Raw genomic sequence first — 55,186 nt, 5'->3', positions numbered from 1 at the left:
CCATTCAATACAAATGAGACCCATTACTCTATGAATGAACGGCAGCTGCGTCATTGCAGCACTCGGCCAAAGAATTTCGCAGTCCGGCCAGGACGCTCGCATGGGCGGTACAGACCCGGTTGCCCTGTTCCTGCGCTTTCGCTCAGAATGGCCGCATTCTTCGAGTTCAAGTGAACTTGAAGTCAAGCCACGAAGGAAAGCCACCATGAAAACCGAGGATGATCCGCTGCTCAGCATCGGCGACGTGGCGCAGCGCAGCGGGGTCAAGGCCTCGGCGCTGCGCTTTTACGAGTCGCTGAACCTGATCGAGTCCGTGCGCAGCGCCAGCGGCCACCGGCGCTACCACCGCTCGTCGCTGCGGCGCATCGCCTTCGTGGTCTTCGCCCAGCGCATCGGCTTCACGCTGGAGGAGATCGCCGAGCAGCTGGCCAAGCTGCCCAGCCGCCATGTCCCCACGGGCGGGGACTGGCAGAAGATGTCGCGGGTCTGGAAGCAGCGGCTGGACGACCGCATAGGCGAGCTGCAGCGGCTCAGCGAGAGCCTGGACCAGTGCATTGGCTGCGGTTGCCTCTCGCTGCGCCACTGCGTGCTGCACAACCCCGGCGACCTGTGCGCACAGAATGGCCCCGGGCCGCGCCGCTGGCTGGGCGACCCTCCGCCCGTGGCCATGGGCGGGCCCTGCCCGGGCGGGCCTGCGCAGCACCCCGAAGACTGACTGAACCGGGGCCACACCTGCGTCAGGATCGACCGAACAGGTAGATCGAATCAACTATTTCCACGGATCAGCCGCTGTGCGGCGTTGTAGCCGCGGGTTTGGCCTCCCTGGTCGCTGCTTTCCTTGACCGTGTGTCCCTGCGGGGTGTACTGCACTTGGGTTTGCTCGGGCTGCGCTATTGCGTCGAAGGGCGGGAGTCTGGCGTCGCAGGTGAACTGGTCGTCTGCGTTGCGGCTCCACTGTCCCACCTGATGGCCACTGAAGGTGCAGTTGCGCACGGCGTCTTACTGGTATTGCTCCGTGGGCAGGCCAAGTCCTTGAGTGGCTGATCTGGCGCGGCCCTGGCTAAGCGGTTCATAGACGTACTCAGTTTAGCTCAGGTCGTTGCCGATCAACTTCGTTAATTTCTGAAAACGCCTCATTTACCCCGTTCAATCCGATTAATAGCGCATCCTTTACCGAATTACCATCAAACATTTCAAAATCAAACGATTCATCTGGAGTTGATATTTCTATCGTCATTTTATCCATCAATCTTCTCGACTCAGTCGAACCATATGTTGGAGCAGCCTCTATTTTTTCTCTTCTCATGATTCTTGGATAGAATTTCCCGTTACCTTTTCTTATGATTTGAATAGCTATTTTCACCGATCCAAATACTCCATCATCAGGCGTCTCAATATTAGGCAATTCATATGTAGACATCACTTCTGACAAATCATCAATAGACAACATATTTACCTCACTTCGTGACAATGGCGTTTATAACAGCCTCTGGGAACCCTGGAATTAGCATCTTTTTGTGCGTGCCTTGCACGCACCATCTTTAGATGTTCAGTCCCACAGTGAGATGGCGCAGATCGATCATCTCGGCCAGACGCGGGCGAAAGAAATCGGCGGTGTCGGCAGGCTCGGGCATCAACAAAACTCCCAGAAATCAGCGTCTGATACAACGATTCTCGGGGATCGCCAGCCTATGCGAACCAGCGAAAATCCAGTGTTCATGCGGGTTGGGGATTTGCAGGGCCGACTTGGTAAGCGGCGCGAACCGGCACGACTCCAAGATGTTCAAGAGGTGCGTGGACGCGATTCCTGCGATTGCAGGCTTGGGAGGGCGCCCCCGTAAAAGACCATCGAAGCTGCACGCCGACAAGGGCTATGACTACAAGCATTGCCGTGCGCACTTGAGACAACGGGGCATCGCCAGCCGCATTACCAGGCGAGGCGTTGAGAGCAGCGAGCGACTGGGCAAGCATCGCTGGGTGGTGGAGCGGACGCACGGCTGGTTTGAAGGCTTCGGCAAACTGCAAATCCGCTTTGAACTATGACTGGATAACCTCGAAACGCTGCTGAAATTGGCGACAGCGTTCATCTGCGCTCGCTTCGTGGATCGGTGGTATTAGCCACTCTTATTGAGTAAGAATTTACGCTTTACCGACCTCCATTCACCTTCTAAATATGCACTCGCAAAATCATTTCCATCGAGAGCCAGCATTTTTAGTTGATTTTCAATCTTCAGCAATTCTTCGATAGAAGAGTTTAAATTCAACCCGTTTATTTTAGTCAACAAATCATCTAGCGTTATTGCTCCAAATGCCTCTTCCTCAGAGCCTTGCAGCATATCAAAATATGCAATAACTTTCTTCCCTATCTCTCCATATAAATCATTGCGATCTTCGCCTTGCTCGTACTCAAGACTGGATATTACAAAACTGCCCCCTCCCTTCCTGCTGGCCATAAATAGCAGATTTCCATCTGACAGCCTAACTGTCAAGATTGGTAAAAGATTATCCTCCATACATCCTCCTGCATTCTTGATAACACTCTATGTATCTTTCATCTGATTCAGAAATGCACTTCCTAAATTTCTCCGCATATTTTTCGGTACCCCGACTTCCGTATATGGATGAATTATAGTGGCAGAATTTTCTTCTTGCTGAATCATCGAAATCACAATCCCTTTCGCACTTATCCCAATCAGAGGCTTTGCATTCACTGACAATTATATAAATGGGAATAAGCCACCAGGGACCTCTTGGAATCTTGATTTCCACCGGAAAGCCTGGATATGGAATACCTATACCTGAGGATGGAGCGAGACCAAGTGAGTCTTGAAATTTTAATGGTGATTGATTTGCATAAGAATATAGATTAACGCCATCATGGAGTCCAATTGGATCAACTTCAAGGTATCTTCCCAATATGACATATAGGCTTCTATAGAAATTAGAGTGATTACCTGACTCTGCATCCCAATACTGCCCAGGGAGTCTCAGATTTATCTCGTGCTTATTTTCCGATAGTATCCCTGTAATCCCAAATGCTTCTGCCCAAGCCTTCCACATCATTGCACCCTGTTTACTGCTGCTCAGCATCGGCGTTCCTAGATGATCCGTATGCAGATAGTGGACACTGGTGTTCTTGCTCGTCAATTGCGCATTGCTGACCTCCGCCTGCCAGATAGGGGCCGTGCTCCATAGCCCTTGCTGCGCTTTCTGGGGATCGAAGGCATACGCCCTTGTCATCTGCCCTTGCTCGTTGGCCTCGCCCAGCAGTCCCGTGTCGCTGTAGAAGAAGTAGGTGACCTTGGTGGTCTGGCCTTCCTTGACTTCTTTGGAAACGCGCCGCCCCAGGGGGTCGTAACGGTATTGGGCATCAATGTCTGGGGTGCTCTGGCCTGCCGCTGTGCTGGCATAGCGGATCAGCCGCTCCGCCGCGTTGTAGCTGTAGCTTCGTTCTCCTTTGTCACTGCTTTCCCTGGCTGTATGTCCCTGCGGCGTGTACTCGACCTGGGTTTGTATCGGCTGTGCCACCTTGTCGAAGGGCCGCAGGCGCGGGTAACTGGTGAGCTGGTTGTCAGCGTTGTAGCTCCACTGCCCCATTTGGTGGCCGCTGAAGACACGGTTGTGCACGGCGTCGTACTGGTATTGCTCGGTGGGCAGACCCAGGTCCTTGAGTGGCTGGTCTGGTGCAGCCTTGGTCAGCCTGTCCAGGTTGTCGTAGCCATACTCGGTGGTGCCCAGATCGCTGTCGATCTGAGTTATGTTGCCTGCCTTGTCGTACTGGTAGTAGCGACTGGCCAGTATCTGGGTGGTAGCGTTCTTGACCTCGATGGACAGCGGCCTTTGCAGGGAGTCCAGGCTCAAGGTCTTGGTGGCACCCGGTGTTTCTATGCGTGTGGCCGTGAGCCATTGGTAGTTGCCGTAGCGAATCTGGCTCTGGTCGGGCAGCGTGACCAGGCTCAGGCGGCCCTTGTCGTAGCGGTATTGGCCTGCGCTGCCGTCGGGGTAGGTGTGTCCAGCCAGTTGACCGTCGGCGTTGTAGCTTTGGCCCACCGTGAAACTGAAGCTTCCCGAGTTGTCTACCTTGCCGTAGGTGACCTTGTTCTGCGTGGTTCTTCCTTGAGCGTCCTTGTCGTAGATGGCACTGCTGATCAGGTTGTGCTGGCCGTCCTTTTGTTCGTAGGCTGTGAGCAGGCCGTCTGCGTCGTATTGGTAGCTGATCTGCTGGTCGGTTTCCTTGCCTTGGAGCCTGTGCTCTTCCTGCCCCATGCGGCCGGCCTTGTCATAGGCGTAGCTGCGGGTGTTGCCTCCAGCGTCCGTGCGTTGTGTCAGTTGGCCTGCGGCATCGTAGGCATACAGAATGGCGCCGCCCATGGGGCGGGTTTCCTTGATCAGGCGCCCTGCCTTGTCGTATTCAAATTTGTGGGTGTTGCCCTTGGCGTCGGTGAGGCTGGTGAGCTGGTCGTGGGCATTCCAGGTCTGCTTGGTGGCCTGGGCCATGGGGTCGATGGTTTTGACGAGGCGGCCCAGGCCGTCGTATTCATAGATGGTGGTGCGGCCTGCGGGGTCTATGGTGGCGACCCTCTGGCCCAGGCTGTCGTATTGCTGGTGCTGGGTGCGGGTTTGGTCCTGCGTCGAGGGATTGGCCAAGTGCTGAGTGACGGCGGTTTGCCGGCCGTTCTGGTCGTACTGGTAGGTTTCCTTGTACGTGGGGTACTGGGTGGCGATGAGCAGCCCGGCCTGCGGGCCGCCTTCTTCCCCATATTCGTAGGTGATGGTGTTGCCGGCTGCATCGATGCTGCTGGCGATGCGGCCCCGCGTGTCGTAGGTGGTCTTCGTGACAAGGCCGCTCGGGCTGGTGATGCTCAGGGGTAGGCCGGTGCTGTCGTAGGTGATGCGTGTGCCTGCGCCTTGGGTCTGGCCCGGGGCAATGGTTTCTATGACTCGACCTTGCGGGTCGTAGCGGGTTTGCTTTGTTCGGCCTGCTGCACTGGTGCTCTTCGTCCTTCGCCCTCTGGCGTCGTATTCGTGGCTTGTGGTCTGGTTCAGGGCATTGCTGGCCTGGGTCAGCCGGCCTGCTGCATCAAAGCCCAGCGTGGTGGTGTTGCCCAGGGCGTCGGTCTGCGTTGCAGGTAGACCCCTGGTGTCGTAGCTGGCCTGGCTGGTATGGCCCAGCGGGTCCGTGGCCTCGATCAGGCTGCCGTTGTTGTCGTAGCGGTAGGTGGTCGTTCTGCTGTCTTCGCCTGTGCCGTCGCCCGCGCCCGTGCTGCGGCTGGTCAGTTGCCCGTAGCTGTCGTACTGGTAGCGCGTGGTGCGTTGTTCGGGCCGGCCCAGGGCTTGTGTCCAGATGATGACGCGGCCTTTGTCGTCATGGCTCCAGGTGCTGGTGATGCCGCCCTGGTTGATGTGCTTTGTCCTGAGGCCGCGCACAGGCTCGTATTCGTATTGGTCGAGGCTGCCATCGGGGTGGGCGATGCGCAGCGGCTGGTAGTTGTAGTCGTAGCTGGTGGTGGTGGTCAGGCCCCGGGCGTCGATGGCGCGGGTCTGGTAGTTGCCGTCCCACAGGGTTTTGGCTGCGGGTTTGCCGTTGAAGGTTCTCTCCAGTTCGTTGCCTTCACGGTCGTAGAGGTAGACGGTGGTGTTGCCCCGGCAGTCCAGGTAGGTGACGAGGAATTGGCGTTTTTCTCGCAGGTACTGGTTCTTGCCGGTGGAGGCGCAGCCCTGGGCATCGAGTTTGCCGACACGGCCACCGCCCCAGAGGTTGGCCAGCTTGCTGGTGGTGCCGCTGGTGCCCGTGGGGTCCAGGACCTTGCCGGCGGCGCCCAGGGTGAGCAGCGGTGCGGGGGCAGGGATGCTTTGGCTGTACTGGACCGTTACCTGGGCGCCCAGGGGGTCGGTGCGGCTGGTGAGCTGGCCGTTGCCGTCGTAGGTGTAGCTCCAGCGCTGGCCCATGACGTCGGTGGCCTGGGTGAGCAGCTGGCCGTTCCATTGGTAGCTGACGCTGCGCCCGGCCCGGTCTTCGATGCGGGTGATGAGGCCATTGGTCAGGGTGGCCGTGTAGACGGTGCCGCCATGGTGGTCCAGGATGCGGGCCCGCGTGGCGCTGTCGTAGGCAAAGCGCACGTTGATGCCGTTGGTGTTGGCGTAGCCCAGGATGCGGCCCTGTGCGTCGTAGTCGATGCTGTTGCCCAGGCGGTCGTACCAGCGCCACTGTGCCAGGGGGTTCTGGGCACTGCCGCCTTCAGGAAGGCGTTTGATGAAGACGGGCGCGTTGTTCTTGCCCTTGGCGATGTAGAGGTCGGCCTGGCCGCTGCGCTCGTACAGGACACCCGCGCGCTCGATGAGCCGGGCGTCACGGCCCAGGGGGTCGAGTTCAAAGTTCAAAGGCGCCCAGGCCGGGTTGAGCCACCAGCGGCCCTGGCTCCAGCTGCGCACGATGTCCAGCGGGCCGCCCAGGACCTGTACGCGCAGGTCGAGGTGGGTTTCGGTGTATTCGCCGTTGATCCAGCGCACCTGGGGTTCGCTGGCCTGGGTGGTGAGGGAGTAGCCGGGGTCGCCCGGGCGGGTGAAGGCCGAGGGGTTGGCGTAGTCCTGGGCCTGGGCTGTTTGGGCCATGACCGTGATGACCAGGGCGGCGACGAATGCCGTGGATATGCGCGGGCCGGCGCAGCGCCAGCGATGCCTGTCGAGCATGGTGTTCCCTCTCCCTCATGTTTGCCTTGTATGGAAACTGCATTGCACGGTTTTGTGGCAATGGGAGGAAAGGGGTGCAGTCTGAAAATTAAGAGGACTGGTCTGATTTTTTGCCAAATGTGCCTGGATTGGCCCTTGAGGGTGGGCGGACCATTGGTCCGCATCCGTCTCTGCCCGCCTCTACGGGCAATCACAGCAAAGCCAGGTCAGGTCGGCTTGCGCACGAAGTCCAGCACCGCCTGCAGCATGCGCTGCAGCGTGGGCTGGATCTGTTCGGCGCGCTCGGGCAGGTAGTCGAAGGGCAGGGCTTCCTGCATGTAGCTGCACTGCGTCATCTCCAGCTGCACGGCGTGGATGCCGGCCTCGGGCTGGCCGTAGTGGCGCGTGATGTAGCCGCCCGTGAAGCGGCCGTTGAGTATGGCGGTGTGGCCCGGCGCGGTCTGCGCAATGGCCAGCAGATGCCCGGCCAGCTCCAGCGCACAGCTCGTGCCCTTGCCGGTGCCCAGGTTCAGGTCGGGCAGCTTGCCTTCGAAGAAGCGCGGCAGCACCGAGCGGATGGAGTGCGCATCCCACAGCGCCACGGTGCCGTGCACGGCCTTGAGGCGGTCCAGCTCGGCGCGCAGCTGTGCGTGGTACGGGCCCCAGATGGCTTCGCGGCGTGCGGCGATCTCGGCGTCTGCGGGCACATCGGCCGGGTCGGCGTACAGCGGCGTGTCGTCGAAGGTGTCCACGGGGCACAGGCCGGTGACGCTCTGGCCCGGGTAGAGGCTGGCGCCATCGGGCGGACGGTTCAGGTCCACCACATAGCGCGAATGCGTGGCCACGAGGATGGAGGCGCCCATGGCCTTGGCGAACTCGTACAGGCGCGGCAGGTGCCAGTCGGTGTCGGGCACGTGGCGGGCTTCCTCGGTCAGGCGCGCGGCGAGGTCGGGCGGCACATGGGTGCCCGCATGCGGCATGGAGATCAGCAGCGGCGCCGTGCCCTGGTGGAAGACGAAGGGAGGGGGAGCGGTATCGGTCATGGCGTGATTCTGGAACGTTTATGGCGGGTTTTGCGGGCCCATGGCATGCATGGGCCTCAGGATTGCAGGGTGGCCGTGCGCGCCGCGACAAAGCCATGGGCTGCCGCCTCGTGCAGCGCATGCCGGCCGGCCTGCACGCGGCGCTCGCCGCCCACCCACAGGCTGTGCAGGGCGCTGCTGCGGTGGCTGCCGAAGACATGGGCCGAGACCATGGCCTGCACCGGCAGGCCGGCCAGCGCCACATGGCCTGCGTCCAGCGCCAGGAAGTCGGCCTGCTGGCCCACGGCCAGCCCGGCCACGGGGCGGCCTGCGGCCTGGGCACCGCCCTGCACGGCAGCGGTCCACAGCGCGGTGCCCACCTGCGGGTCGGGGCCGGCCAGCACATTGCGCTGGCGCAGCGACAGGCGCTGGCTGTATTCGAGCATCAGCAGTTCCTCGGCCGCGTTGACGCAGGCATGGCTGTCCGAGCCCACGCCCCAGGCGCCGCCGTGGCCCAGCCATTTCGGCATGTCGAAGATGCCATCGCCCAGGTTGGCCTCGGTGGTGGGGCAGATGCCGGCCACGGCGCCGCTGCGCGCGGCGCCCGCGTATTCGTCAGGCGTCATGTGGGTGGCATGGACCAGGCACCAGCGCGCGTCCACGGGGGCATGCTCCAGCAGCCATTGCACGGGGCGCTGGCCGCTCCAGGCCAGGCAGTCGTCCACCTCCTGGGTCTGCTCGGCAATGTGGATGTGGATGGGCGCGCGCGCGTCCAGCGCCGTCAGGCCCTCCACGGCCACGCGCAGGCTGTCGGGCGGCACGGCGCGCAGCGAGTGCGGCGCCAGGCCCAGGGCCGCGCCTTGTGCGCGCGCCTCGGGCAGCAGGCGCCGCAGCAGGGCCAGCATGTTGTCCGTGCTGCGGATGAAGCGCGCCTGGTCGGCGCGCGGCGGCTTGCCGCCGAAGCCGCTGGTCTGGTAGAGCACGGGCAGCAGGGTGATGCCCATGCCGGCCTTGCGCGCGGCGCGCAGCAGGGCCAGGGACAGCGTGGCGTCGTCCGCGTAGGGCCGGCCATCCCGGTCGTGGTGCACGTAGTGGAATTCGCAGACCGAGGTGTAGCCGGCCTCCAGCATCTCCACGTACAGCCAGGTGGCGATGGCCTCCAGCGACTCGGGCGTGATGCGCGCGGCAAAGCGGTACATGAGGTCGCGCCAGCTCCAGAAGCTGTCCCGGGCCTCGGCGCGGTATTCGGTCAGGCCTGCAAAGGCGCGCTGGAAGGCATGCGAGTGCAGGTTGGGCATGCCGGGCAGCACGGGGCCGGGCGCGCGCGGCGCGCTGCCGGGCAGGGCGTCTGCCTGTACGGCCTGCAGGCTTCCTGCGCCATCCCAGCGCAGCAGTACATTGCGCGCCCAGCCCGTGGGCAGCAGCGCGTGCTCGGCGAACAGCGTGCGGCTGTCGGATGTCGGGTCGATGCCGCTCATTGCCCGGCCTCCAGGATCTCGGCCAGCGCGCGCACGAAGCGTGCGTTGTCGGCCTCGGTGCCCACGGAGACGCGGATGAAGTGCTCGAAGCCCGGCTCCTTCCAGGGCTTGACGATCAGGCCCCGGGCCAGCAATGCCTCGTTCACGGGACCGTTGGGGCGGCCGATGTCGATGAACAGGAAGTTGGCGGCCGCAGGTGCTATCCGGAGTGCGGGCAGTGCAGGCAGGGCGGCCAGCCGCTGCGCCAGCGCATCGCGCAGGCGCACGGTCTCGGCCACGCCGCGCTGCATGAAGTCCTCGTCGCCCCAGGCCGCCAGCGCCGCCGCCTGGGCCGCCTGGTTGACGTTGAAGGGCGTGCGCACGCGGTCCAGCAGTTGCACCAGGGCCGCGTCGCTGGCCAGGCCGTAGCCCACGCGCAGGCCTGCGAGGCCCCAGGCCTTGGAGAAGGTGCGCAGCACGATCCAGGGCATGGCGCGGCCGCGCAGCAGGGACAGCACGTCGGGGTAGCCGCCGGCGTGCAGGGCGTACTCGTAGTAGGCCTCGTCCACCACCAGCAAGGTGTGGTCCGGCGTGGCGTCCAGCAGGCGCACGAAATCCCCGGCCCTGAACATGCAGCCCACGGGATTGGAAGGATTGGCCAGCATGGCGAGCTTGGGGCCGCGCGCCAGCGCCTGGCACCAGGCATCGACATCGAAGCCCAGCGCGGGCGTCAGCTCCAGCAGCTCGACGCGGGCGCCCATCATGCGCGGGTAGATCTCGTGCAGGCCGAAGGCCGGGCGCTGGGTGAGCACGCGGTCGCCGGGCGAGAGAAACGCCTGGCAGAGCATCTGCAGGATGTCCTCGGAGCCGTTGCCAACGGCAATGGCCTCGGCCGGCACGCCGGTGCGCGCCGCGATGGCCGCGCGCAGCGCCGTGCATTGCGCATCGGGATAGGTGCCCACGTGCAGGGCCAGATCGGCCAGGGCGCGGGCCACGGCGGGGCTGGCGCCAAAGGGGTTCTCGTTGCTCGCCAGCCGCGCGATCTCGGTGACGCCGTAGCGCGCCCGCACGGCCTCGGAGGACAGGCCTGCGTTGTAGGGCGGCAGCGGCGGCACTTCGGGGCGTGCCAGGGTGTGGATCGCGTGGAGGGCGGGAGCGTTCATAGGTCGAATACCTTGCCGGGGTTGAACAGATGCAGAGGGTCCAGCGCCTGCTTGATGGCGCGCATCACGGCCAGTTCGGCCGGCGTGCGGCTGGCGCCGAGATAGGGCTTCTTGTGCAGGCCGATGCCGTGCTCGGCCGAGACGCTGCCGCCGAACTCGCCGACCAGGTGGTACAGCGCGGCCTCGACGCCTTCGCAATCGCCGTTGGCGGTGGCACCGTCCACCGAGACATGCAGGTTGCCGTCGCCCACATGGCCGAAGAACAGCGATTGGTGGCCGGGCCAGCGCGCGTCGAACGCGGCGCGGCAGGCATCGGCGAAGCGGCCGATGTCGGCCTGGGGCAGGCTGACGTCGAAGTTGACGGGCGGATGCATGTTCGTGTTGAGCTCGGCCGGCGCCTCGCGCAGCTTCCACAGCTGGCGCGCCTGTGCCACGGACTGGGCGATGACGGCATCGGCCACCTCGCCGGCCTCCATGGCCTCGCCCAGGGCTTCTTCCACGTCGGCGCGCAGCGCGGCCTCGTCCTTGCCGTCCACATCGATCAGGGCCAGCAGCGCATGCGCCTGGCCAAACGGCGGCTGCAGCTTCTGCCAGCGGATGGAGGCCTGGATGAAGCTGTCCCACATCAGCTCGAAGGCCGCCACGCCGTTGCCAAAGCGCGACTGCATGCGCGCGAGCACGGACAGCGCCGCATCGAAGTCCGGCACGGCCACCAGGGCGGTGGCGCGGGCCTGGGGCGCGGGGCGCAGGCGCAGCAGCACGCGTGTGACGATGCCCAGCGTGCCCTCCGAGCCGATGAAGAACTGCTTGAGGTCGTAGCCTGTGTTGTTCTTGAGCATGGGGCGCAGCATGGGCAGAACCGTGCCGTCGGCCAGCACCACCTCCAGGCCCAGCACCTGCTCGCGCATCATGCCGTGCTGCAGCACGCCGTTGCCGCCCGCATTGGTGGCCACGTTGCCGCCGATCTGGCAGCTGCCGCGCGCGCCCAGGTCCACGCCGAAGACCATGCCTGCGGCCACGGCCGCCTCCTGCACGGCCTGCAGCGTGGCGCCGGCCTGCACGGTCATCAGCGCGGTGCGCGCGTTCACGTCCTCGATGGCGTTCATGCGCTCCATGGAGACGGCCACGGCACCCGCCACGGGCACGGCCGCGCCCGCCAGGCCCGTGAGCCCGCCCTGGGGCACGACGGGCACGCGGTGGGCCGTGCACAGGCGCATGAGCGCGCTGACCTCATCGGTGCTGCGCGGGCGCACCAGGGCCAGCGGGCGCCGGGGCGGCGTGCCGCTCCAGTCGGTGTGGTAGCGCTCGGGCACATCGTCGCCGCGCTGCGCCACTTCGGCGCCCAGGGTGGAAATCAATTCATCGAGAAACGGTGCATGGGACATGGACAGGCTTTCAGTGGATCCCCTGCCCGCGGGTCCGCACGATACGGCCCTGGCGCACGATGCTGCAGTCCGGCCGGCTGCCGAACCAGTAGGCCAGCTCGGCCGCATGGCGCACGGGCCAGAGCACGAAGTTGGCGGGACGGCCGGCCGCGATCAGGCCATGCTCGTCCTGCAGGCCCAGGGCACGCGCGGCATGGCGGGTGATGCCCGCCAGGGCCTCGGGAACGGTCAGCCGGAACAGGGTGCAGGCCATGTTGGCCATGAGCAAAAGGCTCAGGCAGGGAGAAGTGCCCGGATTGTGATCGGTGGAGACGGCCATGGGAACGCCCGCGGCGCGCAGGCCCGCGATGGGCGGCATGTGGGTGTCGCGCAGCGCGTAGTAGGCGCCGGGCAGCAGCACGGCCACGGAACCCGCGCCGCGCATGGCGGCAATGCCGGATTCGGACAAGTGTTCGATGTGGTCGCAGGACAGCGCGCCATAGCGGGCCGCGAGGGCTGCCCCCTCCATGTTCGACAGCTGCTCGGCATGCAGCTTGACGGGCAGGCCCAGGCTGCGCGCCGTCTGGAAGACCTGCTCGGTCTCGGCCAGCGAGAAGGCGATGCGCTCGCAGAACACATCGACCGCATCGACCAGGCCCTCGGCCGCCAGCGCGGGCAGCATGGTGCCGGTCACCAGGTCGATGTACTCCTGGCTGCGGCCTGCGTACTCGGGCGGCAGCGCATGCGCGCCCAGGAAGGTGGTGCGCACGGTCACGCCCAGGGCCTGGCCCAGGCGCCGGGCCACGCGCAGCTGCTTGCGCTCGTGCTCCAGCGCCAGGCCATAGCCCGACTTGATCTCGATGGCGCAGACGCCCTCGTCCAGCAGCTGCTGCAGGCGCGGCAGGGCCTGGGCGAACAGTTCGTCCTCGCCGGCCTCGCGCGTGGCACGCACGCTGGAGACGATGCCGCCGCCGGCGCGTGCCACTTCCTCGTAGCTGGCGCCGTCCAGGCGCATGGCGAATTCGTTGGCGCGCTCGCCGCCATAGACCAGGTGGGTGTGGCAATCGACCAGGCCCGGCGTGGCCAGCATGCCCTGGCCGTCATGGCGCGGCAGGGACGCATATGCGGGCGGCAGGGCCTGCTGCGGCCCCACCCAGGCCACGCGGCCCTGCTGCACCACGATGCAGGCATCCTCCCCGTCCCCCATGGGCTGGCCGGCCTCGAACATGTCAGGCGCCAGGCGCAGGTTCTGCCAGCAGCCGTCGGCCGAAGAGGATGGAGCGAGTGCAGAAGCGGGTGCGTGGGGCTCGGTCATGGGGGTGATTCCTTGGATGTCGTGGGTCGTCAGCAGGCTTGCAGCAGCACCTGCACCAGCCGCGCGTCGTCGGTCTGCGGCACCAGCTGCTGCGGGTCGGGCTGCTGCGCGCTCCACCACAGGCCCTGGCCGGGGATGAGCGCAGCGCCATCCGCCTGCCAGTCGCCCTGCAGCACCATGCACAGGCCGGCGTCGGCGCGGCCGGCGTCGGCAGCGCTGTCCAGCACCTGAACCTGCGCCCGCCACCGGCCGCGCCGCGCCATCACGTTGAAGTCGGTGGAAGTGCCACCCAGCAGCGAGCAGCCCAGCGCCACATCGCCGCAGAAGGCAAACGGCTGCCAGCGCGCGTCCAGCACATGGTCGATGCCTTCGCCGCGCAGGTGCACGCCGTCGCCATCGAGCAGCATGATCTGCCGGTCCACGCCCGCAAAGGCCGAGAACGGCCCGGGCTGGGCGATGGTGGCCACGCTGATGCGCCAGCCAAAGGCATCCATGCCCGCACCCGGTGGCCAGCAGGCGATCTCGCGCGTGCTGCCGCCCCCGTTCTTCCAGGGGCTGGGAGCGATCTGGTTCAGGCTGAAGCGGTGAAGTGCCGTCATGAGCGCTTGTCCTTGTCTGTTCTGAGCGTTGCGTCGATCTAAGCGCCCACCAGCACGGGAAACAGCGCATGCTCCATGGGCGCGCCCGCGGGCAGCGTGTCGGCCAGGCCAGGGAAATCCGGCGAGGTCTTCCAGCGCCTGGGGGCATGGCGTATGTCGTCGCCCATGAAACGCACCGAGAACACGCGGCGCCGGTTCTGCCCCTCCACGCCGGCTGCCGCATGCAGGGTCAGCATGTGAAAGCAGACGAAGTCGCCAGGCTCTATGTCCCAGCCAAGAATCGGGAACCGCTCCCGCGCGGCTTCCACGTCGGGCAAATCCGCCAGGCTGCCTTCGGGAAACCAGCTGGCCTGGTTGTCCATGAAGGTGCGCGGCATCAGCCACGGCCCCAGGTGCGAGCCGGCAACGAACTCCAGCGTGGTGGGGCGCGAAACCGGGTCGACGGGGATCCACATGCTGATGTTCTGGCGCCCCTCGATGTTGTAGTAGGGCTGATCCTGGTGCCAGGGCGTGCGCTGGCGCGTGCCGGGCTCCTTGACCAGAAGGTGGTCGTGGTACAGCCGTACCGTGCGCGACCCCATGAGCCGCTGGGCCAGCTGGGCCAGCGGTGTCTCGAAGACAAAGCGCCGGTAGGCCGGGTTGTCCTGCCAGTTGCAGAAGTCCTCGAAGAAGCGCCCCGGATCGTCGGGCCGGCTGGCCACCTTGGCGCGCGGGCTGGGAGCGGCCAGGTTGGCCTCTATTCCCTCAGCCAGCAGTGCCACCTCGTCGCGCGTGAGCAGCTGCCGTATGCAGACCGCGCCATCGCGCTGGAAACGGGCGACCGTCTCGTCATCCACTTTCTGCTGCACGCGGCGTTGCAGGTCCTCCAGGCTGGGTAGCTGTGTCATGGCTTTTGTCTCCTTGGTTCATGGTTTGCGGGAACAGGCGATGCAGGGTGCAACGAAGGCGGTCAGGGCGGGGCATCCGGCCAGATGCGCGCCTCGCTCGACCGGAAGCGCGCAGCCATCCCTCAGCGGACCATGGGCAGATTCAGGCTGTGGCGCTTGGCAGCGGCCACGGCAATGTCGTAGCCCGCGTCCGCATGGCGCATCACGCCCGTGGCCGGGTCGTTCCAGAGCACGCGGCCCAGGCGGGCCGCAGCCTCGTCCGTGCCATCGGCCACGATGACCACGCCCGCATGCTGGGAGTAGCCCATGCCCACGCCGCCGCCGTGGTGCAGGCTGACCCAGGTGGCGCCGCCCGCGGTGTTGAGCAGGGCATTGAGCAGCGGCCAGTCGCTGACGGCGTCCGTGCCGTCCTTCATGGCTTCGGTCTCGCGGTTGGGGCTGGCCACGGAGCCGCAGTCCAGGTGGTCGCGGCCGATCACGATGGGGGCCTTGAGTTCGCCGTTCTTCACCATCTCGTTGAAGGCCAGGGCGGCCTTGTGGCGCTCGCCCAGGCCCAGCCAGCAGATGCGCGCGGGCAGGCCCTGGAAGCTGATGCGCTCGCGCGCCATGTCCAGCCAGCGGTGGGTGTGCTTGTTGTCGGGGAACAGTTCCTTGATCTTGGCGTCGGTCTTGTAGATGTCCTCGGGGTCGCCGGACAAGGCCACCCAGCGGAACGGGCCCTTGCCTTCGCAAAACAGCGGGCGGATGTAGGCAGGCACGAAGCCGGGGAAGTCGAAGGCATTCTTCACGCCCTGGTCCAGGGCCACCTGGCGGATGTTGTTGCCGTAGTCCACCGTGGGAATGCCCATGGCCTGGAAGTCCAGCATGGCCTGCACGTGCTGGGCGCAGCCCTGGGCGGCAGCGGCCTTGAGCTGGGCATGGCGCGACGGGTCGGCCGCGGCGGCACGCCACTCGTCCACGGTCCATCCCACGGGCAGGTAGCCGTTGATCAGGTCATGGGCCGAGGTCTGGTCGGTCACGATGTCGGGGCGGGCGCCACCGGCCTTTGCGCGGCGCACCAGCTCGGGCAGGATTTCGGCGGCATTGCCCAGCAGTCCGATGGAGATGGCCTCGCCCGCGGCCGTGTGCTGGGCGATGAGTTCCAGCGCGTGGTCGATGTCGCGCGCCTGCTTGTCCAGGTAGCGTGTGCGCAGGCGGAAGTCGATGCTGCTTTGCTGGCATTCGATGGCCAGCACGCAGGCGCCGGCCAGCACGCCGGCCAGCGGCTGGGCACCGCCCATGCCGCCCAGGCCTGCCGTGAGGATCCACTTGCCCGCGAGGTCGTTGTTGTAGTGCTGGCGGCCGGCCTCGACAAAGGTCTCGAACGTGCCCTGCACGATGCCCTGGGCGCCGATGTAGATCCAGCTGCCGGCCGTCATCTGGCCGTACATGAACAGGCCCTTGCGGTCCAGCTCGTTGAAGTGCTCCCAGTTGGCCCACTGGGGCACGAGGTTGGAGTTGGCCAGCAGCACGCGCGGTGCGTTCTCGTGCGTCTTGAACACGCCCACGGGCTTGCCCGACTGGATCAGCAGCGACTCGTCGGCCTCCAGCTTCTTGAGCGACTCCAGGATCTGGTCATAGCACTCCCAGTTGCGCGCCGCGCGGCCGATGCCGCCGTAGACCACCAGGGCCTTGGGGTTCTCGGCCACGTCGGGGTCCAGGTTGTTCTGCAGCATGCGGTAGGCGGCCTCGGCCAGCCAGTTCTTGCAGTGCAGTTCGCTGCCGCGCGGGGCGCGGATGACTCGGCTGGCGTCATAGCGGGGATTGTTGGCAGCCGTGGCAGCGTTGGCGTTGAGGATGGCGTCGTTGGCGTTCATGGCGATCTCCTGGATGCGGGGGGGGTGAGCGGTTGCGGGGTTCAGGCAGCCTGGTGGCTGGGCAGGTGGCGGACGATGGCCTGGGGCCAGTCCGTGGCAAGCGCCCACTGGCGCATGGTTTCGATGTCGGGTGCCAGATAGCGGTCACGGTCCAGGTGCGGAACCTGGCTGCGGATCAGCGCGTACTGCGCCTCGATCAGCTCGGAGCTGTTCAGGCTGCGGTCGAAGTCCATGCCCTGGGCGGCGGCCATGGCTTCCACGCCCACGATGACGGCGGTGTTGCGCGCCATCTCGCCCAGGCGCCGCGCGCCGTAGGTGGCCATGGAGACATGGTCTTCCTGGTTGGCCGAGGTGGGCAGGCTGGTGACGCTGCTGGGGTGGGCCAGGCACTGGTTCTCGGCAGCCAGCGCGGCAGCCGTGACCTGGGCGATCATGAAGCCCGAGTTCACGCCGCTGTCGGCAATCAGGAAGGCCGGCAGGCCCGACAGGCCGGTGTCCAGCAGCAGGGCCATGCGGCGCTCGGAGATGGCGCCGATCTCGGCCAGGGCCAGGGCGATGATGTCGGCCGCGAAGGCCACGGGCTCGGCGTGGAAGTTGCCGCCCGAGATCACGTCGCCGTTGTCGAAGACCAGCGGGTTGTCCGAGGCGGCATTTGCCTCGATCACCAGCACGCGGGCCGCATGGCCGAGGTTGTCCAGGCAGGCGCCCATGACCTGGGGCACGCAGCGGATGGAGTAGGGGTCCTGCACGCGGCCGCAGTGGGGATGCGAGGTGTCGATGGCGCTGCCGTCCAGCAGCTCGCGCACGGCGGCGGCCACGGCGATCTGGCCGAGCTGGCCGCGCGCTTCGTGGATGCGGGCGTCGAACGGCTTGACCGATCCCTTGATGGCCTCCAGCGTCAGGCAGCCCGCCACCAGGCCGGCGGCGAACACGCTCTCGCCCTGGAACAGGCCCACCAGGGCCAGGGCCGTGGACACCTGGGTGCCGTTGAGCAGGGCCAGCCCTTCCTTGGGGCCGAGCACGAAGGGCTCCAGGCCCACATGGCGCATGGCCTCGGTGCCGGACACCACCTGTCCATCGATCTTGGCCTGGCCTTCGCCGATCAGCACGCAGGCCAGGTGCGACAGCGGCGCCAGGTCGCCCGAGGCACCCACCGAGCCCTTGGCGGGAATCACGGGCAGCACATCGGCGTTGGCCAGGGCCAGCAGCGCATCGACCAGCTCGGGGCGCACGCCCGAGTGGCCGCGCGCCAGGCTCACGGCCTTGGTGGCCAGCACCAGGCGCACCACGGCGTCGGGCAGCGGGTCGCCCGTGCCCACGCTGTGCGACAGCACCAGATTGCGCTGCAGCTCTGCCAGGCGGTCATGGGCGATCTTGGTGGAGGCCAGCTTGCCGAAGCCGGTGTTGATGCCATAGACGACCTGGTCCTCATCCACGATGTGCTGCACATGGGCCTGGGCGGCGCGCATGCGCTCGTAGGCGGGCGCCGCCATGGACAGGCGCACGCCGCCATGCTGTATGGACCGCAGCTGGGCCAGGGTGACCTGGCCGGGCTGCAGCGTCAGCGCGGTGCCGGGACGGGAGGTGAGGCCGGGAGTCGTGATGGTGTTCATGGTGATGCCCTGTCGGTGTCTTGGAGGGTGTGCCGGGATGAATGTCTATGCCTGTCTATACAATATCAATCGAAGCAGAGCAGCGCAAGAGCGGGAACCCCGCTTTGGCGGCCTCAGCCGTCGTGCGATCCGCCGTCGGTGCGAAAGCGGCTGCCCAGCCGGTAGCGCATGCCCGGATGCACGCAGTGCACCCAGGTCACGGGCGTGCCCAGGTACCAGGTGCGGCGCGTCAGCGTCAGGCAGGGCTGGTCGGTCTCCATCTGCAGCCAGCGCGCCTGCTCGGGCGTGGGCAGCATGGCGTCCACCACATGCTCGATCTGGTCGAAGGGCACGTTGCGCACCAGGTACACCGAGGGCTGGATCAGCGAGAAGTCCTGCTCCATGAAGTCCGGCGCCATGCGCGGGTTCACATGGCGGTCTTCGAGCTGCACGGGCACGTCGTTCTCGAAATGCACGCCCTGCAGGTGGAACACCGAGCTGCCGGCGGGCAGTTGCAGCGAAGCCGCCGCCTCGGGCGAGGCCGACTCGCGGCGCACGCCGATCAGCTCGAAGCGGTGGTCATGGCCGCGCTGGCGGATTTCCTCGGCGATGTTGGCGATGCGCAGCAGCGTGGACTGCGGCTTCTCCTCGGCCACGAAGGAGCCCACGCCCGCCACCCGCACGATCACGCCCTGCTCGGCCAGCTCGCGCAGCGCGCGATTGGCCGTCATGCGGGCCACGCCGAACTCCTGCACCAGCTCCTGCTCGGACGGCACGCGCTCGCCCGCCGACAGCGAGCCGTCGGCGATCTTGCGCATCACATGGTCCTTGACCTGCTGGTACAGGGCCATGGGCACCTCCGCCGTCGTTGCGGAAAGTCGGGAAGCCGTGGAGCGGGAGGACATGGTGTGGGCAGTGGTCATGAAAACCCTCAGTGTGCAGCAGCCGCCAGTGACTCGGCGCGAATCTCTTCGGTCAGCCGGGCTTTCAGCTCCATGAATTCGGGCGAGGTCTTGACCGTGTAGTGGCGCGGATGCGGCAGGTTCACGGGGATGTCGGCTTTGATGCGGCCCGGGCGCGCGCTGAACACGGCCACGCGGTTGGCCATGAAGATGGACTCGTCAATGTCGTGCGTCACGAAGATCACGGTCTTGCGGTGCTTTTCCCAGATGCCCAGCAACAGCTCCTGCATGACCACGCGGGTCTGGTTGTCCAGTGCACCGAAGGGTTCGTCCAGCAGCAGGATCTTGGGGTCGTTGGCAAGCGCCCGTGCGATGGCCACGCGCTGCTGCATGCCGCCCGACAGCTGCTTGGGGAAATGCTGCTCGAAGCCGCGCAGCCCCACGCTGGCGATGAAGTGCTCGCTGATCTCCTTTTGCTGGGCTGCGGGCACGCCCTTCTCGCGCAGGCCGAAGCAGATGTTCTGGCGCACATTGAGCCAAGGAAACAGCGTGTAGCTCTGAAACACCACGCCACGGTCGGCACCCGGCCCTTCGACGCGCAGGCCGTCGAGCAGGATCTCGCCACCCGTCGGTGTCTCCAGGCCGGCCACCAGCCGCAGCAGCGTGGACTTGCCGCAGCCCGATGGGCCCAGCACGGTAATGAAATCGTTGTCGGCCACCTCCAGGCTGGTGGGCTGCAGGGCCGTGGTGGGGGACGCTCCACGGGCCGTGCCCTGGAAGACCTTGGTGACTTGGCGTATGGAAAGGCGGCTCATCGCATCAGGCTCCAGGGGAAAAGCAGTTGGTTGAGCTTCTTGAACAGCAGGTCCGATGTCAGGCCCACAAGGCCGATGATGACGATGCCGGCAATGATGTTGTCGGTGGCCATTAGCGCCTGGCTGTCCATGATCATGTGGCCTATGCCAGAGGCGGCGCCGATCAGTTCGGCAACCACGACATAGGTCCAGCCCAGTCCCAGCACCTGGCGCAGCGCCTCGGCGATTTCGGGGGCGGCCCCAGGCAACAGCACGCGCCGGATCACACTGGAGTCGGTGGAGCCCAGGGTGTAGGCGGCCTCGACCAGGTCACGACGCGCATTGCTGACGATCATCATCACCATCAGCGTGAGCTGGAAGAAGCAGCCGATGAAGATGATGGACAGCTTCTGCGCCTCGCCAATGCCTACCCACATGATCAGCAGCGGGATGAAGGCCGAGGCCGGCAGGTAGCGCGCAAACGAGACGAAGGGTTCGAACACGGCCTCGATGGGCTTGTAGGCGCCCATGGCGATGCCCAGCGGCACGGCGATCACGGCCGCCAGCAGGAAGCCGCCCATGACGCGCCACACCGTCATGCCCACGTCGTTCAGAAAACCGAATTCCGCGAACAATTTCCAGGCCGCCTTGAGCGCCTGCAGGGGCGAGGCCAGGAAATGCGGCGCGACAATGCCAGCCGCCGTCAGAAACGTCCAGAACAGCAGGAACAGCAGAAAGAAGCCCACGCCCAGGAACAGGCGTGTGCGGGGTTCGACCGGGTGCAGCAGCTTCATCTTGCGGGGTGCGTGAAGAGGGGGCGCGGCAGCAGGCGTTTCCGCCACCGCCTGCTTGTCTATGGAGCTGACGGAGGCCATGGTCACTTCCTCAGGAACTGGGTATCGAACAGGCTATCGAGGTTGGCTGGAATGGCCCGGATCACGCCAGTCTCCAGAAGCAGCGTGGACGCCTCCTTGTTGAAGGCCTGGATCTCGCCGTCGAAGAAGCGGATGTTGGCCTCACGGTCAGCCCACTTGATCTTGCTTTGCGAGGCTTCGAACTGCTCGGCCGTCTGCTTGACGTCGGCGCCCATGACAGCAAAGGACTTGGCCTTGTCCTTCTCGATCAGGTCCAGCGCCTCGAAGTAGCTTTCGGTCAGGCCCTTCGCAGCCTTGGGGTTGTCCTTGATGAATTTGGGCGTGCAGCCGAAGGTATCGAACACCATGGAGTACTGCTTGGAGTCGGCAATCAGCTTGCCCTTGTCGGGCTGGCTGCGCACCAGACCCAGGTAGGGCTCATAGGTCATGGCCGCATCCAGTCCGCTGTTGCCCGCAATCAGCGCGTTGGCCGCCTGGGCCGGCTCCAACGTCACCATCTTCACGTCCTTCAAGGTCATGCCGTGCTTCTTGAGAATCCAGGCCAGCGAGAAGTACGGATTGGTGCCGGGTGCGGACACGCCGATGGTCTTGCCCTTGAGGTCCTCTACCTTGTCGATGCCCGGCCGGGCCACGATGCCGTCGGCGCCCATGCCCTGGTCCATCTTGAACAGCTGGGTCGTGGCCACGCCGTTGGCGTTCCAGACGATCCAGGTTTCGGTCGAGGTGGCGGCGCACTGCACATCGCCCGAAGCAATCGCCAGATGGCGATCCTTCTGGGGAATCTTGCGGATGCTCACGTCAAGCCCGTGCTTCTTGAAGATGCCGGCCTCCTTGGCCAGCGTCAGCGGACCGAAGCCAGTCCAGCCGGACATGGCGATGGACACCTTGGTTTCCTGCGCCAGGACTGCTCCTGACAGGCCTGCGGCCAGCGATAGGCCCAGCACGGTTTTCTTCATCATGGACATGGAAATTTCCCTCAACGAGATTGACAGCACAAGCGCAGAGGCCCACCGCGGGCCGTCTGCTTCCACCAGGGTCCTAGGCCGCCTGCGCGCCTTCGCGCCAGACCACCGGAAACATCGGGTCATCGAACGGGTCGCCATCGCGCATGCTCAGGCCCTTGATGGGCGGCGACCCCTTGCCTCCACGGTCGGCGTAGACGGCGTCATCGCCCACCCAGCGGGCAGAGAACACGCGGCGCGCCACTGGAGAGCGGTTGCCGGGCGCGCCGTGCACGGTACGGAAGTTGAAGGCGATCACGTCGCCAGGCGCCATATCCCAGCCCGCAATGTCGAACTGGTCGCGCGCCGCATCGATGTCGGGTAGCGCGGCATAGTTGTCGTTTTCGTACAGGCGCGTGCCGTCAAAGCGCATGGGCCTGAAATCCTGGCCCCAGCGGTGCGATCCGCGCACGCACTCCATCACCACCGACCGCGCCACCGGGTCCAGCGGCGTCCAGAAGCTCACGCTCTGCCGGCCTTCCACGCAGTAGTAGGGCTGGTCCTGGTGCCAGGGCGTGACCGTGCTTCCACCCGGCTGCTTCACCAGGACATGGTCATGAAAGAAACGCGCCGAACGCGAGCGCATCAGCCGCGCGGCCAGGGCCCCGGCCGGTGAATGCAGCACGAAGTCGCTGAACTCGGGGATGCGCTGCCAGTTGCACAGGTCCTGGAAGAACGGGGCCGAGCCATCGGCCGGCACCACCGACCGCTCCATGGGGCCTGGATCGGCCATCAGGCGGCGCACGCCTTCGCGCAGTGGCTCCATCCATTCGGTAAATACCTGCCGGATCACGACGACCCCGTCGCGCTCGAATGCCGCAATATCCGCCTCGGATATCGGCATCTGTTCTACAACTGCCATGTCAAGCCTCCGATAGAACTGTCTATACATGTCCCAGCAAAGCAGGATGCGTGCCAGCCCGACCACGGGATCTGCCACACTGCTCACCGGGAGATGCATGCAGCTCCCTGAGCGAATTCACGCTTCATCTGGTGCGAAGATCACGGAGGCTGCACCGGATCCGTGCTGTCTTCATGCCCAACTTCGATGCAGCCGGACGCTAGAATCCTTCAGCTGCGCATACCTGTATATACATAACTTCCCTGTCCGGGAAATCGCGGAGAGGCGCCGTGCGCCGCCCGGATCAGTTCGCGCGGGCGAATAGCGAGCGCACCATGGGCAGCAGCGGCTGGACCAGCGGCGACGCCATCGCTCTGGGGAAAACCATCACCACCGACTGCCGCGCCACGGAGCCGCTCAGGCGGCGACAGGCCAGGCGCCTGCCGTCATGCGCCCTGTCCACCACGGGCCGCGTGGTCAGCAGCCCGACGCCCAGGCCGTTGGCCACCAGGGAGCGCGCCATCTCCAGCGACTCCGTCTCGAAGGCGATCTGCGGCGTGGCACCCGCGTCGCGAAACAGGGACAGGAAATACTCGCGGCTATGGGGCAGGCCGATCAGCACCAGCGGCGATCGCGCCAGCTCCGCCAGCCGCACCGTGGCCTTTTGCGACAGCGCATGGCCCCAGGGCAGCACCGCATAGGGCGCCAGATCTGCCACATGGGCCAGCTCCAGCCGCGGTCGGGCCAAGCCCAGGTCATATTGCAGCGCCACATCAAGCTCGCCGCGCTCAAGCTGACGCGTCAGGCTTTCGGTATTGCCATCGACCAGCTCAACCTCCACCTGCGGATGGCTCTTGCGCATCTGCGCCACGATGGCCGGTATCCAGCGGGGTCCCAGCGTGCTCAGGTATCCCAGGCGCAACAGGCCGGCCATGGTGGCCGTGCGTGGCCCCTGCAGCAGCTGAGCGCGTTCGATGAGCGCCTGCGCCTCGCGCTGCCGCGCGCTGCCCGCAGCGGTCAGGTCCATGCCCCGAGCATGGCGGCGCACGAACAAGACCTCGCCCCACAGCGTCTCCAGATCGGCGATGGCCTTGGAAATCGAGGGCTGCGAAACATGCAGGGCCTCGGCCGCGCGCACCGCACCGCCATAGCGCGCTGCCGCAAGAAAATACTCCAGCTGGCGCAGACTGATTTGAATCATCTTTTTGAATGCAATAGATCAGAAATGAATATTTTCCATTGATTCAATCGCGCGCCAGCATGCAGCCATACACCACCCGTCCAAGGCTGCATCCATGACCGACTCCACCGCCCCCACCGCCCGCCCGCTGGACGGCGTGCGCATCCTCGACTTCACGCGCGTGCTGGCCGGGCCGCTGTCCACGGCCCTGCTGGCGGACCTGGGCGCCGAGGTGGTCAAGATCGAGCCGCCGCAGGGCGACGACTACCGCGCCATCGGCCCCATGAGCAACGGCGAGAGCGCGCTGTTCACGGTGATGAACCGCAACAAGCAAAGCCTGGTGCTGGACCTCAAGCACCCCGATGCCGTGGCCCTGGTCCACGAGATGGCGGCCCGCGCCGACGTGGTGGTGGAGAACTTCCGCCCTGGCGTGGCTGATCGCCTGGGCATAGGCCCCGCGCAGCTGCGCGCACTCAATCCGCGCCTGGTCTATGTCAGCGTCTCGGGCTTCGGGCAGACCGGGCCGCTGGCCCACCGGCCGGCCTACGACATCATCGTGCAGGCCATGAGCGGCCTCATGGAGGCCACGGGCGAGCCCGATGGCGCGCCCACCGTGGTGGGCGAGGCCGTCAGCGACGTGGTGGCCGGCCTGTTCGCTTCCTGGGCCACGCTGGCCGCGCTGCTGCAGGCCCGCACCACCGGGCAGGGCCAGCAGGTGGACGTGGCCATGTTCGACACCACGCTGAGCTTTCTGGCCACCTCGGTGGCGCGCTACCTGTTCACGGGCCGGCCCGCACGCCGCGTGGGCAACCGCCATCCGCTGTCGGCCCCCTTCGGCGTGTACCGCGCGGGCGACGGCCACTTCGCGCTGGCCGTGCTCAACAACAAGCTGTTCGCCGCCGCCCTCCAGGCCATGGAACTGGGCGGGCTGGCAGGCGACCCGCGCTTTGCCAGCGACGAATCGCGCTCGGCCCACGAGCCCGCGCTGCGCGAGGCCATCGAGGCCTGGGCCGGCCGGCATGACGTGACGCAGGTGGTGGCCATGCTGGATGCGGCCGGCGTGCCCGCCGCACCCATCTGGAACATTGCCCAGGCGCTGGAATCGCCGCAGACCCAGGCACGGGGCCTGCTCAGCGCGGTGCAGGACGAGCGCCTGCCGGGCCTGCGCCTGCCCACCCAGCCCGTGCATTTCAGCGGCGCCGCGCCCAACCGCGCCGAGCGCGCACCGGCCCTGGGCGAGCACACCGATGCCCTGCTCTCGCAATGGCTGGGCCGGGGCGCCGAAGCCATTGCCGCGCTGCGCGCATCCGGTGCCCTGGGCACCGCAGGTGCAGCCCCCTCTTCCCCATCACACTGAGCGAACCTCCATGAACTTCCAACGACTGGGCACCACCGCCGACGACCAGGCCATTGCCGATGCCGTGGCCCGATTTGCCGACGACGCACTGGCGCCGCTGGCGCAGCGCATGGACGAGGAGGCGCTGTCCGCCACCTGCCATGTACCGGGACTGGCGGCCCTGGGCGTGATGGGCATGAACCTGCCCGAGGACCTGGGTGGCCCCGGTGTCACGCCCACGGCCATGCTGCTGTCCCTGGTGGCCATCTCGCGCGCCTGCGCTGCCACCTCGTCCATGATCGGCGCCCACTACCTTGGCACCGATGCCGTGCTGCTGGGTGGCGACGACGCGCAGCGCCAGCAGTGGCTGCCGCGCTGCGCCAGCGGCCAATGGCTGGCGGCCTTTGCGCTGACCGAGCCGCGCGGCGGCTCGCACCCGGCCGACATGCGCACGCGCGCCATGCGTGATGGCGATGGCTATGTGCTGACCGGCGTCAAGCACTTCATCTCCAACGCGGCCGAGGCACGCTTCATGGTGGTCTTCGCCAAGACCGACATGGAGGCCGGCGCGCGTGGCGTCAGCGCCTTCATCGTGCCGCGCGACCTGCCCGGCATCCAGGTCTCGGCCCCAGAAAAACTCATGGGCATCCGCGGCGGCCATGCCTTCGAGGTATCGCTGGACGGCGTGCGCGTGCCCGCCAGCCACCGGCTGGGCGCCGAGGGCACGGGCTTCAAGACGGCGATGAAGGTGCTGGACAACAGCCGTCTGGACGTGGCGGCCACCGCGCTGGGCGTGGCCGAGGCCGCCCTGGCCGCTGCCGCGCAATGGGCCAGCCAGCGCCTGGTGGGCGGCGAGCCGCTGGCCACGAAGCAGGGTATCCAATGGAAGCTGGCCGACATGAAACTGCGGCTGGAGGCCTCGTGGGCGCTGACGATGCAGGCCCTGGCCTTGCGCCAGGCCGGCCAGCCCTTCACCCAGCACTCGGCCATGGCCAAGCTGCATGCCTCGGAAATGGTGGGCTTCGTCACCGACGAGGCCCTGCAGATCCACGGCGGCTACGGCTACACACGCGAAATGCCGCTGGAGCGCCTGGTGCGCGATGCGCGCATCCTGCGCATCTACGAGGGCTCGTCCGAGGTGCAGCGCAGCATCATTGCGCGCGGGGTGCTGGGCCGCAGCTGAATGCAGCGGCGGGCGGCTAGGAGAAATCTGAAAATGACACCCTCGCGCCCGGAAAAGGCCGTTGATGCACAGCGGTCCAAACCCCAGGTCTTCCCTGGACCTTGCGAGGGGGCGCAAAATGGCGGCTGTTGCGGCCTTCGGGCCGCAGTGCATTTTTTGCGGGAAGCGCCCGCATCCCACCCCCTCCCGCGCCAGCCGCCTCTGCCGAAAGAAGTCCCCGTTGTCCGCCGCGCATTCCGTCCTGCAAGCCGTGTTCGGCTACGAACAATTCCGCGGTCCGCAGGAAGCCATCGTCTCGCACGTGGTCGCCGGCGGCGATGCGCTGGTGCTTATGCCCACGGGTGGCGGCAAGTCGCTGTGCTACCAGGTGCCGGCCATCGTGCGCCAGCAGCAGGGCCATGGCGTGGCGGTGGTGGTGTCGCCGCTGATCGCGCTCATGCACGACCAGGTCGGTGCGCTGCACGAGGCCGGCGTGAGCGCGGCCTACCTGAACTCCACGCTGTCCTATGACGAGACGCAGGAAGTCGAATGGCGCTTGCAAAGCGGCGACATCACCCTGTTGTATGCCGCGCCCGAGCGCCTGAACACGCCGCGCTTCCTGGGCCTGCTCGACGACCTGCATGCCCAGGGCAAGCTGTCGCTGTTCGCCATCGACGAGGCCCACTGCGTGAGCCAGTGGGGCCACGACTTCCGGCCCGAGTACCGCGCCCTGAGCGTGCTGCACGAGCGCTATGCGGGCGTGCCGCGCATCGCGCTCACGGCCACGGCCGATGCGCTGACGCGCGCCGACATCGTCGAGCGGCTGCAGCTGGAGAGCGCACGGCACTTCGTCAGCAGCTTCGACCGCCCCAACATCCGCTACCGCATCGCCGAGAAGAAGGATGTGGGCAACCAGCTGCTGCGCTTCATCGAGCGCGAGCACGAGGGCGAGGCCGGCGTGGTCTATTGCCAGTCGCGCAAGCGCGTGGAGGAACTGGCCCAGACGCTGAGCCAGGCCGGCGTGCCCGCCCTGCCCTACCACGCGGGCCTGCCCTTCGAGACGCGCCAGCTGCACCAGGACCGCTTCCTGCGCGAGGACGGCATCGTCATCGTCGCCACCATCGCCTTCGGCATGGGCATCAACAAGCCCGATGTGCGCTTCGTGGCCCATGTGGACATGCCCAAGAACATCGAGGGCTACTACCAGGAAACCGGCCGCGCGGGCCGCGACGGCCTGCCCGCCGATGCCTGGATGGCCTACGGCCTGTCCGACGTGGTCAACCAGCGCCGCATGATCGACGAAAGCCCGGCCGAGGACACCTTCAAGCAGGTCATGCGCGGCAAGCTCGATGCCCTGCTGGGCCTGGCCGAGGCCACGGACTGCCGCCGCGTGCGGCTGCTGGCCTACTTCGGCGAGCAGTACGGCCTGGGCGCACCGGGAGAAGACGCAGAGACGGACATTGAAGGCCGGCCGCTGCAGCGCGTGGCAAAGACCGCCTGCGGCAACTGCGACAACTGCATGGAGCCCCCGGCCCTGTGGGACGGCACGGACGCCGCGCGCAAGCTGCTGTCCACCATCTACCGCGTGCACGAGGCCAGCCAGCTGACCTTTGGCGCGGGCCACATCATGGACGTGCTGCGCGGCAAGGACACCGAGAAGGTGCGCCAGTACGGCCACGACAAGATCTCCACCTTCGGCCTGGGCAAGGACTACAGCGAGCCCCAGCTGCGCGGCGTGATGCGCCAGCTGCTGGCCACGGGCGCCCTGGGCCTGCACAAGATCACCAGCGAGAACAGCGGCCACAGCTTCGACACCCTGTGCCTGGCCGATGGCTCGCGCGACGTGCTGCGCGGCAATGTCCCCGTGCAGCTGCGCGAGGCCGTGGCCGCGCCGCGCACGCGCACCTCCAAGCGCGCCACCCAGCCCAACGCGGCCGCCGCCAGCCTGGGCCCCGATGCCCAGGTGCGCTTCATCAATCTCAAGGCCTGGCGCGCCGAGGTCGCGCGCGAGCACAACCTGCCGGCCTATGTGATCTTCCACGACGCCACGCTGGCGGCCATTGCCGAACGCAACCCGGCCTCGCTGGACGACCTGCAGGGCATCAGCGGCATGGGCGCCAAGAAGCTGGACGCCTATGGCGCCGAGGTGCTGCGGGTGGTGGCCACGGGTTGAGTGAGGTTCAGGGCGCCACCGTGATGCCGGCCGCTTGCGCACGGCGCGCAGGCCGCACGACGATCTCGACCTGCTGGTCCAGCGACACCAGCGCCTGCATCAGGCACTCCAGAGAGATGTTCTGCAGCTTGTAGCGCCGGACCTGGGAAATCTTGGGCTGCGTCATGCCCGTGATGCCTGCAGCCTCGGTCTGACTGAGCCCGCGCTTGTCCATCAGCTCGTTGAGCTTCATGGCCAGCACGGTTTTGGCTGACAGTTCCTGTGCGTCCTCGAAGCCCAGATCGACCAGCACATTGGCTGTTCCCTGCGAAGAATCCTGGCGATGCATCATGTTCTCCCGCCCGCTCCATAGCGGGCAGTACGGACTTCAATAGTCCCTAAGCAAAAAGAAGAGCCCGCATCAGCGGGCTCTCTTCATCACTGCGCCAGCACCCTGAACGTCAGCGTGTAGTTGTTGCCGTACTGCGGCGCGGCGGCGCCGGCGGGGGCGTCGGCGCGGTAGCGCACCAGAGCCAGGTAGATGCCGGACTTGGGCAGGGCGTAGGAGATGCGGCCCTCGCCATCGGTGGTCAGCACGTCCACGCTGTGCTGGCTGGCCAGGTCCATGGCCGAGCGGAAGATTTCCACCTTCTGCGCGGCCAGCGGCTTGCCGTCGTACTGCACGGTGAAGTCGAACTTCTCGCCCGCGAACAGGTCGACGGGGTGCGTGACGGGCACGATCTCCAGGCCCTTGCCTGAGGGCGCGAGCGCGGCCCGGCTGGGCTTGCCCACCGTGATGTAGGTCTCGGAGACCGACAGCGACTGGTAGTGGCTCAGCAGCCTGGCATCGGCCGGCGTGGGCGTGGCGGGATCACGCGCGGTCTCGACCTTGCCGTTGCGCTCCCACGAACGGAAGACGGCGCCCAGGCGCGGGCCGGTGCTGACGCGGTAGGTGCCCTTCTCGTCGGGCAGTTGGTGCTCGGCCACGGTGCGGGTCTTGAACTGGCGCACATCGGCCATGGGCGTGACCGAGCCGTCGGGCGCCATCACGGTGAAGCGCGTTTCGCCAAAAGCCACTTCGGGGATGAAGAACTTGTCGGCAAAGCTGGCATCCACGCTGATGACGGCCCGGGGCTGGGCCTCGAAGCTGGCGGGCAGCAGGTAGGGCGTATGGGCCTGGGCGGAGATGCACACGGCCGACAGCAGCGGCAGCCACCAGGCCGATCGCTTGGATGGGGTTTTGGCCATGTCCGCTCAGGGCTTCTTGACGTCGTTCTTGTCCACGACGCCATCGGCATTGACGTCGGCTTCCTTGAAGCTGCGTTCGGCGATGGCCATGTCTTCTTCCACGGTGTATTTGCCGTCGCGGTTCCTGTCCACGATGCCGAAGCGCACATGGGCCTGCTTCATGGACTGGGCATAGCGCTCGTCGGGCTGGCGGCCCGCGTATTGCTGCTTGAGGCGGGCCTCGAACTCGTCCACGTACTCCTTCTCGCTGAGCCAGCCGTCGCCATTGGTGTCGCCGGCCAGGAAGCGCTGCTTGCGCACGGTGTCGTACTCCTCGCGCGTGACCACGCCATCACGGTTGGCGTCGTAGCTGCCCATGAAGGCAGACTGGCCATGCCCGCCCGCAGGCTGGGCCGGGCCGCTGGCGGATGGTGCCGCGGGCGATGCGCAGGCGGTGAGCAGGGCCGCCAGGCCGGCAGCGGCCAGCATGCGGTGGGACAGAGAGAACTCGATCATGAAACGACTCCTGAAGTAGGCAGATACAGCGGCGGCTGCGATGGTGGTGGAGGCTTTCCGGCCGACACCGCCGCTGTAGGGAAGGCCGGCCGGCCCCTGGAGAAACTCCTCGGATCCGCGCCACGCGGCAAGTGAAGGTGGCGTGGGTGCAATGGCATGGTGCGCAGGGCGCTCAGAACGCAACGTTCATGGACACGGCGAAGGTGCGGCCCGGGTTGCTCAGCAGCTCGATGTCGCGGCGGTCGCGCGCCACGCCGGGCTGCAGGTTGCGGGTGCTGGAATAGTCCCAGTAGCGCTTGTCGCCCAGGTTGTAGATGCCGGCGTTCAGGCGCACGTTCCTTGCGACCTGCCAGTAGCCGGCCAGGTCGAAGATGGCATGGCCGGGCACGCGGAACAGCTCGGTGGTCGAGTCGGTCAGGCCGGTGCCCGCGTTCTGGTAGCTGTCGCGGTTGGTGGCCACGGCCTGCTTGCCCGCGACGAAGGTTCCGGTCAGGTTCAGGCCCCATTGCCGGGCCGGCGCGTCATAGCCCACGCCGACGATGGCCTTGCGCGGCAGCACGCTGTCCAGCGGCACATCCTTGTCGCCTGCGTAGTAGGACTTGGAGGTGCCGCGGCTGATGCCCAGCGCCCAGGTGGAGTACAGGCCCCTGGCTGCAGGCATCCACTGGCCGTGGTCCAGGCGCGCGCTGGCCTCGAATCCGTAGATCTTCGCGCTGTCGCGGTTCTCGGCCTGGTAGATGGTGCCGATGTGGGCGGGCACGTTGACGAACAGGTCGGGACGGCCCGCGCGCAGGTAGCGCGTGTAGGCGATGAAGTCGGAGTACCTGGTGTAGAAGACCGAGCTGTTGAAGGTCACGCCCGGCGTGGGCGAACCCTTGAGCCCGAAGTCGAGGGCATTGCTGCTTTCCTCCTTGAGGTTGGGATTGCCCACCAGCGCGTACTGGTTGCCGGCGTTGTAGTTGCTGGCCATGTTCCACGAGCCGAAGATCTCGCCGGCCGAGGGCGCGCGCCCGCTGCGCTTGAACTGGGCGTAGGCGCTGAACTTGGGCGTGAGGTCATAGACCAGGGCCAGGCTGGGGCTGAGGATGGTGTTGCCGCGCGTGCCGCCGTAGAGCTTCTGGACATCGGCGGCCGTGAGCACGCCCGAGACGAAGTTGTCCAGGTCGCGCGTCTTGAGCTCCACGCGGTCCACGCGCAGCGCGGGAATCAGGGCCAGGCGGCGGCCGCCGGCCTGGAAGCTGATCTCGTCCTGCAGGAAAGCGCCGTAGCGACGGGTGGTGGTGTCGGGCTGGGGCTTCATGTTGCCGGACACGGCCCAGGGGCGCTCCGTGTCCTGGGTCGAGGCGTTCACGCCAAAGCTCAGGCGGTGGCGCTCGATGCGCTTGTCGCCCGTGCTCGAGAAACCCCAGGTACGCGTCTCGTTGCCGGAGACGTTGTGCACCTTGGCGCCCGTGGCCAGCGTGGTGGTGTCGGTGACGTCGTTGGTGTCCGTGTTCTGGAAGTACAGCCGCGTGTCCAGCTGGTCCACCCAGGCGCCGGCAGGCGTCCACAGGTGCTGCAGCTGCAGCGTGTTGCGGCTGGTGTCGCTGTTCTGGCGCGAGCTTTCGGTGATGCTGGTGCTGGTGGCATCCCAGCCGTGGAAGGAGGTGTCGTTCTTGCGGCGGTACAGGTCGGCCGACAGCACCAGGCGCTGGGTGGGATCGATGCGCAGGCCGCCCTTGAGCAGCAGGGCGTTGGAGTTCCAGTCATCGGGATAGCTGTTGACGATGGCGCTGTGGTTGCGCGTCTCATGGCCGTCGCGGCGCGAATAGGCGATCAGGCCGTCGAGGTTGCCCGAGCGGCCTGCGGCCGTGAAGCTCTCGTTCCAGGAGCGGTCGGCCGTGTCGTGGCCGATCTTGCCGCCCAGGTAGGAGGTCTTGCCGCCCACCAGGTAGTCCTCGGGGGACTTGGTGCGAAAGCCCACCGCGCCGCCGATGCCGCCGGCCGCGCGCCGCGCCGTGGTGGTGCCGGAGTGGATGTCCACGCCCGAGAACATCTCGGGGTCGATGAAGTCACGGCCCACGCCGAAGGTGTTGGCACCGGCACGGCTCACATAGGGGCGCGTGGTGGCGTCGGGCATCTCGACGCCGTCCACATCCATGCCGATGCGGTTGCCCTCGATGCCGCGGATGTTGTAGCCCGTGGTTCCCGAGCGGTCGAAGCTGCTGCGGTTGCGGCTGGTGCCCGAGGCCGTGCCGGGCGCCGACACCAAGGGCTGGTAGCGCACCACGTCAGCCATGCTGCCGGCCTGCTCCAGCGCCGGTCCGCTGATGGTGGCCGATGCGCCGGGTGTGCGCTGCGCGGGCTCGGCCGTGTCGACCACGTCGACCTGGGGCAGGGCTTTCGCGGGCGCCTGGGCCATCAGCTGCGCCTGGTCGGCGGGTTCCTGGGCCTGGGCCCATGCGGCGGGCGAAGCCAGCCCGATGACGGCGGCCTGCACGGCCGCGGCCAGCAGGCTGCGATGCAAGGCCGGTGCGCGGGAGAGATGGAGGCAGGAGTTGCGGGAAAGGGGGTAAGAGGAGCAGGGTAAAGGAGAGGCAGCCATGGCGCGAATCAGGGAAAGAGGGTTGCTGGCTAGCTGCCGACCTGTCCGCGGAGCGCTCTTGCGAGACCATTGCTTCCCCCGTGTGTGATTCTTCCTGCTGGCTTTGCCCGATTCTCCCATCAATTGATAATGATTATCATTTGTTTTGTATCTTTTAAGTCACAGACACAATCTTCCTGCCCCGGCGCCTCCGCCCTCGCCGCTAGCGCCCCAACTCCTTGGCGCTGACACCCGCGATACCCCAGTTCTCCCGGGGCAGCTCGTGGATCCAGACGCGGATGTTCTCGCGCGGGGCGCCCACGGCCTCGTGCAGGGCCTCGGTGACTTTCTCGATCACGGCTTTCTTCTGGGCCTCGGTGCGGCCCTCGATCATGTGGATCTGTGCAAATGGCATGGCGTTCTCCGGTCGGTCGGCGGGTTCAATCGAGCTGGATGCCCAGCTTGCGGATCAGGGCGCCCCAGCGCTGGGTCTCGCTGCGCATGAAGTCGCCGAATTGCTGAGGGCTGCCGGCTTGCGGATCGGCGCCGATGTTCTCGAAGGCCTGCCGTGCCAAAGGCGTGGCCGAGCCCGTCTGCCAGGCCCCGGAGATCCGCTGGGCCAGTTCGCGCGGCAGGCGCGCGGGACCGATGAGGCCGAACCAGGTGACCACATCGAAGCCGGCAAACCCCTGCTCGGCCACGGTCGCCACCTGGGGCAAGGCGCGCGATCGGCGTGCCGAGGTCACGGCGATGACCTTCACCCGGCCCTCCCTGACATTGGGCAAGGTGGTGGTCAGCGAGCTCTCGAAGCTCAGCGGGATCGTGCCCGCCAGCAGGTCCTGGGCGATCTGGCTCGTTCCCTTGTAGGGCACATGGAGCATGGACACGCCCGCGATCGACTGGAAGTATTCGGCCGCCAGATGCGTGCTCGTGCCCAGGCCCGAGGTGCCATAGCTGAGTTTGCCGGGGTGGGCCTTGGCGTAGGCGATCAGGCCCGCGAGGTCATCGAACGGAGCGCCCGGGTGCGCCACGATGGCACAGGGCGTGTAGCCGGCCAGGGAGATGGGCGCCAGGTCGCGCTCCACCGAGTAGGGCAGCCGCGCATACAGCGATGGCGCAATGGCCAGACTGCTGATGGCCGACAGGCCGATGGTGTAGCCATCGGGCATGGCCTTGGCGACGGCATCCGTGCCGATGTTGCCGCCCGCGCCCGCCTTGTTCTCGACCACGATCTGCTGGCCCAGCCGTTCGCCCATCACCCGGGCCGCGGTGCGGCCGATGATGTCGGTGGGTCCCCCCGGCGGGAAGGGCACGATGAGCTTGACCGGGCGCACCGGCCATTCACCGGCCGCGCCGGACGCCGCCGCAGCCGGCGGCAGACCGGCACAGGCCAGGCCCGCGCCCAGCCCCGAGGACAGGAATTGTCTGCGTTGCATGGCGGGCACCCCTTCAGGCAAAGCGCAGCGAGACGCTGCCCAGGTGCTGCACGCGCAGCGTGACATGGTCGCCGGCCTGCACGGCCACGGCCTCGGTGATGCCGCCGGACAGCACCAGGCTGCCGGCCGGCAGGCTCTGGCCGCGCCGGCCCAGGTGGTTGACCAGCATGGCCACGGCGGCGGCCGGATGGCCGAGCACGGCGGCGCCCGCGCCCAGGGCCACGGGCTGGCCGTTCTTCTCCAGCACCACGCCCAGGGTGCGCAGGTCCAGGTCACGCACGGCGGCGCCCCGTCCGCCGACCGCGAAGCGCGCGGCCGAGGTGTTGTCGGCCACCACGCTCTTGAGGTCGAATCGGAAATCGCGGTAGCGGCTGTCGATGACCTCGATGCCGGGCAGCACCAGATCGCAGGCGGCCAGCACGCTGCCCACATGGCAGCCCGGTCCGCGCAGCTCGCTGCGCGTGACGAAGGCGATCTCGGGCTCGACCTTGGGGTGGATCAGCGAGGCCACGGGGATCTCGCTGCCTTCGGCCACGCTGTATTCATCGACCAGGAAGCCGAAGACCGGATCGCTCACGCCCATCTGGCGCATCTTGGCGTGCGAGGTCAGGCCGGCCTTGTAGCCGATGACGCGCGCGCCGCGCCCGATCTTGCGGGCCAGGATGCGGTCCTGGATGGCGTAGGCGTCGTCCCAGCCCATGCCCGGGTATTCGTCGGTGATCTTGGGCGTGTCGCGCGCCTGCTGCTGGCAGGTTTCCAGGTGCTCGGCGAGCGCGGCGATGGTGTGTTCGTCAAGTGCCATGCTGGCTCTCCTCGTCAGGCCGCGCGGGCCAGGGGTTGCGCGGCCAGCAGGCCGCGTTCGCGCGCCATGGTCAGCGCGGTGTCCTCGATCATGTCTTCCTGGCCGCCCACCATGCCGCGCCGACCCAGTTCCACGAGCAGCTCGCGCGCGGGCACGCCGTACTTCTTCTCGGCGCGCTTGGCGAACAGCAGGAAGCTGCCGTACACGCCCGCATAGCCCAGCGTGAGCGCGTCACGGTCCACGCGGATGGGGAAGTCCATCAGCGGCACGACCAGGTCCTCGGCCACGTCCTGGATCTTCCAGACATCGACGCCGGTCTCGATTCCCATGCGGTCGCAGACGGCCACCAGCACCTCCATGGGCGTGTTGCCCGCGCCGGCGCCAAGGCCGGCGGCCGCCGCGTCGATGCGGTTGGCGCCCGCCTCGACGGCGGCGATGGAGTTGGCCACGCCCATGGCCAGGTTGTGGTGGCCGTGAAAGCCCAGCTCGGTCTCGGGCCGCAGCGCATCGCGCACGGCGGCGATGCGCTCGCGCACCTGTTCGGGCAGCAGGTAGCCGGCCGAGTCGGTGACGTAGACGCAGTGGGCACCATAGCTTTCCATCAGCCGCGCCTGCGCCACCAGGCCTTCGGCGCTGTTCATGTGGGCCATCATCAGAAAGCCCACGGTGTCCATGCCCAGGGCGCGCGCCTTGGCGATGTGCTGCTCGCTGACGTCGGCCTCGGTGCAGTGCGTGGCCACGCGCAGCGTGGACACGCCCAGGCCGTGGGCCATCAGCAGGTGGTCCACGGTGCCGATGCCGGGCAACAGCAGCGCGGAGACCCTGGCCTGCTTCATCAGCGGGATGACGGCGCCCAGGTACTCCTCGTCGCTGTGCGCGGGAAAGCCGTAGTTGACCGAGGCGCCGCCCAGGCCGTCGCCGTGCGTGACCTCGATCAGCGGCACGCCGGCCGCGTCCAGGCCCTGGGCCACGCTCTTCATCTGCTCCAGCGTCATCAGGTGGCGCTTGGGGTGCATGCCGTCGCGCAGCGTCATGTCGTGGACGGTGATCCTGCGGCCCTGGAGGCCGCGCGCGCCCGTCGTCTTGTCTGTCGTCTTGTCTGTGGTCATGGGGGTTGTCTCCTTCAGGCGGCCACGGCCTGGAGTTGCAGGTGGCCGGCCAGCATTTCCTCGGCGAACATCTCGGCCGTGCGCGCGGCGGCGGCGGTCATGATGTCCAGGTTGCCCGCGTACCTGGGCAGGTAGTCGCCCAGGCCCTCGACTTCGAGGAAGACCGAGACGCGCCGGCCATCGAACACCGGCCCGTTGACCAGGCGGTAGCCGGGTACGTACTTGCGCACCTCGGCCAGCATGTCGTGGATGGAGGCGGTGATGGCCGCCTGGTCGGGCTCCTCCTCGGTCAGGCAGTGCACGGTGTCGCGCATGATCAGTGGCGGGTCGGCGGGGTTGATGACGATGATGGCCTTGCCCTTGCCGGCGCCGCCCACCTGCTCCACGGCAGCGGCCGTGGTGCGCGTGAACTCGTCGATGTTGCGCCGCGTGCCCGGCCCCACCGAGCGGCTGGACACGGTGGCGACGATCTCGCCATAGGCTACGGCCTGCACGCGGCTGACCGCCGCGACCATGGGGATGGTGGCCTGGCCGCCGCAGGTGACCATGTTGACGTTCATCGCACGCCCGCCCAGGTGCTGGCCCAGGTTGACGGGTGGCACGCAGAACGGGCCGATGGCCGCGGGCGTGAGATCGATCATCAGCGCGCCCTGTTCGTTGACCTTGCGCGAGTTCTCGGCATGCACGTAGGCGCTGGTGGCATCGAAGACGATCTGCACGCCGTCGGCGCGCATGTGCGGCACCAGGCCGTCCACGCCGTCGGCCGTGGTCTTCAGGCCCATCTCGCGCGCACGCTGCAGGCCGTCGGAGGCCGGGTCTATGCCCACCATCCACACGGGCTCCAGCACCGCGCTGCGCTGCAGCTTGGCCAGCAGGTCGGTGCCGATGTTGCCGGGCCCGATCAGGGCGCAGCGGATCTTGTTCCGGTTCATGGGAGTTCTCCTTGTTCTTCAGATGAAGCGGACCGAGCAGCCGCCGATGCCGCCGATGGTCACGCGCAGGTCGTCGCCGGCCTGTACCGGCACCATGGCCGCCAGCGAGCCCGAGAGCACGACCTCGCCCGCCTCCAGCGCAATGCCCAGGGCGCCCAGCGTGTTGGCCAGCCAGGCCACGGCATTGGCCGGATGGCCCAGGGCGGCGGCGCCCGCGCCCGTGGCGACGATCTCGCCGTTCTTCTCCAGCACCATGCCGCAGGTGGCCAGGTCCACGTCGCGCGGATCGACCAGGCGGTCGCCGAGCACGAAGACGCCGCAGCTGGCGTTGTCGGCCACGGTGTCCTCGATGCGGATCTTCCAGTCGCGTATGCGCGAATCGACGATCTCGAAACAGGCCATCACGCCTTCGGTGGCGGCCAGCACGTCGGCGGCGGTGACGCCCGGGCCCTTGAGCGCGCGCTTGAGCACGAAGGCGATCTCGCCCTCGGCCTTGGGCTGGATCAGCGTGGCGGCGGGCACGGCCTGGCCCTCGTTGAAGACCATGCCGTCGGTGAGCCAGCCGAAGTCGGGCTGGAACACGCCCAACATGTCCATCACGGCTTTGGAGGTCACGCCGATCTTCTTGCCCACCACGCGCTCGCCCGCCGTCAGGCGCCGCGCCAGCATGCGCTGCTGGATGGCGTAGGCGTCGGCGATGGTGATCTCGGGATGGCGCTCGCTCAGTGGAGCGATGGCGCGGCGTTCGTGCAGGGCGGCGTAAAGCTCGTCGCCCAGGGTGTGTTGCAGTTCGGGTTTCATGGGGTCACCGTGCAAGGGCAAGGGGTTCATCGGGCCGGGCCTCGGCCAGGAAGTCGCCGACCAGCCGCGCGAAGCGCGCGGCATGCTCGATCTGCGTCCAGTGGCCGCAGCGGCCGTAGACATGCAGCTGGGCGCGCGGAATCCAGTCGGCCAGCGTGTGGGCATTGGCCAGCGGAATCACGCGGTCCTCCCGGCCATGGATGACCAGGGTTTCATGGGGCAGGCGGCGGATGTCGTCCTCGCGGCTGGCCAGCGCATCGACCCAGCGCTGGCGTGGCGCGGGGAACATGGCCGCATAGGACTCCTGCACGCCCGGCCGGATGCTGGCGGCATGGCGCAGGCGCGCGAGTTCGTCGTTCACCAGACCCCGGTCGAAGGCGAAGATGTCCAGCAGCCCGCGCATGGCCTCCAGCGAGGGCTGGTATCCCCAGACCGCATCCAGCCCCGGCGTGAGGGCGAAGGGCAGGCCCGCGCTGCCCATCAGCACCAGGCGCCGCACGCGGGCCGGATGGCGTATCGCCAGCGCCAGAGCCAGGGCACCACCGAAGGAGTTGCCCACGAGGTCGGCGCGCTCGATCTGCAAGGCATCGAGCAGGCCCACGGCCTGGTCCACCCAGGCCTGCATGCCAAAGGCTCCGCCCGCCGGCCGTGCGCTGTAGCCGAAGCCCGCCATGTCCGGCGCGACCACGCGTGCGTTGCCGGCCAGCGCAGGCATCACCAGCCGCCAGTTGGCCCAGGCCGAGACGCCCGGACCCGAGCCATGGATCAGCAGCACCGGATCGCCCTGGCCATGGTCGTGGTAGTTGGTGCGCAGGCCATCCACCTCGATGCAGCGGCCGAGTTCGGGGTTTTCAGAGCTTGACGCAGACATTCTTCAGCTCCGTGTAGAACTCCAGCGAATGCACGCCGCCTTCGCGGCCTATGCCCGACTGCTTGGCGCCGCCGAAGGGCGTGCGCAGGTCGCGCAGGAACCAGCTGTTGACCCAGCAGATGCCCACCTGCATGCGGGCGGCGACGCGGTGGGCGCGCGCCAGGTCGCGTGTCCAGACGGCGCAGGCCAGTCCGTAGTCGTTGTCGTTGGCCAGGGCCAGCACCTCGTCCTCGCGGTCGAAGGCGGCGATATGGCAGCAGGGGCCGAAGATCTCCTCCTTGATGACGCGCGCCGTCTCGGGCAGGCCGGTCCAGATCGTGGGCTGCACCCAGGCACCGCCCGCCAGGCGCGCGCCCATGTCGGGCACGCCGCCGCCGGTGACCACGGTGGCGCCCTCCTGCCTGGCCAGCGCGTAGTACGACAGCACCTTGTCCTGGTGTTCGCGGCTGATCAGCGGGCCCAGCTTCGTGTCCGCGTCCTCGGGCAGGCCGATCTTCCAGCCCTCGACCTGGCGCTTGAGCTCGGCCACGAAGCGCTCGAACAGGGGACGTTCCACATAGATGCGCTCCGTGCCCAGGCAGACCTGGCCGCTGTTGACGAAGGCCGAGCGCAGCGTGCCCTCGATGGCCGCGTCGAAGTCGCAGTCGGCGAAGACGATGGCCGCGTTCTTGCCGCCCATCTCCAGGCTCACGGGGCGCGCGCCCTTGGCGGCGGCGCGCATGATGGCCTCGCCCGTGCGCGTCTCGCCCGTGAAGGTGATGGCGTCGACACCGGGGTGCGTGGTCATGAACTCGCCGGCCGAATCGGGGCCGAAGCCATGGACCACGTTGTAGACGCCGGGCGGGATGCCGGCCTCGTTCATGACCTCGCCCAGCAGGGCGGCCGTCTGCGGAGACTCCTCCGAGGGCTTGACCACCACGGTGTTGCCGCAGGCCAGCGCCGGGCCGACCTTCCAGGTCATGAGCAGCAGCGGCAGGTTCCAGGGACAGATCACGCCGACCACGCCCACGGGGCCGCGCTGGCCGTAGTTGATGGCACCGCGCCCGTCGGGCGTGGCCATCTCGAAGAACTCGGTGGGCACGTTCTTGACCACGTCGGCGAAGATCTTGAAGTTGGCCGCACCGCGCGGGATGTCGATGTGGCTGGCCACGCTGCGCGGCTTGCCCGTGTCCGCGCATTCGGCGGCCAGGAACTCCTCGAAGCGGCGGTTGATGCCGTCGGCCACGGCGTGCAGCCTCTGCACGCGCTCGTCCACGCCCATGCGGCCCCAGGGCCCTTGCAGCGCGGCGCGCGCGGCGGCCACGGCGGCATCGACCTGGGCGCGGTCGGCCTCGTGGACCTGGGCGATGGCCTCGCCCGTGAGTGGCGAATGCTTGTCGAAGCGGCGCGCCGATTCGGCGTAGGCGCCATTGATGAAGTTGCGTATCTGTTTCATGGTGATCCGTTGCAGTCGTCGTTGTGTGTCAGGCGTCCAGGCCCAGGGCCCGCAGGCCGGCGTGCGCGATGGCCTCGTCCTGGGCCTCGCTGCCGCCGGACACGCCGATGCCGCCCAGGCGCGCCCCCGAGGCCACGATGGGCAGGCCGCCGCCGAAGGCCACGAAGCGCGGGCGCAGCACCAGGCCCTGGCGCACGGCCTCGGAGTGCGAGGCCAGGGCCTGGGTCCAGTCGCCCGTGGCCAGGCCGAAGCTGGCGGCCGTGTAGGCCTTGTCGGTGGCGATGTCCATGGAGTGCAGCGGCGCGCCGGCCATGCGCGCGAAGGCCACGGTCAGGCCACCCGCATCGACCACGGCCACGTTGGCGCGCACGCCCAGCTCGGTGGCATGCTGCACGGCGGCCTGCGTGGCGCGCAGGGCGGCGGGCGCGTCGATGACGGGCTGGAGCGCGGCCAGGGCGGCGATCGTGGCGGCCTGCGGGGCCTGGGAAATCTCCCGGGTCTGGGTCATGCGCGCCTCCATCAGAAGGCCTTGACCAGGGTCAGGCGCAGCAGTGAACCCTTGGGCAGGGCGCCCGTGCCGGCCTCGGCGCGCACCTCCTTGTAGAAGGCGCCCTTGAGGAACAGGCCCGCGCCCGGCACCGGATAGACCAGCTCGGCCCCCAGCGCGTGGCGCGAGGCGCGGTCGGTGCTCGCGCCCGGGCCGCTGTCATCGCTGAACTGCCACTGGCTGTAGCCCACCAGGCCCACCTGCCAGGCGCCGAAGGACCGGCCCAGGCCCCATTCCAGCGTGGCCTGGTTGCCGGGGCGCATGCCGGCCGCGTTGCGGCCGTTGCGCTCCAGGCGCAGCAGGGCCGATCCCGAGACGGTCCTGGCGCCATCGAAGTAGTACGTCAGCCCGCCCGTGAGCATGGTGCTCTTGAAGCCCTTGCCCGGCGAGGCCGGATGGCCCGTGCCGGCAGAGTCCAGCCAGACGCCGGCGGCCGCCACCGCATCCCACTGCGGGCCATGCCAGCCCAGCACCAGTGGCCCCAGGTAGACGTCACCGACGCCCGAGCGCGTGTCCGAGATGCCGGCCGCGTTCACCGTGAGCGAGGTGCGCATCACGGGCACGATGGCCTCCATGCCGTAGTCGGCCCCCAGCAGCTTTCGTCCGGTGATCCAGACGAAGCGGTTGGCCAGCGCCGTGACCGTGCCCCGGTTGTGCCCGGGCAGGTTGCTGCTGGTGCCGGGCGCGCGGAAGTCGTCCATCTGGTAGTTGACGAGGTAGCCCAGGTAGTAGGCGCCGGGCGGCGGCACGCTGGCGCCCTGCAGGCCTTCCACGCCGGGCACGTAATGGCCTTCGGCCCGGGCCGCCGGGGCGGCGAGTGCGCCGAGCGCGGCCAGCAGCGACAGCAGGGCCGGCGCGGTGTGTCCCATGTTCTTGTTCATCGGGGGCTCTCCGGTGCGCGGGCTCAGGTGTAGACCTCGGTGAACGAGGGCACGAGATCGCCGGTGTGATAGAAGATGCCGCTGCCCAGCTGGTCCTCGGTCCAGGTGGTCACGGGCCGGTCGCGCTGGGCCAGGTAGCCCAGGCCTGCGAAGGTCTCGTTGCGGTTGCCGCTGGGGTCGAAGAAATAGATGGTCTCGCCGCGCGTGATGCCGTGGCGCGTGGGCGCCACGTCGATGCGCACCTTGTTCTTGGCCATCACGTCGGCCGACTTGAGCACGTCGTGCCAGGAGTCCAGGAAGTAGGCGATGTGATGCAGCCCGCTGCGCGCGCCGCCCACGAAGGCGATGTCGTGCGGCGTGGTGGTGCAGGCCATCCAGGTGGCGGCCTGCACGGCGCCACCGGGACCGGCCACGACCTGTTCGGTCAGGAAGAAATCCAGGCACTCACGCATGAAGCGGGTGTTTTGCTCCACGGTGTTGATGCCGGCCTCGGGGTTGAGCTCGCACATCAGCAGGGCGTGGTCCAGCCAGTGCGCGCCCGCGCCGCGGATGTCGTCGGGCCAGGGGTCGGGGTTGGTCGATCCCACGTCCGTGCCCACGCATTCCTTCATGGCATACAGGCGCATCTCGTGGCCGCTGGGCAGGTGGAACTTCAGCATGCGCCCCGTGGCGGGCAGGCTGCCCTCGGCCAGCATCTCGGTCTTCACGCCCCAGGCCTCGATGCGCTGGCGCAGGCTGTCCAGGTCCTCGTCCCGCTCGACCTTGTAGGCCAGGTGGTTGAGCCCGGCCTGGTCCGAGGGCGTGAGGATCAGCGAGTACTTGTCCCACTCGTCCCAGCACTTGAGATAGAGGTTGCCGGTCTTGTCCTGCATCACGGTCTTCAGGCCCAGCACCTTCTCGTAGTGGTGCACGGCGGCGGCCATGTCCATCACCTTCAGGCTTGCGTGGCCTATGCGTAGTACGCCCATGTCATGTCTCCTTGGTTGCTTGTGTCGTGGTGAAAGAGGCGGGCGCTGCACCGGCGTCCGCCCGGGGTGGGGAAATCGTTGGGCAGGCAGGTCTGGCAAAGGGCTTGGCCAGCCGCTCGCAGATCTGCAGGCGCACGGCGGCCACGGGTGCGGCGCGGCAGGCCAGCGTGTAGCCCTGCTGCTCTTCCTCGGCGCTCACGTGGGCGCGGCTGACGGGGCCCAGGGCGCGCACGCCGCCCTCGACGATGCGCACCTTGCACACGCCGCAGCCGCCGTTGACGCAGCCCACGGGAATGCCTTTTCGGCCCAGGCGCAACATGCCCCTGAGCAGGCTTTCATCGAGGGCGCAGGCATAGCGCTCGGCGGTCTGCTCGACCTGCACGTCCACGGTGGCACGGGGGCTGATCCACATGGCGCTCTCCGTTCAGACGCGCTTGAACAGCGGGCTGCGCGCGCCCTGGGCATCGGCAGCCGAGAGGAATTTCTCGGTGTAGATGTCGCGTTCGAACAGCCGGCCCTGCATCAGCGTGGCGATGCAGGCCTCGACCATGGGCGGCGGCCCGCACAGATAGGCCTTGCTGCCCGCGAAGTTGCCGCCGAAGTGGGCCTGCGCGGCCTCATGCACGAAGCCCAGGGCGCCGCGCCAGTCCGTGCCGGCATCGGCCGCCCCGCCCGAGATGGCGGGGACGTAGGTGAACTGCGGATGGCGCTCGGCCAGCGCGCGGAATTCCTCGTCGTAGTACAGCTCGGCGCGGCTGCGCTGGCCGTAGACCAGGGTGATGGGCTGCTCGCAGCCGCGCTCCAGCAGCTCCTGGATCATGGCGCGCGGGCTGGACAGGCCAGAGCCGCCGGCCATGAAGACCAGGGGCTGGCGCGCCGAGTGGCGCACGAAGAAACGCCCGTAGGGGCCGGCCAGCTGCAGCCGCTCGCCCTCCTGCAGCGATGCATGCAGCCAGGTGGTGCCGGCACCGCCGGGCACATGGCGCACGTTGATCTCGATGTCCCGGGCCGTGCCGTCGGCGCCGGATGGCGCGTTGGCGATGGAGAAGGCGCGCGGCGCGTCCAGGCCCGGAATGCGGACCTGCACGTACTGCCCTGCCTGGTAGGCGATGGGCGTGTCCAGCCGCAGGTGGATGGCCTTGATGGTGGGCGTCAGCTGCACGGTGCGCAGCACGGTGGCGCCGAAGTCGCGCACGGGGATGACGCGGGCGTCGGGCTCGTCCTCGATGTCGGCCTCGATGGTGGCGTCGGACTGCAGCGTGGCGCAGCAGGCCAGGGTCATGCCGTCGTCGCGCTCCATGTCCATCAGCGCGAAGGGGTTGGCCGCGCCATGGTCCACCTCGCCCTCGCAGACCTGGACCTTGCAGGTGCCGCACAGGCCGTGGCCGCAGGCATGGGGGATGTAGATGCCCTGCCGCAGCGCGGCATCGAGCAGGGTCTGGCCGTCCTCCACCTCGATGGTGGCGCCCAGGGGTTGCAGCGTCAGTTGGTAGCTCATGGTCGTGGGGCCGGCAGGCGCGCGCAGCGCCTGCCGTGCGGGCTCGTCGATGGGGTCTAGCTGTGCGATCCGGCGATGCCGGTCAGGCCCGGCGTGCGAAAGCGGATCACGTCCTTGTGGTCCAGGCCGTTGGCGGCCAGGCCCAGGGCCGGGTCGGGCACGAAGGGCCGGCCCGACTTCAGCCACTGGACGGCGCTCCAGTCGATGCGGCCGAAGTCCGGATGGGCCCCGTAGATGCCGGGCAGCACGTCGCTGGCCAGCGCGCCGAAGGGGGTGTCGGCCGGCAGCGGCAGGCAGACGGGCGAGCAGAACATCAGGTGGTCGTCCCAGGCGATGTACAGCAAGGGGGCCGGAAAGTTCTCGCGCCGGTCGGCGGCCTCGAAGGCATAGGGGTACAGGGCGGTGACGCTCATGGCGCAGCTCCTTCGCCGGCCGTGGCCCCTGTCTGCCCGCCCGCGCCGGGCGGCGCATTGCCGCGCCAGGCCGCAAAGTGGCGCTGGTCCTCGGAGCCCTCGAAGTCGAAGTTGTCGCGCCCCGCGTTCAGGCCATACCAGTCGAGCACGGCGGCCAGCGGATCGAAGCCGGGCCGGCCGGGGTCGGCATCGGGCTTGAAACAGCGGCCCTGGTAGATCTGGTGCACGGGCAGCCAGGACTGCACGTATTTCTCTGGCTCGTGGTCGAAGATGTGCTTGCAGCCGTCGCTGCAGAAATGGTACTTGTCGCCCTGGTAGTCGGACTCGCGGTAGCAGATGCGCGTGGCGTCGCCGGGCTCGGTGAAGCCCATGGGAATCTGGCAGGTGGTGCACAGCATGGGCAGGGTCTTGTTGTAGAAGCGCCGGCCGGCCTGCTGTTCGGCGCGGTAATGCTCCAGGCGCGGGCGGTAGTGGCGATCGAAGCTGTCGGGGTATTGCGCGGCCAGCCAGTCCATCTCCTGCGGTTCGGGCACCCAGGTGTGGAAGGGTGCGGCGGCGCCGTAGTTGTAGAAGATGTTCCAGGCCTGGTGGCTGATGTGGTGCTTGCCCTCGCAGGCCTCTTTCCAGCCCATGGGCTCGCGGATGCCGTAGCGCGCCAGGTCGCGGAACAGGGCGCCGCCGTTTTCCTCGGCATACATCTCCCAGGCCTGCTTCCAGCTCATCACGCGTTTGGGCAGCATGTAGTCCTGCATCATGGCCACCAGGGTCAGCAGGCGGTAGCCGCGCCAGAACCACTTGTCGATCCAGCGCTGCACGATGGGCACGTTGGCCGGGTCCTGCTCCAGCATGAACTTGATGCACTCGATGCCCAGCGTCATGTGGCGCGACTCGTCGCTCTGCGCCGAGAAGCCGAAGGTCACCGTGGACAGGTCGCCGTTGTGCGCCGCGCCCGACATGAAGGGCACGAACAGCAGGTTGGTCAGCACATATTCGAACGAGAAGCTCACGGCCGTGAGGAACTCGAAGGGGCCGGCCGTCATCGCGTCCTCGAAGAAGGACTTGGGCACGGACAGGTACCAGACGCGGTCGTACCACTGCGATGCGTTGTGCATGCCGTTGAAGTACTTGTTGTAGTGGCTCAGCGCATGCGTCTCTGTCTGGAAATGGCGCAGCTCGTCGATGGACTGCATCTGCGCGGCCACGCGCGCGCCGGCCCCCGTGAAATGCCGGCCCACGTGGGCGAAGCCCCGGTGCGCGCCGTACTCCAGCGGCGTCACGCCCTGGAGGAACAGCTTGAGCGCGTTGACGTAGCGCGCGTCGGTCACGCCCAGCTGGCCGTTGTTCTGGGCGAAGGCCTCGATCACGGCGTAGAGCTTGCGCTCCTTCTCGCCCTGGTACTTCCAGTAGGCATCCATGGTCAGGCGGAAGGGGTCCTCCCAGCGGTCCCAGTCGTGGATCCTGATGCCCTCGTAGCGGTCGTAGGGGAAGACCTTGTCCATGGGCTGGTAGGTCGTGTCCCAGGCCAGGCCGCGCGTCATGGCGGTGTAGCGCTCCTTGAGGCCCAGCTTCTTCTTGATCACGGGTGCGTCCATGATGTCTCCTTGTCGTGTTGCTTGTGGTGTTGCCTGGCGGGCGGGGCGCGGCTCAGCGGCCCCAGCTCAGGGAGAACTCTTCGTCGTCCTCGTTGACGTGGCCCGACAGCGTCACCAGGTTGATCTGGATCTGCTGCAGGTCGAAGGGCTGGCCCGTGAGGGCCTCGATGCTGGCGCGCCGGATGACCAGGCGCCCGGGGCAGTCGATCTTCACGAGGCCGGGCGTATGGGCCGCCGTGGCCTGGGGGTTGTCGGCCAACACGGCCTCGACCACGGGGCGCGATTCCTCGTTGTCCTGGAAGGCGATGAAGACCCTGGAGACTGGGGCGGTGGCGGCGGTTGCGCTTGTCGTCATGGCGTGCTCCCCTTCAGATATCCAGGCCGGCCTTGCGGGCGCGGGCGTCCAGGGCCTGGCGCACTTCGGACAGCGCGGCCTGCGCGTCCTCCCCCAGGGCCATCGCGGCCACGGGTGCCAGCGCGGTCTGCGCCTGGTCCACATGGGCCAGGTACCAGCGCGACAGCAGGGCGCGGTTGGCACCGGACTCGGCGGCCGCCACCTTGGCCACGGCATCGATCCAGCGGGCCGACTCGGCATGCCACTCGGGCATGAAGGCCGTGAGCATGGACACGGCCGTGCCGCCGTGCAGCGCCAGCGGCCCGTCCACGAAGCGGCCGTAGATCAGCGGGTACAGCAGGCCGTCCAGCGCCAGGTTCTGGGCAATGAACAGCTCGATGGGGTCCTGCAGCACCAGCAGGTCCTCGACCAGGCGGCGCAGCGGCTGCCAGGCGGGGTCCTGCAGCCAGTCGTTCCTGCCGGCCTCCAGCACGCCGGGCTCGTCCATGGCCAGGCCCAGCCGCGTCAGGTACTGGGCCACGCCCAGCTGGTCCATGGCGTGGAACATGGCCGGCGCCGTGAAGGCCGTGCCATAGCCGCGCGAGCACATGCTGCAGTTGTTCATGTTGCCGCCCCAGGCCACGTGGCGCAGCGGCATCAGCACGGCACAGGCATGGGCACGCTGTGCATCGGCCATGCGCGCGGCCAGGCCGCGCGACTCGACGAACTGGTAGTTGGCCTCCATGGCCTCCTGCTGGCGCGCACGGGCCATGGTCCAGGTGGCGTAGTAGAACTGGCGCGGATCGCGCAGCGCATACCAGTCGGCCATGCGGATGGCCGTGCGGCCGGCGTCGAACAACTCCAGGCCCTGCTCCCAGGTCGGGCGGTAGTGGAAGTTTTCCTTGGGCTGGGCGCCCAGCATGGCCTCCAGATAGCGCGACGCGGGCTTGTCCCCCGTGTGCGCCGCGACGCGGTCGAAGGTATGGCGCAGCGGCTGTATCTCGCGCGCCTGCAGCTCGATGTTCATGGGCTTGTCTCCTGTGGGGTTCGTCGGGATTCGGGATGCGCTCACAGCACCGTGGCGCCCTGCCTGCGGCAGAAGTCCTGGAAATCGGGCTCGGCCATGGTCAGCTCCACCACCAGCTCGGGCCAGCCCACGGAGAACTCGAACTCCACGAAACCGTTGGCGCGCCGCTGCAGCACGCGCACCGAGCGGCGCGAGAGATCGCAGGCGGGCAGGTCGACAGTGGCGGTGGCGGTGCGGGTCGGGGTATCCATGGCGGGCTCCAGGCGAGGTCTTTGCCGGCCGGTGTTTGCACGGGCCGTGCCAGGCTGGCCCAATGGCGCAGAAATATCGATAAATACAGGGTTAGCCCCTAGATTTCAGACCACTCTCCGGCCCTGGAAAGGCGCCAATCCAGGGCAAACCCTTGGATGTCCGCGCCGCGCCCGCCTGCCATTGCGCAGTGCAGCATGATGAAATGGTGAATCCGGGACCCCGCATGTGCGCAATTGATCACCTGCCGGCCGGCACCGGGCGCGGGTGAATCCGCATTGGCAGGAAAAGTCGTTTTATCGATAGTTCAACCATGCCCACATCCGTCCCACCCCTGCCATCCGATGCCGACCTGCGCAGCCTCGTGCGCTTTTCCACCGAGGACGGGCTGATCTGGCTTTCGGGCCAGCGCATGCTGCTGCTGCACCTGGCCTCGCTGAGCGCGCTGCGCCGCGAAATGATGGAGACCATGGGCTCGGCCCATACGCGCCGGCTGCTGATGCGGGCCGGCTATGCCTCGGGCGAGCGCGATGCGCAGCTGGCGCGCCAGATCCGGCCCGATGCCAGCCTGTTCGACATGTTCGCCGTGGGCCCGCAGCTGCACCGGCTCGAAGGCGCGGTACGCGCCACGCCCGAGGTCTTCGAGATCGACGAGGCCGCGGGCCGCCTGCGCTGCGTGGTGCGCTGGGACCACAGCTGGGAGGCCGAGATGCACGGGCGCGAATGGGGCCCGCAGGAGGCGCCCGTGTGCTGGATGCTGCTGGGCTATGCCTCGGGCTATACCAGCGCCTTCTTTCGCCGGCCCGCGCTGTTCAAGGAAGTGCAGTGCGCGGCCTGCGGCCACGCGCACTGCCTGATCGAGGGGCGCTTCGTGCAGGAATGGCCCGATGGCGAGCTGCTGGAGCGCGACTACGCGCCCGAGTCCATGCTGGTGCGCATGGAGGAGCTGCAGTCGCAGGTGGAGGCGCTGCGCACGGGCCTGCAGCCCAGCGACGAGCAGGGTCCGCTGCTGGGCCGCTCGCGCGCCTTCCAGGGCGCCGTGGAGCTGCTGCGCAAGGCCGCGCCCACCCAGGTCACGGTGCTGCTCACGGGAGAGACCGGCGTGGGCAAGGAGCGCTTCGCGCGCGCGCTGCACGCCATGAGTCCGCGCGCTGGCAAGCCCTTCGTGGCCGTCAACTGCGCGGCGCTGCCGGCCGAGCTGATCGAAAGCGAACTGTTCGGTGCCGAGAAAGGCGCCTACACGGGCGCGGGAGCCGCGCGCATGGGCCGCTTCGAACGCGCCCATGGCGGCACGCTGATGCTCGATGAACTGGGAGAGCTGCCGCTGCCGGCCCAGGCCAAGCTGCTGCGCGTGCTGCAAAGCGGCGAGGTCGAGCGCCTGGGTGGCACGCAGGCACGCAAGGTCGATGTGCGCGTGATCGCCGCGACCAACGTGGACCTGGAACAGGCCGTCGAGCAAGGACGCTTTCGGCGCGACCTGCTGTACCGGCTCAACGTCTATCCCATCCGCATCCCCGCGCTGCGCGAGCGCGCCGACGACATCGCGCTGCTGGCCATGCATCTGCTGCACAAGTTCTCGGCACTGCACGGCAAGCCCGTGTCCGGGCTCAGTGACCGTGCCCTGGCCGCGCTGCGCGGCCACAGCTGGCCCGGCAACGTGCGCGAACTGGAGAACCTCATGGAGCGCGGCCTGATCCTGACGCCGCCCGGCGAGCTGATCGATGTGGGGGCACTGTTCCCGCAATGGAGCAACGCGGGGCATAGCGGTATCGATGCGCAGGGCTACCTGGCGCAAGGGCCCGGTGCCGAGGGCATGGCCGACGCCTCGGGCCTGTACGACGCCATGCTGGGCCAGGGCCTGCACCTGGAAGCACTGGAGGACGGCCTGCTGCAGGAGGCGGTGCGCCGCGCCGGCGGCAACCTCGCGGCTGCGGCGCGCGCGCTGGGCATGACCCGGCCGCAGCTGAGCTACCGGCTGTCGCGCATTCGCGAACGCACCAAGGAGTGAGCCCATGGCCAAGCGACCCTTCATCCAGCGCCTGCTGATGGCCGATGCGGACGGCGGCGGCGAAGCCTCGCGCACGCTGACCGAGCAGGCCTACGCCGAGCTGCGCGCCGACATCATCGAAGGCCGGCTCGTGCCCGGCAGCAAGCTGCGCATCGAGCACCTGCGCCAGACCTATGGCGTGGGAGCGGGGACGCTGCGCGAGGCGCTGACGCGCCTGGTCAGCGACGCCCTGGTCACGGCCGAGGGGCAGCGCGGCTTTCGTGTCTCGCCCATTGCCATCGATGACCTGGAGGACCTCACGCGGCTGCGCGTGCACATAGAGACCCAGGCCCTGCGCGACTCCATACGCCATGGCGGCGAGGACTGGCGCGCCCGGCTGCGCGCCAGCTACGAGGAGCTGTCTTCGCTGGAGCAGCCGCTGTCGCGCGCCCAGCGCCGCTCCTGGGAGATGATGAACCTGCGCTTCCACGAGGCCCTGCTGGCCGGCCAGCCCTCGCCCTGGACGCAGAAGGTGCTGCGACTGCTGGCCCGCCATGGCGAGCGCTACCGCTGCTACGCCATGGACCTGCCCGGCATGACGCGCGACGTGCATGCCGAGCACACCGAGATTTTCGAACTGGCCATGGCCGGCCAGGAGGCGCGCGCGGCCCTGGCGCTGGAGGCGCATATCTGCGCCACGCCCCACGAGCTGCTCAAGGCCTTGCGCGAGGGGCGCGTGCGACTGCCCGGCACGGGCGGCGCAGCGCCATCCGGCGGGCAGGCCGCGGGCTTGGACTGAGCACGCCCACGCCCTCCTCCACAAATCCCACACAAAGGCTCGACAGCCCGGCAAGATTGCCCGCCCACACTGCGGCAGCTGAATCTACGGAGCCCTTCTGCTGTGACCAATAACGCCCAACTTCTGGCCGACGAAGCCAAGTACTGCTCGTTCGGGGATACCGTCCACTACGTCAACCCGCCCAAGATTTTCTCGGGCTGCGAAGGCAGCTACATGTACGACGAGGCCGGCACGCCCTACCTCGATCTGCAGATGTGGTATTCGGCCGTGAACTTCGGCTACAAGAACAAGCGCCTCGAGCAGAAGATGATCGAGCAGCTGCAGACCCTGCCCCAGGTCGCCAGCCAGTACCTGCACCCGACCAAGATCGAGCTGGCCAAGTTCATCGCCCAGGATGCGGAGCGCAAGTGGGGCCATGCAGGCCGCGTGCACTTCAACGTGGGAGGCGCCCAGGCCATCGAGGACTCGCTCAAGGTCGTGCGCAATGCCAGCGGCGGCAAGAGCCTGATGTTCGCCTTCGAGGGTGGCTACCACGGCCGCACGCTGGGCGCCTCCAGCATCACCTCCAGCTACCGCTACCGCCGCCGCTACGGCCACTTCGGCGACCGCGCGCAGTTCATTCCCTTCCCCTACCCGTTCCGCCGCCCCAAGGGCATGACGTCCGAGGAGTATGCGGACTCCATCGTCCGGGAATTCGCGCGCAAGTTCGAGAACGAGTACCACGCCATCTGGGACCCCAAGACCAACCAGTGCGAGTACGCGGCCTTCTACGTGGAACCCATCCAGGGCACGGGCGGCTACGTCGTGCCGCCGCCCAACTTCTTCAAGGGCCTCAAGAAGGTGCTGGACGACCACGGCGTGCTGATGGTGGTCGATGAAATCCAGATGGGCTTTTGGCGCACCGGCACGCTGTGGTCGGTGGAGAACTTCGGCGTCAAGCCCGACGTGCTGGTCTTCGCCAAGGCGCTGACCAACGGCCTCAACGCCCTGTCGGGCCTGTGGGCGCGCGAGGAGCTGATCAACCCCACCATCTTCCCGCCGGGATCGACCCACTCCACCTTCGCCTCCAACCCGCTGGGCACGGCTCTGGGCCTGGAAGTCATGAAGATGACCCACGAGATGGACTTCGGCCGCCAGGTGCGCGAATCGGGCGCCTACTTCCTCGAAGGCCTCAAGGAGCTGCAAAAGCGCCACAAGGAAATCGGCGACGTGGACGGCCTGGGCCTGGCGCTGCGCGCCGAGATCTGCACCGAGGACGGCTTCACGCCCAACAAGGCGCTGCTGGACAAGATGGTGGACATCGGCCTCGAAGGCGGCCTGGAATACCAGGGCCAGAAACGCGGCCTGGTGCTGGACGTGGGCGGCTACTACAAGAACGTGATCACCTTCGCGCCCTCGCTGATGATCTCGCGCCCCGAGATCGACGAAGCCATGGTCCTGCTGGACCAGTTGCTCACGAAAGCCAAGGCGGCCTGAAGGCGCGATGCCCGCAGAGCGCCTGCACAACCAGCTCGAACCCCCAGGCCTGCTCGCGCAGTTCGCGGCCCATCCTCCCGAGGGCTTCGCACTGCTGCAGGACTGGCCGGCGCCGGCCTTCACGGCGCCCTTCGATCTTCTGACCACGGCGGACGACGCGCTCAAGGCGCGTCTTTTGTCGTTGCCCGGTGGCGGCTGGCTGTCGCGCCGGCTGCGCCTGTCCACCGACTTCGTGGGCACCACGGTCAGCGAGTACGCCGTGCTGCCCATGGGCACCCCTGCCGCCCAGCAGGCTGCCGCGCTGCGTGCGCGCGCAGGCCGGCGCATGCTGACCATCGTCAAGGACCTGCCCCAGGATTCCCCGCTGCTGCCGGACGCCGACAACGCCCATGCACGGACGCTGGCGCTGGCGCTGGCCGATGCGGGCTTCATCCTGGTCGAGGGCCAGGCCCTGGCCCATGTGCCCATCGACTTCTCCAGCCTGGACGAATACCTTGCACGCCTGTCCAGGAGCCGCCGCCAGAACCTGCGCCGCAAGCTCAGGAGCCGCGCGCAGCTGCAGGTGCAGCGCATCCCCACGGGCGCGGCCTTTGCCGATGACGCCCGGGTCGATGCCTACTACGCGCTGTTCGATGCGGTGTATGCGCAAAGCGAGATCCACTTCGACAGGCTCACGCGCGATTTCTTCGCGGCCCTGCTGCGCGATGCGGGCAACGGCGGCACCGTGTTCGAGTACCGCGCGCTGCAGGACGACGGCACGCCCGGCGCGCTGCTGGGCTGGAACCTGTGCTTCGAGCACGGCGGCAAGCTGATCGACAAGTACATCGGCCTGTCCTACCCGGCCGCGCGCGAGGCCAATCTCTATTTCGTGAGCTGGATGGTCAACCTTGAATACGCCATCGAACGCGGCCTGAGCCACTACGTGGCCGGCTGGACCGACCCCGAGGTCAAGGCCCAGCTGGGCGCCAGCTTCACCTTCACGCAGCATGCGGTCTTCATCCGCAATCCGCTGCTGCGCGCACTGGGCCGGCGCTTTGCCGGCCACTTCGAAAGCGATCGCCAATGGAGCGAACAGAACTGAATGCCCAGCCCGTGGTGCTGGATGTGGATGGCTCGGTGGGCTCCTTGCCCGGCGAGCTGCGCCTGCCGCTGCAGCACTGGCAGGAGCAGGTGCGCTTCGGCTGCGGCCTGCGCCGCTTTGCGCAGTTCCGCGCGGCCCTCGACGCGCAACTGCCCGCCGCGCATGGCACGGCCCTCATGGGCAGTGGCGACTTCCACCACCTGAGCTGGCCGCTGATCGAGCGCTGCATCACCGCCCAGGCCCTGTCCGCGGGCCGGCCGCTGCGCGTGGTCGTGCTGGACAACCACCCCGACAACATGCGCTTTCCCTGGGGCGTGCACTGCGGCTCCTGGGTGCGGCGCGTGGCCTTGCATCCGGCCGTCTCGCATGTGCATGTGGCCGGCATCACCTCCGGCGACATCGGCCGCGCGCACGCCTGGGAGAACTACCTCACGCCGCTGCGCGCCGGCCGCCTGAGCTACTGGAGCGCGGGCGTGGACACGGGCTGGGCGCGCCGCCTGGGCGTGGATGCCGCCTTTCGCGGCTTTGCCAGCGTGGCGGATCTGTCGCGCACGCTGGCGCGCATGCTGCGCGAGCAAGCCCAGCCCACCTACCTGAGCATCGACAAGGACGTGTTCGCGCCCGAGGTGGTGCGCACCAACTGGGACCAGGGCCGCATGCAGGAAGGCGAGGCCCTGGACATCATCGGCGCGCTGGCCGGCCAGATCGTGGGCAGCGACATCACGGGCGATGTGTCCTCCTGGCGCTACACGACCTGGTGGAAGCGCTGGATGAGTGCCGGAGACGGCCAGGACACGCAGATCGACGCACAGACGCTGGCCACCTGGCAACTGGGCCAGCATGCCTTCAACGAACGGCTGGTGGAGCGTCTGCAGCAGGCCAGTTGAGGAGCCGGGGCCGCGGCGTCAGACGGCCGCCCGCGCTGTGGCGCTTTCCAGTACATCGACCAGATCGCCAAAGCGCGCGTCGTCGAACCACAGGCTGTTGCCCACGGCCACCAGGCGCCGTGCCCAGTCACGCCCCTGGTCCACCACGTCCTGGCGCGCCAGGCCCAGCACATGGTCGTAGCGGCCATAGTCGGGCAGCACATGGACGAAGGGCAGCGACAAACCCCAGCCCCTCCCCCATTGCGCACGCAGCAGCGCATCGCGCGTCGCCGCATCGCGCAGGCGCAGCAGCAGCACGGGCCAGACGCCTTGCGCACCCGGCACGGTGTCACCCACCATCTCGACCCCGTCGATGGCCGACAGCCAGGCGCTGCGCTCATGGGCCTGGCGCTGCAGTTGCTGCTGGAAATCCGCCAGCCGCGCCAGCGCGCGCCGGCCCACGCGGCGGCGCCAGGCGCCCAGCTCATGGCGGGGAATGGCGTCGTCGAAATCATCGCCGGCGGCCTGCACCCAGTCGCTGCGCGACAGCGCATCGCGCAGGGGACGGCCATAGGCCAGGTCCAGCCCGGCGGGGCGGTACAGCGCCGCATAGCCCAGCAGCTCCAGGCTGCGGCGCAACTCCCAGCCCCGGTCCTGGCGCACGCTGGCCGCATGTGTCTCGCGCAGCGCCTCGCGCAGCGCAGGCTCGCGTGCCAGCAGCACGCCGCCCTCGAAGGTGGTCAGGCCCTTGCCCACGGCCAGGCTGTAGAAGCCCACATCGCCCTGCCAGCCCAGGGGCTCGCCGCGCAGGCGGGCGCCCAGGGCCTGGGCCGCGTCCTCCACCACCCAGGCGCCCACGGCGCGCGCGCAGTCCACGGCCGTGGCCACGTCGGCCACGCGGCCGCACAGATGCGTGGGCAGCACGGCCAGCGTGCGTTCGCTGCACAGCGCGCGCAGGCGGGCGCTGTCCATGTCCAGTGTGTGGGACTGCAGATCGCACAGGCGCAGCTGCAGGCCGCAGTGCGCCACGGCCAGGGCCACCAGCGGGCAGGTATAGGCGGGGGCGATGACTTCGCTGCGGCCCGGCGCCAGGCGGCGCAGGGTCTGCAGCGCCACCATCAGCGCCGAGGTGCCCGAGCATTCCAGCTGCACGGCGGGCACGCCCAGCCATTGCGCCAGCGCCGTCGCCAGGTCCGCGTCGCCCCAGGGCAGCAGGTCGGCCGCGCGCAGCGGCAGGCCCGCCGTGGGCGGCAGCACGCGTTCAGCCACGGTGCGTGCCGTGCTCGGCCGAGGCCGCCAGATGCGCGGCGCCCGCGCTGGCCGAGCCCGCGCCCGGATTGCCGCCCGCATGGCCCGGCGTGTCATCGTCTGCGCCGGGCCCCTCGGCCTCCTGCGTCTCGCTGACGGCCAGGCAGGCGATGCCGGCCACGATGAACAGGCAGCCGATGATCTGGGGCATGCCTATGCGCTCGTCGAACAGCCAGTACGACAGTGCCAGCACGGAAAGAATCTCCAGGTGCGATGCCGCGAAGGCCGGGCCGATGGGCGCGCGCTTGAGCAGGGTCATCCACGAGAAAAAGGCGCCGATGTAGCCCACGAAGGCGCCATA

General features: G+C 67.7%; 51 protein-coding genes and 1 pseudogene (1 of these 52 only partly in view). 10 read left to right on the top strand and 42 right to left on the bottom strand.

The features are described from left to right. The first annotated feature begins 205 nt into the window (after window positions 1–205). On the top strand, window positions 206–715 hold the full coding sequence (gene soxR / locus ACFPFG_RS19155) for a redox-sensitive transcriptional activator SoxR (protein WP_183020314.1): 510 nt from the start codon (window positions 206–208) through the stop codon (window positions 713–715). A gap of 366 nt (window positions 716–1,081) precedes the next feature. Here soxR and ACFPFG_RS19150 read toward each other — a convergent pair whose 3' ends face one another. Beyond that, entirely contained in the window at window positions 1,082–1,450 is a 369-nt protein-coding gene (locus ACFPFG_RS19150; RefSeq protein ID WP_183020312.1) for a hypothetical protein, read from the bottom strand. A gap of 299 nt (window positions 1,451–1,749) precedes the next feature. Between ACFPFG_RS19150 and ACFPFG_RS19145 the strand changes: the two are divergent. Next, window positions 1,750–2,118: pseudogene (locus ACFPFG_RS19145) on the top strand (transposase); the annotation flags it as partial. On the opposite strand, the gene ACFPFG_RS19140 reads toward ACFPFG_RS19145, so the two are convergent. From ACFPFG_RS19140 to ACFPFG_RS19060, 17 genes are all read right to left on the bottom strand, one after another. Next, window positions 2,115–2,513 (bottom strand): hypothetical protein, encoded by a 399-nt coding sequence (locus ACFPFG_RS19140; protein WP_183020311.1) that lies wholly within the window; start codon window positions 2,511–2,513, stop codon window positions 2,115–2,117. The pseudogene ACFPFG_RS19145 and the gene ACFPFG_RS19140 overlap by 4 nt on opposite strands. Next, complete coding sequence (locus ACFPFG_RS19135) at window positions 2,503–6,690, bottom strand: RHS repeat-associated core domain-containing protein (protein WP_380107844.1); 4,188 nt, start codon at window positions 6,688–6,690, stop codon at window positions 2,503–2,505. Before ACFPFG_RS19135 ends, ACFPFG_RS19140 begins: the two co-directional genes overlap by 11 nt. 206 nt (window positions 6,691–6,896) lie before the next feature. Then, window positions 6,897–7,712, bottom strand: coding sequence for an N-formylglutamate deformylase (gene hutG / locus ACFPFG_RS19130; protein ID WP_380107842.1), 816 nt, complete (start codon window positions 7,710–7,712; stop codon window positions 6,897–6,899). Window positions 7,713–7,768: 56 nt separating this feature from the next. Further along, entirely contained in the window at window positions 7,769–9,169 is a 1,401-nt protein-coding gene (locus tag ACFPFG_RS19125; protein ID WP_380107840.1) for a formimidoylglutamate deiminase, read from the bottom strand. Then, window positions 9,166–10,311, bottom strand: a complete 1,146-nt coding sequence (locus ACFPFG_RS19120) for a histidinol-phosphate transaminase (protein ID WP_380107838.1) — start codon at window positions 10,309–10,311, stop codon at window positions 9,166–9,168. Before ACFPFG_RS19120 ends, ACFPFG_RS19125 begins: the two co-directional genes overlap by 4 nt. Next, window positions 10,308–11,696, bottom strand: coding sequence for an FAD-binding oxidoreductase (locus ACFPFG_RS19115; RefSeq protein WP_380107836.1), 1,389 nt, complete (start codon window positions 11,694–11,696; stop codon window positions 10,308–10,310). Before ACFPFG_RS19115 ends, ACFPFG_RS19120 begins: the two co-directional genes overlap by 4 nt. A gap of 10 nt (window positions 11,697–11,706) precedes the next feature. Further along, window positions 11,707–12,990, bottom strand: a complete 1,284-nt coding sequence (hutI, locus tag ACFPFG_RS19110) for an imidazolonepropionase (protein WP_197954337.1) — start codon at window positions 12,988–12,990, stop codon at window positions 11,707–11,709. Between the two features lie 29 nt (window positions 12,991–13,019). Next, the gene (locus ACFPFG_RS19105; protein ID WP_380107834.1) at window positions 13,020–13,589 is read right to left on the bottom strand and encodes a HutD/Ves family protein; all 570 of its coding nucleotides are present in this window, start codon (window positions 13,587–13,589) and stop codon (window positions 13,020–13,022) included. Window positions 13,590–13,627: 38 nt separating this feature from the next. Further along, window positions 13,628–14,476 carry a phytanoyl-CoA dioxygenase family protein gene (locus ACFPFG_RS19100; RefSeq protein WP_183017539.1) on the bottom strand — a complete coding sequence of 283 codons (849 nt, stop codon included), beginning with the start codon at window positions 14,474–14,476 and terminating at the stop codon, window positions 13,628–13,630. 122 nt (window positions 14,477–14,598) lie between these two features. Next, window positions 14,599–16,332: a urocanate hydratase gene (hutU, locus tag ACFPFG_RS19095; protein ID WP_183017538.1), complete on the bottom strand. Its 1,734-nt coding sequence runs from the start codon at window positions 16,330–16,332 to the stop codon at window positions 14,599–14,601. A 41-nt stretch (window positions 16,333–16,373) separates the two neighbouring features. Beyond that, window positions 16,374–17,945 carry a histidine ammonia-lyase gene (gene hutH, locus ACFPFG_RS19090; protein WP_183017537.1) on the bottom strand — a complete coding sequence of 524 codons (1,572 nt, stop codon included), beginning with the start codon at window positions 17,943–17,945 and terminating at the stop codon, window positions 16,374–16,376. 113 nt (window positions 17,946–18,058) lie between these two features. Continuing rightward, entirely contained in the window at window positions 18,059–18,829 is a 771-nt protein-coding gene (gene hutC / locus ACFPFG_RS19085; protein WP_232245688.1) for a histidine utilization repressor, read from the bottom strand. Between the two features lie 26 nt (window positions 18,830–18,855). Next, window positions 18,856–19,641: an ABC transporter ATP-binding protein gene (locus tag ACFPFG_RS19080; RefSeq protein WP_183017536.1), complete on the bottom strand. Its 786-nt coding sequence runs from the start codon at window positions 19,639–19,641 to the stop codon at window positions 18,856–18,858. Next, a complete protein-coding gene (locus ACFPFG_RS19075; RefSeq protein ID WP_183017535.1) occupies window positions 19,638–20,495 on the bottom strand; it encodes an ABC transporter permease in 858 nt (285 codons plus the stop codon). The genes ACFPFG_RS19080 and ACFPFG_RS19075 overlap by 4 nt, the downstream gene beginning before the upstream one ends. Before the next feature lie 2 nt (window positions 20,496–20,497). Then, a complete protein-coding gene (locus ACFPFG_RS19070) occupies window positions 20,498–21,460 on the bottom strand; it encodes an ABC transporter substrate-binding protein (protein ID WP_197954331.1) in 963 nt (320 codons plus the stop codon). A gap of 73 nt (window positions 21,461–21,533) precedes the next feature. After that, window positions 21,534–22,358: a phytanoyl-CoA dioxygenase family protein gene (locus ACFPFG_RS19065; RefSeq protein WP_232245687.1), complete on the bottom strand. Its 825-nt coding sequence runs from the start codon at window positions 22,356–22,358 to the stop codon at window positions 21,534–21,536. Between the two features lie 283 nt (window positions 22,359–22,641). Then, the gene (locus ACFPFG_RS19060) at window positions 22,642–23,538 is read right to left on the bottom strand and encodes a LysR family transcriptional regulator (protein WP_197954330.1); all 897 of its coding nucleotides are present in this window, start codon (window positions 23,536–23,538) and stop codon (window positions 22,642–22,644) included. Between the two features lie 94 nt (window positions 23,539–23,632). Between ACFPFG_RS19060 and ACFPFG_RS19055 the strand changes: the two genes are divergently transcribed. The 3 genes from ACFPFG_RS19055 (at window position 23,633) to ACFPFG_RS19045 (ending at window position 28,188) form a co-directional block, all read left to right on the top strand. Further along, a complete protein-coding gene (locus ACFPFG_RS19055; RefSeq protein ID WP_380107829.1) occupies window positions 23,633–24,874 on the top strand; it encodes a CaiB/BaiF CoA transferase family protein in 1,242 nt (413 codons plus the stop codon). Window positions 24,875–24,884: 10 nt separating this feature from the next. Then, complete coding sequence (locus tag ACFPFG_RS19050) at window positions 24,885–26,036, top strand: acyl-CoA dehydrogenase family protein (protein ID WP_380107827.1); 1,152 nt, start codon at window positions 24,885–24,887, stop codon at window positions 26,034–26,036. Between the two features lie 220 nt (window positions 26,037–26,256). Next, window positions 26,257–28,188, top strand: a complete 1,932-nt coding sequence (locus ACFPFG_RS19045; RefSeq protein WP_183017531.1) for a RecQ family ATP-dependent DNA helicase — start codon at window positions 26,257–26,259, stop codon at window positions 28,186–28,188. Between the two features lie 7 nt (window positions 28,189–28,195). Here ACFPFG_RS19045 and ACFPFG_RS19040 read toward each other — a convergent pair whose 3' ends face one another. The 22 genes from ACFPFG_RS19040 to ACFPFG_RS18935 all read right to left on the bottom strand — a co-directional run bounded on the left by ACFPFG_RS19040 (window position 28,196) and on the right by ACFPFG_RS18935 (window position 47,370). After that, the gene (locus tag ACFPFG_RS19040; protein WP_380110296.1) at window positions 28,196–28,516 is read right to left on the bottom strand and encodes a helix-turn-helix domain-containing protein; all 321 of its coding nucleotides are present in this window, start codon (window positions 28,514–28,516) and stop codon (window positions 28,196–28,198) included. Between the two features lie 89 nt (window positions 28,517–28,605). Then, complete coding sequence (locus ACFPFG_RS19035; protein ID WP_380107825.1) at window positions 28,606–29,415, bottom strand: DUF4198 domain-containing protein; 810 nt, start codon at window positions 29,413–29,415, stop codon at window positions 28,606–28,608. Between the two features lie 6 nt (window positions 29,416–29,421). Further along, complete coding sequence (locus ACFPFG_RS19030; RefSeq protein ID WP_183017529.1) at window positions 29,422–29,910, bottom strand: EF-hand domain-containing protein; 489 nt, start codon at window positions 29,908–29,910, stop codon at window positions 29,422–29,424. 172 nt (window positions 29,911–30,082) lie between these two features. After that, window positions 30,083–32,416 (bottom strand): TonB-dependent hemoglobin/transferrin/lactoferrin family receptor, encoded by a 2,334-nt coding sequence (locus ACFPFG_RS19025; protein WP_380107823.1) that lies wholly within the window; start codon window positions 32,414–32,416, stop codon window positions 30,083–30,085. 280 nt (window positions 32,417–32,696) lie between these two features. Continuing rightward, the gene (locus ACFPFG_RS19020; RefSeq protein ID WP_183017527.1) at window positions 32,697–32,888 is read right to left on the bottom strand and encodes a 2-hydroxymuconate tautomerase; all 192 of its coding nucleotides are present in this window, start codon (window positions 32,886–32,888) and stop codon (window positions 32,697–32,699) included. 25 nt (window positions 32,889–32,913) lie between these two features. After that, the gene (locus ACFPFG_RS19015) at window positions 32,914–33,909 is read right to left on the bottom strand and encodes a Bug family tripartite tricarboxylate transporter substrate binding protein (RefSeq protein WP_312373475.1); all 996 of its coding nucleotides are present in this window, start codon (window positions 33,907–33,909) and stop codon (window positions 32,914–32,916) included. A 13-nt stretch (window positions 33,910–33,922) separates the two neighbouring features. Then, window positions 33,923–34,711, bottom strand: a complete 789-nt coding sequence (gene dmpH / locus ACFPFG_RS19010; protein ID WP_183017525.1) for a 2-oxo-3-hexenedioate decarboxylase — start codon at window positions 34,709–34,711, stop codon at window positions 33,923–33,925. A gap of 14 nt (window positions 34,712–34,725) precedes the next feature. Then, entirely contained in the window at window positions 34,726–35,820 is a 1,095-nt protein-coding gene (dmpG, locus tag ACFPFG_RS19005) for a 4-hydroxy-2-oxovalerate aldolase (RefSeq protein ID WP_183017524.1), read from the bottom strand. Between the two features lie 14 nt (window positions 35,821–35,834). Next, on the bottom strand, window positions 35,835–36,752 hold the full coding sequence (locus ACFPFG_RS19000) for an acetaldehyde dehydrogenase (acetylating) (RefSeq protein WP_183017523.1): 918 nt from the start codon (window positions 36,750–36,752) through the stop codon (window positions 35,835–35,837). Window positions 36,753–36,770: 18 nt separating this feature from the next. Continuing rightward, window positions 36,771–37,553 carry a 2-oxopent-4-enoate hydratase gene (gene dmpE, locus ACFPFG_RS18995; RefSeq protein ID WP_183017522.1) on the bottom strand — a complete coding sequence of 261 codons (783 nt, stop codon included), beginning with the start codon at window positions 37,551–37,553 and terminating at the stop codon, window positions 36,771–36,773. 4 nt (window positions 37,554–37,557) lie between these two features. Continuing rightward, window positions 37,558–38,424, bottom strand: a complete 867-nt coding sequence (locus ACFPFG_RS18990; protein WP_197954325.1) for an alpha/beta fold hydrolase — start codon at window positions 38,422–38,424, stop codon at window positions 37,558–37,560. Then, window positions 38,405–39,859 carry a 2-hydroxymuconic semialdehyde dehydrogenase gene (locus tag ACFPFG_RS18985; RefSeq protein ID WP_183017520.1) on the bottom strand — a complete coding sequence of 485 codons (1,455 nt, stop codon included), beginning with the start codon at window positions 39,857–39,859 and terminating at the stop codon, window positions 38,405–38,407. Before ACFPFG_RS18985 ends, ACFPFG_RS18990 begins: the two co-directional genes overlap by 20 nt. A gap of 28 nt (window positions 39,860–39,887) precedes the next feature. Then, window positions 39,888–40,367 (bottom strand): GlcG/HbpS family heme-binding protein, encoded by a 480-nt coding sequence (locus tag ACFPFG_RS18980; RefSeq protein WP_183017519.1) that lies wholly within the window; start codon window positions 40,365–40,367, stop codon window positions 39,888–39,890. Window positions 40,368–40,378: 11 nt separating this feature from the next. Next, a complete protein-coding gene (locus tag ACFPFG_RS18975) occupies window positions 40,379–41,287 on the bottom strand; it encodes a SphA family protein (protein ID WP_232245686.1) in 909 nt (302 codons plus the stop codon). A 23-nt stretch (window positions 41,288–41,310) separates the two neighbouring features. Then, window positions 41,311–42,255, bottom strand: coding sequence for a catechol 2,3-dioxygenase (locus ACFPFG_RS18970; RefSeq protein WP_183017518.1), 945 nt, complete (start codon window positions 42,253–42,255; stop codon window positions 41,311–41,313). Between the two features lies 1 nt (window position 42,256). After that, on the bottom strand, window positions 42,257–42,667 hold the full coding sequence (locus ACFPFG_RS18965; RefSeq protein WP_183017517.1) for a 2Fe-2S iron-sulfur cluster binding domain-containing protein: 411 nt from the start codon (window positions 42,665–42,667) through the stop codon (window positions 42,257–42,259). A 12-nt stretch (window positions 42,668–42,679) separates the two neighbouring features. Then, window positions 42,680–43,753 (bottom strand): NADH:ubiquinone reductase (Na(+)-transporting) subunit F, encoded by a 1,074-nt coding sequence (locus tag ACFPFG_RS18960; protein ID WP_183017516.1) that lies wholly within the window; start codon window positions 43,751–43,753, stop codon window positions 42,680–42,682. A gap of 56 nt (window positions 43,754–43,809) precedes the next feature. Further along, window positions 43,810–44,166 (bottom strand): phenol hydroxylase subunit P4, encoded by a 357-nt coding sequence (locus tag ACFPFG_RS18955; protein WP_183017515.1) that lies wholly within the window; start codon window positions 44,164–44,166, stop codon window positions 43,810–43,812. Further along, a complete protein-coding gene (locus ACFPFG_RS18950; protein ID WP_183017514.1) occupies window positions 44,163–45,758 on the bottom strand; it encodes an aromatic/alkene/methane monooxygenase hydroxylase/oxygenase subunit alpha in 1,596 nt (531 codons plus the stop codon). The genes ACFPFG_RS18955 and ACFPFG_RS18950 overlap by 4 nt, the downstream gene beginning before the upstream one ends. A gap of 52 nt (window positions 45,759–45,810) precedes the next feature. Then, complete coding sequence (locus tag ACFPFG_RS18945; protein ID WP_183017513.1) at window positions 45,811–46,113, bottom strand: MmoB/DmpM family protein; 303 nt, start codon at window positions 46,111–46,113, stop codon at window positions 45,811–45,813. A 13-nt stretch (window positions 46,114–46,126) separates the two neighbouring features. Continuing rightward, window positions 46,127–47,119, bottom strand: a complete 993-nt coding sequence (locus ACFPFG_RS18940; protein WP_197954321.1) for a ferritin family protein — start codon at window positions 47,117–47,119, stop codon at window positions 46,127–46,129. Between the two features lie 41 nt (window positions 47,120–47,160). After that, on the bottom strand, window positions 47,161–47,370 hold the full coding sequence (locus tag ACFPFG_RS18935; protein ID WP_183017511.1) for a phenol hydroxylase subunit: 210 nt from the start codon (window positions 47,368–47,370) through the stop codon (window positions 47,161–47,163). Between the two features lie 311 nt (window positions 47,371–47,681). On the opposite strand from ACFPFG_RS18935, the gene ACFPFG_RS18930 reads away from it, so the two are divergent. From ACFPFG_RS18930 to ACFPFG_RS18910, 5 genes are all read left to right on the top strand, one after another. Further along, window positions 47,682–49,376, top strand: a complete 1,695-nt coding sequence (locus ACFPFG_RS18930) for a sigma-54-dependent Fis family transcriptional regulator (protein ID WP_197954319.1) — start codon at window positions 47,682–47,684, stop codon at window positions 49,374–49,376. Between the two features lie 4 nt (window positions 49,377–49,380). After that, on the top strand, window positions 49,381–50,154 hold the full coding sequence (locus tag ACFPFG_RS18925) for a GntR family transcriptional regulator (RefSeq protein WP_380107815.1): 774 nt from the start codon (window positions 49,381–49,383) through the stop codon (window positions 50,152–50,154). Window positions 50,155–50,256: 102 nt separating this feature from the next. Further along, window positions 50,257–51,630 carry an aspartate aminotransferase family protein gene (locus ACFPFG_RS18920; protein ID WP_016447370.1) on the top strand — a complete coding sequence of 458 codons (1,374 nt, stop codon included), beginning with the start codon at window positions 50,257–50,259 and terminating at the stop codon, window positions 51,628–51,630. 7 nt (window positions 51,631–51,637) lie between these two features. Beyond that, entirely contained in the window at window positions 51,638–52,711 is a 1,074-nt protein-coding gene (locus tag ACFPFG_RS18915; RefSeq protein WP_197954317.1) for a GNAT family N-acetyltransferase, read from the top strand. Then, a complete protein-coding gene (locus tag ACFPFG_RS18910) occupies window positions 52,693–53,598 on the top strand; it encodes a hypothetical protein (RefSeq protein WP_380107813.1) in 906 nt (301 codons plus the stop codon). Before ACFPFG_RS18915 ends, ACFPFG_RS18910 begins: the two co-directional genes overlap by 19 nt. Before the next feature lie 18 nt (window positions 53,599–53,616). Here the strand turns inward: ACFPFG_RS18910 and ACFPFG_RS18905 are convergent, their stop codons facing one another. Continuing rightward, window positions 53,617–54,846, bottom strand: a complete 1,230-nt coding sequence (locus ACFPFG_RS18905; RefSeq protein WP_380107811.1) for a DegT/DnrJ/EryC1/StrS family aminotransferase — start codon at window positions 54,844–54,846, stop codon at window positions 53,617–53,619. Further along, a protein-coding gene (locus ACFPFG_RS18900; RefSeq protein ID WP_012202071.1) for a DMT family transporter crosses the window boundary here: on the bottom strand, window positions 54,839–55,186 show its 3' portion. The gene runs 147 nt beyond the window's last position; only the last 348 of its 495 coding nucleotides appear in the window; its start codon lies off the right edge, out of view; the stop codon is at window positions 54,839–54,841. The genes ACFPFG_RS18905 and ACFPFG_RS18900 overlap by 8 nt, the downstream gene beginning before the upstream one ends.

The sequence above is a fragment of the Delftia deserti genome (genome assembly GCF_042653485.1).
Taxonomy (GTDB): Bacteria; Pseudomonadota; Gammaproteobacteria; order Burkholderiales; family Burkholderiaceae_C; genus Comamonas; species Comamonas acidovorans.
The sequence above is the reverse complement of the archived record's forward strand: the minus strand, read 5'-3'. Positions and strand labels throughout refer to the sequence as shown.

Excerpts from the sequence above, each read along its gene's own strand:
- soxR (WP_183020314.1), top strand. The coding sequence starts at position 206 with ATGAAAACCGAGGATGATCCGCTGCTCAGCATCGGCGACGTGGCGCAG.
- ACFPFG_RS19150 (WP_183020312.1), bottom strand. The coding sequence starts at position 1,450 with ATGTTGTCTATTGATGATTTGTCAGAAGTGATGTCTACATATGAATTG.
- ACFPFG_RS19140 (WP_183020311.1), bottom strand. The coding sequence starts at position 2,513 with ATGGAGGATAATCTTTTACCAATCTTGACAGTTAGGCTGTCAGATGGA.
- ACFPFG_RS19135 (WP_380107844.1), bottom strand. The coding sequence starts at position 6,690 with ATGCTCGACAGGCATCGCTGGCGCTGCGCCGGCCCGCGCATATCCACG.
- hutG (WP_380107842.1), bottom strand. The coding sequence starts at position 7,712 with ATGACCGATACCGCTCCCCCTCCCTTCGTCTTCCACCAGGGCACGGCG.
- ACFPFG_RS19125 (WP_380107840.1), bottom strand. The coding sequence starts at position 9,169 with ATGAGCGGCATCGACCCGACATCCGACAGCCGCACGCTGTTCGCCGAG.
- ACFPFG_RS19120 (WP_380107838.1), bottom strand. The coding sequence starts at position 10,311 with ATGAACGCTCCCGCCCTCCACGCGATCCACACCCTGGCACGCCCCGAA.
- ACFPFG_RS19115 (WP_380107836.1), bottom strand. The coding sequence starts at position 11,696 with ATGTCCCATGCACCGTTTCTCGATGAATTGATTTCCACCCTGGGCGCC.
- hutI (WP_197954337.1), bottom strand. The coding sequence starts at position 12,990 with ATGACCGAGCCCCACGCACCCGCTTCTGCACTCGCTCCATCCTCTTCG.
- ACFPFG_RS19105 (WP_380107834.1), bottom strand. The coding sequence starts at position 13,589 with ATGACGGCACTTCACCGCTTCAGCCTGAACCAGATCGCTCCCAGCCCC.
- ACFPFG_RS19100 (WP_183017539.1), bottom strand. The coding sequence starts at position 14,476 with ATGACACAGCTACCCAGCCTGGAGGACCTGCAACGCCGCGTGCAGCAG.
- hutU (WP_183017538.1), bottom strand. The coding sequence starts at position 16,332 with ATGAACGCCAACGACGCCATCCTCAACGCCAACGCTGCCACGGCTGCC.
- hutH (WP_183017537.1), bottom strand. The coding sequence starts at position 17,945 with ATGAACACCATCACGACTCCCGGCCTCACCTCCCGTCCCGGCACCGCG.
- hutC (WP_232245688.1), bottom strand. The coding sequence starts at position 18,829 with ATGTCCTCCCGCTCCACGGCTTCCCGACTTTCCGCAACGACGGCGGAG.
- ACFPFG_RS19080 (WP_183017536.1), bottom strand. The coding sequence starts at position 19,641 with ATGAGCCGCCTTTCCATACGCCAAGTCACCAAGGTCTTCCAGGGCACG.
- ACFPFG_RS19075 (WP_183017535.1), bottom strand. The coding sequence starts at position 20,495 with ATGGCCTCCGTCAGCTCCATAGACAAGCAGGCGGTGGCGGAAACGCCT.
- ACFPFG_RS19070 (WP_197954331.1), bottom strand. The coding sequence starts at position 21,460 with ATGTCCATGATGAAGAAAACCGTGCTGGGCCTATCGCTGGCCGCAGGC.
- ACFPFG_RS19065 (WP_232245687.1), bottom strand. The coding sequence starts at position 22,358 with ATGGCAGTTGTAGAACAGATGCCGATATCCGAGGCGGATATTGCGGCA.
- ACFPFG_RS19060 (WP_197954330.1), bottom strand. The coding sequence starts at position 23,538 with ATGATTCAAATCAGTCTGCGCCAGCTGGAGTATTTTCTTGCGGCAGCG.
- ACFPFG_RS19055 (WP_380107829.1), top strand. The coding sequence starts at position 23,633 with ATGACCGACTCCACCGCCCCCACCGCCCGCCCGCTGGACGGCGTGCGC.
- ACFPFG_RS19050 (WP_380107827.1), top strand. The coding sequence starts at position 24,885 with ATGAACTTCCAACGACTGGGCACCACCGCCGACGACCAGGCCATTGCC.
- ACFPFG_RS19040 (WP_380110296.1), bottom strand. The coding sequence starts at position 28,516 with ATGCATCGCCAGGATTCTTCGCAGGGAACAGCCAATGTGCTGGTCGAT.
- ACFPFG_RS19035 (WP_380107825.1), bottom strand. The coding sequence starts at position 29,415 with ATGGCCAAAACCCCATCCAAGCGATCGGCCTGGTGGCTGCCGCTGCTG.
- ACFPFG_RS19030 (WP_183017529.1), bottom strand. The coding sequence starts at position 29,910 with ATGATCGAGTTCTCTCTGTCCCACCGCATGCTGGCCGCTGCCGGCCTG.
- ACFPFG_RS19020 (WP_183017527.1), bottom strand. The coding sequence starts at position 32,888 with ATGCCATTTGCACAGATCCACATGATCGAGGGCCGCACCGAGGCCCAG.
- ACFPFG_RS19015 (WP_312373475.1), bottom strand. The coding sequence starts at position 33,909 with ATGCAACGCAGACAATTCCTGTCCTCGGGGCTGGGCGCGGGCCTGGCC.
- dmpH (WP_183017525.1), bottom strand. The coding sequence starts at position 34,711 with ATGGCACTTGACGAACACACCATCGCCGCGCTCGCCGAGCACCTGGAA.
- dmpG (WP_183017524.1), bottom strand. The coding sequence starts at position 35,820 with ATGACCACAGACAAGACGACAGACAAGACGACGGGCGCGCGCGGCCTC.
- ACFPFG_RS19000 (WP_183017523.1), bottom strand. The coding sequence starts at position 36,752 with ATGAACCGGAACAAGATCCGCTGCGCCCTGATCGGGCCCGGCAACATC.
- dmpE (WP_183017522.1), bottom strand. The coding sequence starts at position 37,553 with ATGAAACCCGAACTGCAACACACCCTGGGCGACGAGCTTTACGCCGCC.
- ACFPFG_RS18990 (WP_197954325.1), bottom strand. The coding sequence starts at position 38,424 with ATGTCTGCGTCAAGCTCTGAAAACCCCGAACTCGGCCGCTGCATCGAG.
- ACFPFG_RS18985 (WP_183017520.1), bottom strand. The coding sequence starts at position 39,859 with ATGAAACAGATACGCAACTTCATCAATGGCGCCTACGCCGAATCGGCG.
- ACFPFG_RS18980 (WP_183017519.1), bottom strand. The coding sequence starts at position 40,367 with ATGACCCAGACCCGGGAGATTTCCCAGGCCCCGCAGGCCGCCACGATC.
- ACFPFG_RS18975 (WP_232245686.1), bottom strand. The coding sequence starts at position 41,287 with ATGAACAAGAACATGGGACACACCGCGCCGGCCCTGCTGTCGCTGCTG.
- ACFPFG_RS18970 (WP_183017518.1), bottom strand. The coding sequence starts at position 42,255 with ATGGGCGTACTACGCATAGGCCACGCAAGCCTGAAGGTGATGGACATG.
- ACFPFG_RS18965 (WP_183017517.1), bottom strand. The coding sequence starts at position 42,667 with ATGTGGATCAGCCCCCGTGCCACCGTGGACGTGCAGGTCGAGCAGACC.
- ACFPFG_RS18960 (WP_183017516.1), bottom strand. The coding sequence starts at position 43,753 with ATGAGCTACCAACTGACGCTGCAACCCCTGGGCGCCACCATCGAGGTG.
- ACFPFG_RS18955 (WP_183017515.1), bottom strand. The coding sequence starts at position 44,166 with ATGAGCGTCACCGCCCTGTACCCCTATGCCTTCGAGGCCGCCGACCGG.
- ACFPFG_RS18950 (WP_183017514.1), bottom strand. The coding sequence starts at position 45,758 with ATGGACGCACCCGTGATCAAGAAGAAGCTGGGCCTCAAGGAGCGCTAC.
- ACFPFG_RS18945 (WP_183017513.1), bottom strand. The coding sequence starts at position 46,113 with ATGACGACAAGCGCAACCGCCGCCACCGCCCCAGTCTCCAGGGTCTTC.
- ACFPFG_RS18940 (WP_197954321.1), bottom strand. The coding sequence starts at position 47,119 with ATGAACATCGAGCTGCAGGCGCGCGAGATACAGCCGCTGCGCCATACC.
- ACFPFG_RS18935 (WP_183017511.1), bottom strand. The coding sequence starts at position 47,370 with ATGGATACCCCGACCCGCACCGCCACCGCCACTGTCGACCTGCCCGCC.
- ACFPFG_RS18930 (WP_197954319.1), top strand. The coding sequence starts at position 47,682 with ATGCCCACATCCGTCCCACCCCTGCCATCCGATGCCGACCTGCGCAGC.
- ACFPFG_RS18925 (WP_380107815.1), top strand. The coding sequence starts at position 49,381 with ATGGCCAAGCGACCCTTCATCCAGCGCCTGCTGATGGCCGATGCGGAC.
- ACFPFG_RS18915 (WP_197954317.1), top strand. The coding sequence starts at position 51,638 with ATGCCCGCAGAGCGCCTGCACAACCAGCTCGAACCCCCAGGCCTGCTC.
- ACFPFG_RS18910 (WP_380107813.1), top strand. The coding sequence starts at position 52,693 with ATGGAGCGAACAGAACTGAATGCCCAGCCCGTGGTGCTGGATGTGGAT.